Annotated in this window: 48 protein-coding genes (1 of these 48 running past the window's edge); 27 read left to right on the forward strand and 21 right to left on the reverse strand. The window is 59.3% G+C overall.

From position 1 onward, the window contains the following. Positions 1-307 precede the first annotated feature (307 nt). Positions 308-5,233 (forward strand): alpha-2-macroglobulin, encoded by a 4,926-nt coding sequence (locus tag QWI18_RS11790; RefSeq protein WP_369318889.1) that lies wholly within the window; start codon positions 308-310, stop codon positions 5,231-5,233. 130 nt (positions 5,234-5,363) lie between these two features. Here QWI18_RS11790 and QWI18_RS11795 read toward each other — a convergent pair whose 3' ends face one another. Further along, positions 5,364-5,657 carry a hypothetical protein gene (locus QWI18_RS11795; protein WP_122535324.1) on the reverse strand — a complete coding sequence of 98 codons (294 nt, stop codon included), beginning with the start codon at positions 5,655-5,657 and terminating at the stop codon, positions 5,364-5,366. Between the two features lie 161 nt (positions 5,658-5,818). Here QWI18_RS11795 and pbpC point away from each other — a divergent pair, with 161 nt between their 5' ends. Next, positions 5,819-8,155 (forward strand): peptidoglycan glycosyltransferase PbpC, encoded by a 2,337-nt coding sequence (gene pbpC / locus QWI18_RS11800; RefSeq protein WP_369318890.1) that lies wholly within the window; start codon positions 5,819-5,821, stop codon positions 8,153-8,155. A 167-nt stretch (positions 8,156-8,322) separates the two neighbouring features. Here the strand turns inward: pbpC and QWI18_RS11805 are convergent, their stop codons facing one another. The 6 genes from QWI18_RS11805 to QWI18_RS11830 form a co-directional block, all read right to left on the reverse strand. Further along, complete coding sequence (locus QWI18_RS11805) at positions 8,323-8,892, reverse strand: DUF4136 domain-containing protein (protein WP_065987716.1); 570 nt, start codon at positions 8,890-8,892, stop codon at positions 8,323-8,325. A 43-nt stretch (positions 8,893-8,935) separates the two neighbouring features. Further along, on the reverse strand, positions 8,936-9,565 hold the full coding sequence (locus QWI18_RS11810; protein ID WP_192133208.1) for a DUF4136 domain-containing protein: 630 nt from the start codon (positions 9,563-9,565) through the stop codon (positions 8,936-8,938). A gap of 48 nt (positions 9,566-9,613) precedes the next feature. Next, positions 9,614-10,363: a methyltransferase domain-containing protein gene (locus tag QWI18_RS11815; protein WP_296309195.1), complete on the reverse strand. Its 750-nt coding sequence runs from the start codon at positions 10,361-10,363 to the stop codon at positions 9,614-9,616. Then, entirely contained in the window at positions 10,360-10,665 is a 306-nt protein-coding gene (locus tag QWI18_RS11820) for a MazG-like family protein (RefSeq protein WP_065987713.1), read from the reverse strand. The genes QWI18_RS11815 and QWI18_RS11820 overlap by 4 nt, the downstream gene beginning before the upstream one ends. 180 nt (positions 10,666-10,845) lie before the next feature. Continuing rightward, a complete protein-coding gene (locus tag QWI18_RS11825) occupies positions 10,846-11,703 on the reverse strand; it encodes a MaoC/PaaZ C-terminal domain-containing protein (RefSeq protein WP_369318891.1) in 858 nt (285 codons plus the stop codon). A gap of 85 nt (positions 11,704-11,788) precedes the next feature. Beyond that, entirely contained in the window at positions 11,789-13,156 is a 1,368-nt protein-coding gene (locus QWI18_RS11830) for a 3-oxoacyl-ACP reductase (RefSeq protein WP_192133201.1), read from the reverse strand. Between the two features lie 117 nt (positions 13,157-13,273). Here QWI18_RS11830 and QWI18_RS11835 point away from each other — a divergent pair, with 117 nt between their 5' ends. Beyond that, positions 13,274-14,551, forward strand: coding sequence for an acetyl-CoA C-acetyltransferase (locus QWI18_RS11835; protein ID WP_296314079.1), 1,278 nt, complete (start codon positions 13,274-13,276; stop codon positions 14,549-14,551). A gap of 199 nt (positions 14,552-14,750) precedes the next feature. Continuing rightward, entirely contained in the window at positions 14,751-15,557 is an 807-nt protein-coding gene (locus QWI18_RS11840; protein ID WP_065987709.1) for a helix-turn-helix transcriptional regulator, read from the forward strand. Positions 15,558-15,717: 160 nt separating this feature from the next. On the opposite strand, the gene QWI18_RS11845 is transcribed toward QWI18_RS11840, so the two are convergent. The 5 genes from QWI18_RS11845 to QWI18_RS11865 form a co-directional block, all read right to left on the reverse strand. Beyond that, entirely contained in the window at positions 15,718-16,416 is a 699-nt protein-coding gene (locus QWI18_RS11845) for a transposase (RefSeq protein WP_192133196.1), read from the reverse strand. A gap of 294 nt (positions 16,417-16,710) precedes the next feature. Beyond that, positions 16,711-18,861 (reverse strand): hypothetical protein, encoded by a 2,151-nt coding sequence (locus tag QWI18_RS11850; RefSeq protein WP_369318892.1) that lies wholly within the window; start codon positions 18,859-18,861, stop codon positions 16,711-16,713. A 153-nt stretch (positions 18,862-19,014) separates the two neighbouring features. Continuing rightward, positions 19,015-19,884 (reverse strand): hypothetical protein, encoded by an 870-nt coding sequence (locus tag QWI18_RS11855; protein ID WP_369318893.1) that lies wholly within the window; start codon positions 19,882-19,884, stop codon positions 19,015-19,017. After that, entirely contained in the window at positions 19,881-22,136 is a 2,256-nt protein-coding gene (locus QWI18_RS11860) for a hypothetical protein (protein WP_369318894.1), read from the reverse strand. The genes QWI18_RS11855 and QWI18_RS11860 overlap by 4 nt, the downstream gene beginning before the upstream one ends. Before the next feature lie 83 nt (positions 22,137-22,219). Continuing rightward, positions 22,220-25,039, reverse strand: coding sequence for a hypothetical protein (locus tag QWI18_RS11865; protein WP_369318895.1), 2,820 nt, complete (start codon positions 25,037-25,039; stop codon positions 22,220-22,222). Between the two features lie 332 nt (positions 25,040-25,371). Here QWI18_RS11865 and QWI18_RS11870 point away from each other — a divergent pair, with 332 nt between their 5' ends. The 3 genes from QWI18_RS11870 (at position 25,372) to QWI18_RS11880 (ending at position 31,859) form a co-directional block, all read left to right on the forward strand. Beyond that, entirely contained in the window at positions 25,372-28,197 is a 2,826-nt protein-coding gene (locus tag QWI18_RS11870) for an autotransporter outer membrane beta-barrel domain-containing protein (protein WP_369318896.1), read from the forward strand. A gap of 198 nt (positions 28,198-28,395) precedes the next feature. Further along, positions 28,396-30,660: an autotransporter outer membrane beta-barrel domain-containing protein gene (locus tag QWI18_RS11875; RefSeq protein ID WP_369318897.1), complete on the forward strand. Its 2,265-nt coding sequence runs from the start codon at positions 28,396-28,398 to the stop codon at positions 30,658-30,660. A gap of 305 nt (positions 30,661-30,965) precedes the next feature. Then, on the forward strand, positions 30,966-31,859 hold the full coding sequence (locus QWI18_RS11880; protein ID WP_192133180.1) for a PA4780 family RIO1-like protein kinase: 894 nt from the start codon (positions 30,966-30,968) through the stop codon (positions 31,857-31,859). Between the two features lie 79 nt (positions 31,860-31,938). Here QWI18_RS11880 and QWI18_RS11885 read toward each other — a convergent pair whose 3' ends face one another. The 3 genes from QWI18_RS11885 to QWI18_RS11895 form a co-directional block, all read right to left on the reverse strand. Beyond that, the gene (locus QWI18_RS11885; protein ID WP_065987690.1) at positions 31,939-32,391 is read right to left on the reverse strand and encodes a DUF2599 domain-containing protein; all 453 of its coding nucleotides are present in this window, start codon (positions 32,389-32,391) and stop codon (positions 31,939-31,941) included. A 17-nt stretch (positions 32,392-32,408) separates the two neighbouring features. Next, positions 32,409-33,341: an Ig-like domain-containing protein gene (locus QWI18_RS11890; protein WP_369318898.1), complete on the reverse strand. Its 933-nt coding sequence runs from the start codon at positions 33,339-33,341 to the stop codon at positions 32,409-32,411. Positions 33,342-33,621: 280 nt separating this feature from the next. Further along, positions 33,622-34,002 carry a hypothetical protein gene (locus QWI18_RS11895; protein WP_369318899.1) on the reverse strand — a complete coding sequence of 127 codons (381 nt, stop codon included), beginning with the start codon at positions 34,000-34,002 and terminating at the stop codon, positions 33,622-33,624. A gap of 155 nt (positions 34,003-34,157) precedes the next feature. Here QWI18_RS11895 and QWI18_RS11900 point away from each other — a divergent pair, with 155 nt between their 5' ends. After that, positions 34,158-34,355, forward strand: a complete 198-nt coding sequence (locus QWI18_RS11900; protein WP_192133176.1) for a heavy-metal-associated domain-containing protein — start codon at positions 34,158-34,160, stop codon at positions 34,353-34,355. Between the two features lie 116 nt (positions 34,356-34,471). Here QWI18_RS11900 and QWI18_RS11905 read toward each other — a convergent pair whose 3' ends face one another. Together QWI18_RS11905 and QWI18_RS11910 are read right to left on the reverse strand one after the other, a co-directional pair. Continuing rightward, the gene (locus tag QWI18_RS11905) at positions 34,472-36,331 is read right to left on the reverse strand and encodes a DUF4105 domain-containing protein (protein ID WP_369318900.1); all 1,860 of its coding nucleotides are present in this window, start codon (positions 36,329-36,331) and stop codon (positions 34,472-34,474) included. A 72-nt stretch (positions 36,332-36,403) separates the two neighbouring features. Continuing rightward, entirely contained in the window at positions 36,404-36,892 is a 489-nt protein-coding gene (locus QWI18_RS11910) for a DUF3015 domain-containing protein (protein WP_065987685.1), read from the reverse strand. A gap of 279 nt (positions 36,893-37,171) precedes the next feature. On the opposite strand from QWI18_RS11910, the gene QWI18_RS11915 reads away from it, so the two are divergent. From QWI18_RS11915 to QWI18_RS11935, 5 genes are all read left to right on the forward strand, one after another. Beyond that, the gene (locus tag QWI18_RS11915; RefSeq protein WP_192133172.1) at positions 37,172-39,604 is read left to right on the forward strand and encodes a Lon protease family protein; all 2,433 of its coding nucleotides are present in this window, start codon (positions 37,172-37,174) and stop codon (positions 39,602-39,604) included. Positions 39,605-39,789: 185 nt separating this feature from the next. Beyond that, the gene (locus tag QWI18_RS11920) at positions 39,790-40,122 is read left to right on the forward strand and encodes a hypothetical protein (RefSeq protein WP_369318982.1); all 333 of its coding nucleotides are present in this window, start codon (positions 39,790-39,792) and stop codon (positions 40,120-40,122) included. Between the two features lie 171 nt (positions 40,123-40,293). After that, complete coding sequence (locus tag QWI18_RS11925) at positions 40,294-40,782, forward strand: TIGR00645 family protein (protein ID WP_065987683.1); 489 nt, start codon at positions 40,294-40,296, stop codon at positions 40,780-40,782. Positions 40,783-40,921: 139 nt separating this feature from the next. Next, positions 40,922-41,227 carry a DUF6482 family protein gene (locus tag QWI18_RS11930; RefSeq protein WP_369318901.1) on the forward strand — a complete coding sequence of 102 codons (306 nt, stop codon included), beginning with the start codon at positions 40,922-40,924 and terminating at the stop codon, positions 41,225-41,227. Between the two features lie 85 nt (positions 41,228-41,312). Continuing rightward, positions 41,313-41,930 (forward strand): FKBP-type peptidyl-prolyl cis-trans isomerase, encoded by a 618-nt coding sequence (locus tag QWI18_RS11935; RefSeq protein WP_122535350.1) that lies wholly within the window; start codon positions 41,313-41,315, stop codon positions 41,928-41,930. Positions 41,931-42,012: 82 nt separating this feature from the next. Here the strand turns inward: QWI18_RS11935 and QWI18_RS11940 are convergent, their stop codons facing one another. Together QWI18_RS11940 and QWI18_RS11945 are read right to left on the reverse strand one after the other, a co-directional pair. Next, positions 42,013-42,255: a hypothetical protein gene (locus tag QWI18_RS11940; RefSeq protein WP_065987680.1), complete on the reverse strand. Its 243-nt coding sequence runs from the start codon at positions 42,253-42,255 to the stop codon at positions 42,013-42,015. Between the two features lie 169 nt (positions 42,256-42,424). Continuing rightward, entirely contained in the window at positions 42,425-43,393 is a 969-nt protein-coding gene (locus QWI18_RS11945) for a polyprenyl synthetase family protein (RefSeq protein WP_369318902.1), read from the reverse strand. A 239-nt stretch (positions 43,394-43,632) separates the two neighbouring features. Between QWI18_RS11945 and rplU the strand changes: the two genes are divergently transcribed. From rplU to QWI18_RS11970, 5 genes are all read left to right on the forward strand, one after another. Beyond that, the gene (gene rplU, locus QWI18_RS11950; RefSeq protein ID WP_003176051.1) at positions 43,633-43,947 is read left to right on the forward strand and encodes a 50S ribosomal protein L21; all 315 of its coding nucleotides are present in this window, start codon (positions 43,633-43,635) and stop codon (positions 43,945-43,947) included. Between the two features lie 33 nt (positions 43,948-43,980). Next, positions 43,981-44,253 carry a 50S ribosomal protein L27 gene (gene rpmA / locus QWI18_RS11955; protein ID WP_037015434.1) on the forward strand — a complete coding sequence of 91 codons (273 nt, stop codon included), beginning with the start codon at positions 43,981-43,983 and terminating at the stop codon, positions 44,251-44,253. Between the two features lie 241 nt (positions 44,254-44,494). Next, positions 44,495-45,718, forward strand: a complete 1,224-nt coding sequence (cgtA, locus tag QWI18_RS11960; RefSeq protein ID WP_369318903.1) for an Obg family GTPase CgtA — start codon at positions 44,495-44,497, stop codon at positions 45,716-45,718. An 85-nt stretch (positions 45,719-45,803) separates the two neighbouring features. Next, positions 45,804-46,922, forward strand: coding sequence for a glutamate 5-kinase (gene proB, locus QWI18_RS11965; RefSeq protein ID WP_065987677.1), 1,119 nt, complete (start codon positions 45,804-45,806; stop codon positions 46,920-46,922). A gap of 28 nt (positions 46,923-46,950) precedes the next feature. After that, positions 46,951-47,421: a CreA family protein gene (locus QWI18_RS11970; RefSeq protein ID WP_108118986.1), complete on the forward strand. Its 471-nt coding sequence runs from the start codon at positions 46,951-46,953 to the stop codon at positions 47,419-47,421. A 68-nt stretch (positions 47,422-47,489) separates the two neighbouring features. Here QWI18_RS11970 and rpsT read toward each other — a convergent pair whose 3' ends face one another. Then, entirely contained in the window at positions 47,490-47,768 is a 279-nt protein-coding gene (gene rpsT, locus QWI18_RS11975) for a 30S ribosomal protein S20 (RefSeq protein WP_037015424.1), read from the reverse strand. 250 nt (positions 47,769-48,018) lie between these two features. On the opposite strand from rpsT, the gene murJ reads away from it, so the two are divergent. The 6 genes from murJ (at position 48,019) to ispH (ending at position 55,457) form a co-directional block, all read left to right on the forward strand. Continuing rightward, the gene (murJ, locus tag QWI18_RS11980; protein WP_369318904.1) at positions 48,019-49,563 is read left to right on the forward strand and encodes a murein biosynthesis integral membrane protein MurJ; all 1,545 of its coding nucleotides are present in this window, start codon (positions 48,019-48,021) and stop codon (positions 49,561-49,563) included. A 118-nt stretch (positions 49,564-49,681) separates the two neighbouring features. Then, positions 49,682-50,629: a bifunctional riboflavin kinase/FAD synthetase gene (ribF, locus tag QWI18_RS11985; RefSeq protein WP_369318905.1), complete on the forward strand. Its 948-nt coding sequence runs from the start codon at positions 49,682-49,684 to the stop codon at positions 50,627-50,629. Position 50,630: 1 nt separating this feature from the next. Continuing rightward, positions 50,631-53,462: an isoleucine--tRNA ligase gene (gene ileS, locus QWI18_RS11990; RefSeq protein ID WP_369318906.1), complete on the forward strand. Its 2,832-nt coding sequence runs from the start codon at positions 50,631-50,633 to the stop codon at positions 53,460-53,462. After that, positions 53,455-53,967: a signal peptidase II gene (lspA, locus tag QWI18_RS11995; protein ID WP_065987672.1), complete on the forward strand. Its 513-nt coding sequence runs from the start codon at positions 53,455-53,457 to the stop codon at positions 53,965-53,967. The genes ileS and lspA overlap by 8 nt, the downstream gene beginning before the upstream one ends. Before the next feature lie 7 nt (positions 53,968-53,974). Continuing rightward, a complete protein-coding gene (gene fkpB, locus QWI18_RS12000) occupies positions 53,975-54,427 on the forward strand; it encodes an FKBP-type peptidyl-prolyl cis-trans isomerase (RefSeq protein WP_065987706.1) in 453 nt (150 codons plus the stop codon). Positions 54,428-54,509: 82 nt separating this feature from the next. Then, positions 54,510-55,457 (forward strand): 4-hydroxy-3-methylbut-2-enyl diphosphate reductase, encoded by a 948-nt coding sequence (ispH, locus tag QWI18_RS12005; RefSeq protein ID WP_065987671.1) that lies wholly within the window; start codon positions 54,510-54,512, stop codon positions 55,455-55,457. A 21-nt stretch (positions 55,458-55,478) separates the two neighbouring features. On the opposite strand, the gene QWI18_RS12010 is transcribed toward ispH, so the two are convergent. Then, the gene (locus QWI18_RS12010) at positions 55,479-55,982 is read right to left on the reverse strand and encodes a GspH/FimT family pseudopilin (RefSeq protein ID WP_192133158.1); all 504 of its coding nucleotides are present in this window, start codon (positions 55,980-55,982) and stop codon (positions 55,479-55,481) included. 195 nt (positions 55,983-56,177) lie between these two features. Here QWI18_RS12010 and pilV point away from each other — a divergent pair, with 195 nt between their 5' ends. The 3 genes in view from pilV to QWI18_RS12025 are tightly spaced (at most 4 nt apart) and all read left to right on the forward strand, a layout consistent with a single transcriptional unit that may run on beyond the window. After that, the gene (gene pilV / locus QWI18_RS12015; protein ID WP_369318907.1) at positions 56,178-56,606 is read left to right on the forward strand and encodes a type IV pilus modification protein PilV; all 429 of its coding nucleotides are present in this window, start codon (positions 56,178-56,180) and stop codon (positions 56,604-56,606) included. Next, positions 56,603-57,304: a PilW family protein gene (locus QWI18_RS12020; protein WP_369318908.1), complete on the forward strand. Its 702-nt coding sequence runs from the start codon at positions 56,603-56,605 to the stop codon at positions 57,302-57,304. The genes pilV and QWI18_RS12020 overlap by 4 nt, the downstream gene beginning before the upstream one ends. A 4-nt stretch (positions 57,305-57,308) precedes the next feature. After that, positions 57,309-57,671, forward strand: the 5' portion of a protein-coding gene (locus QWI18_RS12025; protein ID WP_369318909.1) for a PilX N-terminal domain-containing pilus assembly protein. It continues 129 nt past the right edge of the window; the window shows 363 of its 492 coding nt (coding positions 1-363); it begins with the start codon at positions 57,309-57,311; the stop codon falls past the right edge of the window.

Raw genomic sequence — 57,671 nt, forward strand, 5'->3', positions numbered from 1 at the left:
GCGTGATTGAGAACTCGAGCCGAAACCCGATAGTGTGGGAGTGAGCTTGCTCACGAAAGCGTCAGTACATTCAGCGCATCTCCATCGGGAGTGAACATGTCTTCGCGAGCAAGCTCGCTCCCACCCGTCCCCGAGCGTGCCGAGAACTCGAGCCGACTCCCACAAGGGTTGGCTGCAGCCATCGTTGCGTTTCCCCCTTGAGAACAAAATCACAAACCCACGGTCTATCTGCGCGCCGCGCTTTACGATTGCCAAAGCGGTGCTATAACTTCTGCTTCCTCATCGCTGCCGTCCAAATGAGTGCCTCATGCTAAACAAAGGATTGTTCCTGGCCTGCGCGCTGGTACTGCTCAGTGCCTGCGATTCCTCTTCGTCCGATAAACCCGCCCCTGTCCCCGCTTCGCCGGCTGCAGCAGCTGCGCAACCCGGCCCCGCCGATGCCAAGCCCAAGCCTGCGGTGGACATTCCCGCGCTGAGCAAGCGTTACGCAGGGCGCGAGTTGACGGTGGTGGACGTCTCCGAAGTTCAACTCGATGGTGCCAGCACGCTGTCGTTGAGCTTCTCGGTGCCCTTGAACCCCGATCAGAAATTCGCTGAAAAAGTGCACCTGGTCGACAGCAAGGACGGCAAGGTCGATGGCGCCTGGGAGCTGTCGGACAACCTCATGGAGCTGCGCCTTCGTCACCTCGAGCCCCAGCGCAAACTGGTGCTGACCATCGATCCGGGCCTGGTGGCGGTGAACAACAACACCCTGGCGGCCGAGTATTCCGCGCGTCTGGAGACGGCTGATCTGCAAGCGACCGTGGGCTTCGCCAGTCGCGGCAGTCTGCTGCCAACGCGGCTCGCTGAGGGGCTGCCGGTCATTGCCCTCAACGTCGATAAAGTTGACGTCGAATTCTTCCGCATCAAGCCTGAGTCGCTGCCTGCGTTTCTTGGCTCGTGGGAAGGCTCGTCCAGTCTTCGGAGTTATCAATCCAAAGAACTGCTGCCCCTGGCCGATCTGGTCTACAGCGGCCGTTTCGACCTGAACCCTGCGCGCAACACCCGCGAGACCGTGCTGCTGCCGATCTCGGGCCTCAAACCGCTGCAACAGCCGGGCGTTTATCTTGCCGTGATGCGTGCCTCCGGGACCTACAACTACACGCAGCCAGCCACGCTGTTCACCCTCAGCGACATTGGTCTGTCGGCGCACCGTTACGCCAACCGCCTGGACGTGTTCACCCAGGCGCTGGAAGGCGGCAAAGCCCTGAGCGGCGTTGACGTCGAGCTGTATGACGAGAAGGGCCGTGTGATCGGCCAGCGCAAAACCGACAACGCTGGCCACGCGGAACTGCCTTTGCCGGCCAAAGCCCAAGTGCTGCTGGCCCATCAGGGCGAGCAGACCAGCATGCTGCGCCTGAACAGCGCCGCGCTGGATCTGGCGGAATTCGACATCACCGGCCCCAAGGCCCACCCGCTGCAATTCTTTATCTTCGGCCCGCGCGACCTCTATCGTCCGGGAGAAGTGGTGCTACTCAATGGCTTGCTGCGTGACAGCGACGGCAAGAGTGTGAAACCGCAGCCGATCACCGTGGAAGTGCGCCGTCCGGATGAGCAGGTCAGTCGCAAGTTCGTGTGGGACGCTGACGCCACCGGGCTCTATCAATATCAATTGCAGCTGTCGGACGAAGCACCCACAGGTCGCTGGCAACTGGTGTTTGATCTGGGTGACGGCAAGCCGCAGCTGTATGAATTCCAGGTCGAAGATTTCCTGCCAGAGCGCATGGCGCTGGAACTCATGGGCAGCGACACCCCGCTGGCGCCCGATGCGCCGTTCGACGTAGCCATCACCGGTCGATACCTGTACGGCGCGCCAGCGTCGGGCAATCGCCTGAACGGCCAGCTCTATGTGCGTCCTCTGCGTGAAGCGGTTCCCGCTCTGCCGGGTTATCAGTTTGGCTCGGTGACCGAGGAGGATCTCAAGCAGGACCTTGAAATCGAAGACAGCACACTGGATGCCAACGGCAAGCTCGACCTGAGTATCGACAGCCAGTGGGCCAAGGCCCGCTCACCGCTGGAGCTGGTGCTACAGGCCAGTTTGCAGGAGTCGGGTGGGCGCCCGATCACGCGGCGACTGACCCAGCCGGTCTGGCCCGCCGAGGTAATGCCGGGGCTGCGCAGTTTGTTCGATGGCGAAGCCACTGATGGCGACGGCCCGGTTGAGTTCGAAGTGCTGATGGCCGACGCCCAGGGCCACAAACTGGCCGCCGACAACCTCAAGGTGCGGCTGGTCCGCGAGCGCCGCGATTACTACTGGAATTACTCCGAGAGCGATGGCTGGAGCTATCACTTCAACGAGAAGTTTCTCAACCTGTCCGAAGAAACCCTCAGCGTGAAGAAGGATTCGACGGCGAAAATCAGCTTCCCGGTTGAGTGGGGCCCGTACCGCGTCGAAGTCGAGGATCCGGCCACCGGCCTGATCAGCAGCGTGCGTTTCTGGGCCGGTTACCGCTGGCAGGACAACGCCGAAGGCGGCGCCGTGCGTCCCGATCAGGTCAAGCTGGCGCTGGACAAACCGGCCTACGCCGACGGCGACACTGCGAAAGTGACGGTCACGCCGCCGTCTGCGGGCAAGGGCTATCTGTTGGTGGAATCGAGCGAAGGGCCGCTGTGGTGGCAAGAGATCGATGTTCCCGCCGAGGGCAAAACCTACGACATCCCGATGGACAAGAAGTGGGCGCGACATGACCTCTACGTCAGCGCGCTGGTGATTCGTCCGGGTGAGCGCAAAGCCAACGTCACGCCGAAACGCGCCGTGGGCGTCCTGCACCTGCCGCTGGATCGCTCGCAGCGCAAGCTGGCGCTGACCGTCACGGCACCCGAGAAGATGCGGCCCAAGCAGCCGCTCAAGCTGAAGGTCAATGCGAAGAACGCTGACGGCACGATCCCGGAGAGCGTGCATGTGCTGGTCGCGGCCGTGGACGTGGGCATTCTCAACATCACCGAATACGCCACGCCGGATCCGTTCGCGGCGATGTTCGGGCGCAAGGAGTACGGCGCCGATCAACTGGACATCTACGGCCAGCTGATCGAGGCCGGGCGTAATCGTCTCGCCAGCCTGGCCTTCGGCGGTGACGCGGCGCTGGCCAAAGGCGGCAAGCGGCCGGAAACCAGTGTGACCATCGTCGCCCTGCAAAGCGCGCCGGTAACCCTGAACGAGCAGGGCGACGCGGAAGTCAGCGTCGACATCCCGGATTTCAACGGTGAGCTGCGGATCATGGCCCAGGCCTGGACCGATGAGCGCTACGGCATGGCCGAGGCCAAAACCGTGGTAGCGGCGCCGCTGATTGCCGAGCTGTCGGCACCCCGATTCTTGGCGGGTGGCGACCAGACCAAGGTGGCGCTGGACCTGTCGAACCTGTCCGGCAAAGCGCAGAAGCTCAATGTGAAAGTGGTTGCTGAAGGGCAGTTGAGCCTCGCAGACGGCGACGGCGCGAAAGCCGTCAGCCTGGATCAGGGGCAACGCACCACGGTGCAAATTCCGGTCAAGGCGCTGGGCGGCTTCGGTCAGGGCGTGATTCGTGTCACGGTCAATGGCCTGGACCTGCCGGGCGAGAGCCTGCCGGCGTTCAGCCGCGAATGGACCATTGGCGTGCGCCCTGCGTACCCGGCGATGCTCAAGCAATACCGCGCGGTGCTGAAGGATCAGGCGTGGAGCCTGCCGGAGGGCGCCCTTGAGGCCTTCGAGCCAGCGGGGCGCGAGGCGTTGCTGTCGGTGTCGAGCCGTCCGCCGCTGAACCTCGGTGAGCAGATTCGCGCGCTCAAAGCCTACCCTTACGGTTGCCTGGAGCAGACCACCAGCGGCTTATACCCGTCGCTCTACGCCGACGCCGCAACGCTTAAGCGTCTGGGCCTGCAAGGCGAACCCGATGCCAAGCGCAAGGCCAAGATCGAGTTGGGCATTGAGCGACTGATCGGCATGCAGCGCTACAACGGCAGCTTCGGCCTGTGGGCCGCGGACGGCGAGGAGGAATACTGGCTGACCGCGTACGTGACCGACTTCCTGCTGCGCGCTCGCGATCAAGGCTTTGCCGTGCCACCGGATGCATTGAAGAAAGCCAACGAGCGGCTGCTGCGTTACTTGCAGGAGCGCAATCAGATCGAGGTGAATTACAGCGAGGACGCCGAACACACCCGCTTCGCCGTGCAGGCCTACGCCGGTCTGGTGCTGTCGCGCAGTCAGCAGGCGCCGCTGGGTGCTTTGCGCAGCCTCTTCGAGCGCCGCAGTGACGCGCGATCCGGCCTGCCGCTGGTGCAGTTGTCCATCGCGCTGGAGAAAATGGGCGACAAACCTCGTGCCGATCAGGCCTTGCTTGCAGGACTGGCGGCCGGTCGCAAGGCCAACGACTGGCTCGCCGATTACGGCAGCCCGTTGCGTGATCAGGCATTGATTCTGTCACTGCTGGAGGAGAACAAACTGGCGACAGACAAGGTCGAGGAACGGCTGTTTGCGCTGTCCGATCAGGTCGCGGCGAACCGCTATCTGTCGACCCAGGAGCGCAATTCGCTGTTCCTGGCCGGTCGCGCGATCCTTGATAAGCCCGAAGGCAAATGGGCTGCGACCTTGACCAGCGGCAGCAACAATCGCGCGCTGAGCAACGTTCAGCCGGGCGTCAAACTCGACAGTTCAGTGCTGGCCGCGCCGTTGACGGTGCAGAACACCGGTGGCGACACGCTGTATCAGCAAATGACCCTCTCCGGGTATCCGTCTCAGCCGCCTGCGGCCGGTGGCGAGATCCTGTCGATCAGCCGTGACTATCTGGGCATGGACGGCGCGGCGCTGAACCTCAATGGCTTGAAGAGCGGCGAACTGGTCTTGGTGCATCTGGAGATCAAGGCCAGGGAGCGCGTGCCGGATGCGTTGGTGGTGGATTTACTGCCGGCCGGTCTTGAGATCGAAAACCAGAATCTGGCGCAGAGTTCGGCCAGTCTTGAAGACGCCAGCGAGTCTGTGAAGCAGTGGCGCGAATCGATGGAAAACGCTGGCGTGAAGCATCAGGAATTCCGTGGCGATCGTTATGTGGCTGCGGTGGATCTGAAGGAATTCAACACGGTGCACCTGCTGTATCTGGCGCGGGCTGTGACGCCGGGCGTGTACCGCGTGCCGCCGCCGCAAGTGGAGTCGATGTATCGGCCGAACTGGCAGGCACTGGGCGAAGCGCCGGCGCAGTTGGTGGTGAAGGGCAAGAAGTAGAAGGACGGTCATTGCTCCCACGCGCTGCGTGGTAGCAGCCTTAACTGACGCTTTGCGTCAGGTGACGCTAGGGGACTGATTTATTTACAACGCTCCACCGTAAATTAATCTGTCCCCGGTTCCTGACGTATCAATGAATAATCCAGCTCAACAGCCACAACCCTAGAAACAACCAGATGATCCCCATGATGATCGAGGCGCGCATGAAGGCGCGGATCGCTGAATACAGCAGCATCAACCCGACAACCAGGGCCACGATGCTGACGATTGAAGTGTCCATGCCCAGCGTGCGCGACAGGCCGTCAACGAAATTGCCGCCCGCGTGAGTGAACATGTTGAACAACCAGCTTAAGCCGTCGACGACGAAGCGGATCACGGCGCCAATCACTTGGCCGAGCCATTCGAAAACGCTTTCTACCTGCATATCTGCTTCCTGATGAGGGGCGTGGACCAAAAACGGCACTGCTCGCTTTGGCTGTCGATTGTCTGGGCGAGTTCCCTGTCGGGTAAAGGCTTTCTGTGAAGATCACCCGATTATTGCTACGACAGACTCGCTCGGGATCGTGCGAGCGAGCGTGCTCGCGAATGGGGCGACGCTTTGCCCGCGCTTTCGCCTGGCTCATCGGCAGCCTGCTCATGGTGTGCCTGCTGCTCTGGCTGGCCGATCGGATCTGGCCGCTGCCCTTGCCCAAGGACGATCTGGCGCGCGTGGTGCTCGCCGAAGACGGCACGCCGTTGTGGCGATTCGCCGATGCCAATGGCGTCTGGCGCTATCCGGTGACGGTCGATCAGGTATCGCCCTATTACCTCGAAGCGCTGCTGACCTACGAAGATCGCTGGTTCTATCAGCACCCTGGCGTAAACCCCATGGCACTGGCGCGCGCCGCTTGGCAGAACCTCGCTGGCGGCCACGTAGTGTCCGGTGGCAGCACGCTGTCGATGCAGGTCGCCCGCTTGCTCGACCCGCATTCGCGCACGCTGGCGGGAAAACTCCGACAACTGTGGCGCACCGCGCAGCTGGAATGGCACCTGTCCAAACAGGACATTCTGGTGCTGTACCTGAACCGCGCTCCGTTTGGCGGCACCTTGCAGGGCGTCGCCGCCGCCAGTTGGGCGTACCTGGGCAAGTCCCCGCAGCAGCTGACCCGTGCCGACGCGGCGCTGCTGGCGGTCTTGCCCCAGGCGCCGAGTCGCTTGCGTCCGGATCGCCACGCGCAACGCGCCCAGGCCGCGCGGGACAAGGTGTTACGGCGTCTGGCCGAGTTCGGCGCCTGGCCCCAGGGTGCGGTTGATGAAGCGCTGGAAGAACCGCTGCTGCTCGCGCCTCGTCAGGAACCCAGCCTGGCGCCTTTGCTCGCCCGGCGCCTGAACCGCCCGAACAGCCCGCCGCTGATCCGCACCACCCTGGACGCCGGTCTGCAGCGACGTCTCGAAGACCTGCTGCTGGGCTGGCGCGCGCGTCTGCCCGAGCGCACGTCCGCCGCGATTCTGGTCGTAGAAGCGCAGAACATGGCCGTGCGCGCGTACGTCGGCTCGGTGGACATCGGTGATGCCAAACGCTTTGGTCATGTGGACATGGTCAGCGCGCTGCGTTCACCCGGGTCAACGCTGAAACCCTTTCTCTACGGCAAGGCCATCGACGCCGGGCTGATCCATTCCGAGTCATTGCTGCAGGACGTGCCAAGGCGCTATGGCGACTATCGTCCCGGCAATTTTTCGTCGGGCTTCAACGGTGCGGTGGCGGCAAGCTCGGCGCTGTCGATGTCGCTCAATCTGCCAGCGGTGCAGTTGCTGGAAGCCTACGGCCCCAAGCGCTTCGCGGCGGAATTGCGCAATGGCGGCGTGCCGTTGACTCTGCCGCCTCTGGCCGAACCCAATCTGGCGTTGATCCTGGGCGGTGCAGGCAGTCGGCTGGAAGATCTGGTCGGTGGCTACAGCGCGTTTGCGCGGGGCGGACGCAGTGCGGACATTCGTTTGCAGCCCGATGACCGTCTGCGTGACCGACCGATGATGTCGCCCGGCGCGGCGTGGATCATTCGGCGGATTCTCAGCGGCCAATCCCGGCCTGACCTCGATCCCCACGCCGAGCTTGTGCAGCGCCCGCAACTGGCCTGGAAAACCGGCACCAGTTACGGCTTTCGAGATGCGTGGTCGATTGGCGTAGGGCCGAGGTTTCTGATCGGCGTGTGGATCGGCCGGCCGGACGGGACCCCGGTGCCGGGGCAGTTTGGGCTGGCGTCGGCAGCGCCGTTGATGCTGCAGGTTCACGACCTGCTGGTGAACCGCGACGCCCAGCGCAACATCCTGCCGCCGGTGTTGCCGGTGCCGCTCAACGTCGGTGTCGCAGCGATCTGCTGGCCGCTGGGTCAGCCGATGAGCAAAAGCGACCCGAACTGCCGTCGCCAGCGTTTCGCCTGGACCCTCGACGGCACGACGCCGCCGACCTTGCAGGCGACCGATCAGCCGTTGGGGTTGGGGCTCACGGAGAAAGTCTGGCTGAACGACAAGGGCTTGCGCGTCGCGGCAAGTTGTCCACAGGCTCAGGTCAAAGAGATTGCGCTCTGGCCGGCGCCGCTCGAACCCTGGCTGCCCAAGAGCGAGCGGCGCGAGGCACGTTTGCCGGACATCGACCCGTCATGCCCGCCCCAAGGGTTGAGCCTGGCGCCGCCGTTGTCGGTAGTGGGGGTGCGGGAGGGCGATCAGTTGCGCTTGCCGGCCGGCAGTCAGCAGCTATTGCGCCTCAAGCTGTCGGCGCTGGGCGGAAGTGGCCGGCGCTGGTGGTTCATCGACGGCACGCCGGTGGGCGACACCGCCAGTCAGGACAGCTACACCCACACCTTCACACGCATGGGGCGATATCAACTGAGCGTGCTGGATGAAAGCGGACAGACTGCCAGAGTGGAATTCAGTGTGGTGGATTGAGGCCTGGAGTTCGCCCCACTCTTGTGGGCGCGAGCGGGGTGGCGGTCCACCTTGCTCGCGAATGGGTGCTACAACCGCTGAATCTTCGGCGGTTGCAATGCCGTCTTCGTGAGCAAGCTCACTCCCACATGGACCATGCCTCACCGGCTGAGAACTGGGATCCACCCTCAATGGGGCGGGTATTGCTGCAGGATTTTCTGCACCGTCTGGCGCAAAGCCTGCTCGCGCGCAGCAGGGTTGGCGTTGCCGTCACTGACCATCTGTTCGGTGCTGCCACGCCACACCAGCTTGCCGTCCTTGCCGTCGAGCATGTCGATCTGCAGCGTCGAGACTTTGTAATCGATGTTGCGCGTCTCGGTGCCGATCGGGCCGCCCCAGTAGCCGCCCCATGGATTACCCCAATACCCGCCACCGCCGCCGTAGTTGGTGGTGACCGTCTGCTGACGGTTCTCAACGATCAGCCACGTCTGCAATTGAACGTCCGCTTTCACGCCGGGCGCCGCCATGCGCAGGCCGCGCTGCTCAAGCTGCTCGCCGACTGCCTGGCGAATGCGCTGCTCGGTGAGGTCACTTTTGATCCGCGGATCGTCGGGCTGATATTGCAAACCGGGCTCCTTCCACGCCCAGGACCGGTAGGCGCCGAAATCGCGCTGGGCGTCGAAATCGCGGTTGACCCGATCAGTCTGGCAGGCGCCGAGCAGCAGGGCGACACAAAGGACAGCAATGCGGCGGTACATAGGATTTCTCCAGCGTGTAAACAAAACGCCATGGGGCGCGAAATCAGGACGGCGGGTAGGCCGTCAGGGCTTGTTGTACGGCCTGGCGCAGGGCTTTGGCGCGCGTCGACTGATCGCCGCCGCTGGCGGTTTCGGCGCTCGCGCTCCAGACCGGCTGACCGCTGCGGGCATCGAACAGACTGATGCGCACCACAACTACCTGCTCTTGATAGGTGCGCACGATCGGCACGCTGGCATAACCGCCGTAACCGTTGCGGTACCCATTGCCACCGTAATAGCCCACACCTGAACCGCCGTAGTACGGATCGTAATAGTCGTCACGCACCTGCCGAATCCGGGTCTCTGCATGGGCATCGGCGGCCACGCGCAGGTCTGCCGCCTGCGGGTTCTGCGAAGGCCGCAGACCGCGTTGATCCAGCCCGTTGCTGACGGCTTCGGCCAGTTGAGCAGAGTCAGCCCAGAGGGTGCCCGGTGGCAGCTGGCCGTTGAGCCAGGCCCAGTTGCGATAGCGCCCGTAATCACGCGGCGCCGCAGGGTATGCGCTCATGTCGATCGCATTGGCGGCCTGAGGCGGCGCCGGTGGAATGGCCGCAGACACGGCGCGATAAGGGTTGGGGCTCTGGCAGGCGGCGAGGCCCATGCAGAGGGAAAGCAAAGCGAGACGGCGTTTCATGAGGGTCTCCGCAGCGAGTGTTAAGCAGCGTGTATCAACCAGCGTGGGTCAGACAGCCCGGCACATCCAGTGCAGATAGCGTCCGAGTCCGGCGAAGGCCGGGTGGCGACGGTGTGCGAGCTCCATTTCCAAGAGGTCCGCGAGATCAGCTTTGGCCTGAAACTCGACCGGCATGTAATCGTGAAAAACCCGAACGCCACTCTGGGTTTCGACTCGCCACAGGGAGCCAAGTTGCGCCGCCAGTTCGCGGGGATCAACAGGCTCCTGGGGCGTCAGGCTCTGTTTTTCACCGGCCAGGGTGTTCTTGCGCATCTTGCGGAAGTGGCCCTTGAGCAGGTTGCGGTAAATCAGTGCGTCGCGGTTGTAAAAAGCCAGTGACAGCCAGCCGTCGGGCTCGGTCAACTGATGCAGCACCGGCAGAATCGTGAACGGCTCGTCCAGCCACTCCAGCACTGCATGGCAGATCACCAGGTCGTAACGCTCGGTCAGAATATCGGGCAGGGCTTGCCAAGGTGCTTGAATGAACGTGGCGCGCTGACCGGCATCGGCGAAGCGCTGACGGGCGCCCTCCAGCATGGGGGCGGCGGGCTCAGCCACAGTGACGTCATGGCCGCGTTCGGCGAGCCACAACGACATGTGGCCAAGCCCCGCGCCAATGTCCAGCACGCGCAACGGACGATCCGGCAGGCTCTCGGTGAGGTCAGCTTGCAGCACCGCTAGACGGATCGCACCCTTGGCGCCGCCGTAGATTTTTTCAGCGAAGCGCGTCGCCAGTTGATCGAAATGACGGTCGCTCATTGGCTGAACCGCCGTTCGCCGTCCGCCAGTTTCGCGCGCACGACTTCATCCATGTCCAGGCCCAACTCGCTGCACAACAACAGCAGGTAAAGCACGATGTCCCCGACTTCCTGCCCGGCGTGGGCCAGTTCATCAGCCGGCAGTTGGCGGGACTGATCTTCGGTTTTCCACTGGAAGATTTCCACCAGTTCAGCCATTTCCACGCTGGCGGCCATGGCCAGGTTTTTCGGGCTGTGAAATTGCCGCCAGTCGTTGTTATCGCGGATGCGATGCAGGCGTTCGGTGAGTTCGTCGAGGTTCATGGGGGTCTCCTGAAGGTGCGTAGCTTCAGGGGGATAGGCGATTGACGCAAGGGGGTGAGATGCGCCGGGACGCAGGTTCAATACCCGCTACGGCGGTACGCCGATTCCCTTTGTAGGACCGGCTTTAGCCGGGAAAGCGGCAGATGCCACACCGCAAAAGTGATGGCCCAAGCACAGCCATCACTCCGAAGCCGGCCGCCAGCTCCCCAGCACATGCACGATCCCTTCCGCCCCCTCAACCTTGAACTGCCCATGGGACCCTGCCGCGCTGGCAGACAGCGTCACTCCGCTGGGCAGCCGCACTGGTTTTTGAAATGCCACCGATATCTCCACATTCGAGGCCGGCAGGTGATCTTCAAGGGCCGCCAACGAGCGGCCTTTTATCCACAGCCCATGGGCAATCGCCTTGGGAAAACCGAACAGTTTGGCGCTGCTGTCACTCAGGTGAATCGGGTTGTAATCACCACTGACCTTCGCGTATTGGCGACCGATGTCCGACGGCGCCGACCACGTCGCCAGTTCCGTCATCGGCAGTGGCGCGGGCTCGTCATCGCCTTCGATCTCTCCATCCACGTGAACGCCTCGGCACAGCATCGTGCTCTCTTCCTCCCACAGCAGGCCCAGCGCATCCTCGATCTGGGTGATCAGACTGAACGTCGCGCCTTTGGCGTGGGGCTTGAGATGGCCGGCGCGTACGCTGACCTGCACCTTGATCACGCTGCCGAGCGGGCGACGAATGCTGATCCGGTTATGCAAGTGGACCAGCCCGAGGAGCGGGAAGGGGAAGTCTTTGTCGGTAAGCAGCTTCATCTGCAGCGGGAAGGCCAGCACGTGGGGGTAAGTGGGCGGCAACAGGCTGCCGGGCACGAACCCGCAGACCTGAGCAAACGCTTTCACTTTATCCGGGTCTACCGACATCCAGCACCGCAGGCCCTGATCCGGCAATTGGGTGCCGCTGACCTTGCGCCGCAGCGCCGCTTGCATGAACAAACCGGGCAAGGCCGGGGGCGTGTCCAGATACCGCCAGTGCGCACTCATCGAGCTTCTCCTGTGGTGATGCTGCAGATCAGGCACGCCTCGGACCGACGGGGCGAGCTCAAACGGTGATCGTGTCGGTGCTCACTCAGGCGCCAAGCACGCTTTGGCCGCACACGCGCAGCACCTGGCCGCTCATTGCGCCGGAGCCCGGCTGACCCAGCCAGGCCACTGCTTCCGCCACGTCTTGCGGCTGACCGCCCTGACCCAAAGAGCTCATGCGTCGACCGGCCTCTCGCAGGGCAAAAGGCATGTGCGCCGTCATGCTGGTTTCGATAAAACCCGGCGCCACGGCGTTGATGCTGATGCCCCGCGCTTTAAGCGTCGGCGCCATTGCCCGTGCGTAGCCGATCAGGCCGGCCTTGCTGGTGGTGTAGTTGGTCTGGCCGCGGTTGCCTGCCAGTCCGCTGATCGACGCCAGCAGAATCACACTGCCGTTGTCGCGCAGTGCGCCGCTGTCGATCAGCGCCTGGGTCAGCACCTGGGGAGCATTGAGGTTGACGTCGAGCACCGAGTCCCAGCAGTCCGCGGGCATATTGGCCAGCGTCTTGTCCCGGGTGATGCCGGCGTTGTGCACGACGATATCCAGGCCGCCGGGGAGGTGTTCAATCAACTGAGCGGCAGCGTCCGGTGCGCAGATGTCCAGCACCAGCGCCTGCCCGCCAAGACGCGCCGCCAGCGCATCGAGATCGGATTTGGCTTGGGGCACATCCAGCAACACGACTTCGGCCCCGTCGCGGGCGAGGGTTTCCGCGATGGCCGCGCCGATGCCTCGGGCTGCGCCAGTTACCAGCGCTTTACGTCCGGCCAGTGGGCGGGTCCAGTCCTGAACCTGCTGATGGCAGGCACTCAGGCGAATGACCTGACCGGAGATGAACGCGCTCTTCGGCGACAGGAAAAACCGCAGCGCGCCTTCCAGTTGATCTTCGGCGCCGTCCTCTACTTGCAGCAGCTGAACCGTGCCGCCATTGCGCATTTCCTTGGCCAGCGAGCGGCTGAAACCTTCGATGGCCTGCTGCGTGCTGGCCGCCAGCGGATCGGTTTGGGCATCGGGCGAGCGCGCGAGAATGACGACGTGGGCGCTGTTATCCAGATGACGCAAGATCGGCTGAAAGAATTCGCGCAACTGATTCAGCTGAAAGGTGTGCAGTAGCGTGCTGGCGTCGAAGACCACAGCCTTGATCTTCTCGCTCTGCTCGGCGGTCCAGGGTTGGGCGCCGGTATTTTCGCCAGTCACTGCACCGCCAGCACTGAACAACACGTCGGTCAGGCGTGGCGCAAAGGCGCTGACCCGCTCGGCCAATGGCCCCGTGCTCAGCAACATCGCGCCCTCAACCGGACGCAACCGACCCGCCTGCCAGCGCTCCAGACGTGCGGGCGCAGGCAAACCGACGGCCCCGACCAGCTTGCGGCCGAGGTCGGAGTTGACGAAGTCAATGTAGCGATCGGATGCCATGGAACACTCTCCTTGAGTCTGGGTTCAAATCAGTGGACCGCGTGGTCGGGTAATAGGTCCTACGCTGTCAGGCAGCGCTTCTCAAACAATAGACGCATTCAGGGCAGGGAGATTTAGATGATTCAGACACGACGCGTGGCCATTGTCGGCGGTAATCGCATTCCGTTCGCTCGCTCCAACGGCGCGTATGCCACCGCCAGCAATCAGGACATGCTGACTGCCGCGCTGGAGGGTCTGATCGAGCGTTTCAATCTGCATGGCCTGCGCCTGGGCGAAGTCGCCGCCGGCGCGGTCCTCAAGCACTCCCGTGATTTCAACCTCACCCGTGAATGTGTGCTCGGCTCAAGACTGTCGCCGCAAACCCCTGCCTATGACATTCAACAAGCCTGCGGCACCGGGCTCGAAGCGGCGCTGCTGGTGGCGAACAAGATCGCCCTCGGTCAGATTGAGTGCGGCATTGCCGGCGGCGTCGACACCACGTCCGACGCGCCCATCGGCGTCAACGAGGACCTGCGGCAGATCCTGTTGCAGGTCAATCGCAGCAAGACGACGGCTGACAAGCTCAGAGCGCTGACACAATTGCGCCTGCATAACCTCAAGCCGGAACTGCCGCGCAATGGCGAACCCCGCACCGGTTTGTCGATGGGCCAGCACTGCGAGCTGATGGCGCAGACCTGGGGCATCCCCCGCGAGGCGCAGGACCAACTGACGCTGGAGAGCCATCAGAAAATGGCCGCTGCGTATGCGGAAGGCTGGCAGGACGACCTGCTCACGCCGTTTCTCGGCCTGACCCGCGACAACAACCTGCGAGCCGACGCCAGCCTGGAAAAACTCGCCTCGCTCAAGCCTGCTTATGAGCGCAGCGCCAAAGGCACGCTGACAGCGGGCAACTCGACGCCGCTGACTGACGGCGCCTCACTGGTGCTGCTCGCCAGCGAAGCGTGGGCGCGTGAGCGGGGCTTGCCGATTCTGGCCTACTGGCAGGATGGCGAGGCCGCCGCCGTGGATTTCGTGCGCGGTCACGAAGGCCTGCTGATGGCCCCGGTCTACGCCGTCCCTCGTCTGCTGTCACGCAACGGTTTGACGCTGCAGGACTTCGATTATTACGAGATTCACGAGGCCTTCGCAGCGCAGGTGCTGTGTACGTTGAAGGCCTGGGAAGACCCCGAATACTGCAAAACCCGTTTGGGCCTGGATGCGCCGTTGGGATCGATTGATCGCAGCAAGCTGAATGTGAAAGGCAGCTCGCTGGCGGCCGGGCATCCGTTTGCCGCAACGGGTGGGCGGATTGTGGCGAACCTCGCGAAACTGCTGAGCAAGAAAGGGGGAGGGCGCGGGTTGATCTCCATCTGCGCGGCCGGTGGTCAGGGCGTTACGGCTATCATCGAGAGCTGATTTTTTAAAGTGTGTTCAAGGGACTTTCTTAAAGTGCTTTAAAGGGGACTGATTTATTTACAGCGCTTCACCGTAAATTAATCTGTCCCCGTTTGAAGGGAACCAAAATCAAATAAATCAGACCCCTTTTAGTCCACTTTTAGTCCAGTGCGGCAGCCCGATTCTGCATCAGCTGTCATCCCCCAAAAAGGCTCCAGCGATGGCAACTGACGAACACTCCTCACGCAGCCTCGATACTCAGCGTCAAATCCCGGCGATCAAGGCGCTACCGCGCGCGCTCTACGCCCGAGCCGAAAGTTTGAGCCAAGGCTCATGGACCCCCACTCACAGCCACGACTGGGTGCAGTTTTCCTACGCCATCAGTGGCGTACTTGGCGTTCACACCCCGCATGGCAGCTTCTTTGCTCCGCCGCAGTGGGGCGTTTGGATTCCGGCTGGTCTCGACCATGAAGTGGTCACGTCAACCCGCGCCGAGATGCGCAGTCTTTATGTGCGCAGGGAGGATTGCGAGTGGGCGCCGGACCGCTGTCGCGTGCTGGAAGTCACGCCGCTGGCCAGGGAGCTGATCAAAGCGTTCTGCCAACTGCCGGCGGAATATCCACAGGTCGACAGCCGCGAGATGCGCCTGGTGCAGGTACTGATCGATCAGTTGGCAAGTCTGCCCGAAGTGGGGTTTTCCCTGCCGCTGCCAAGGCATGCGCGCCTGCTCGGTCTGTGCAACGAACTCATCGAACAACCTGAGCAGCTCATCACCCTGACCGAGTGGGCAGCGCGACTGAGCATGTCCGAGAAAACCCTCATGCGCCTGTTCCAGCGGGAGACCGGCCTGAGCTTTCGAGGCTGGCGACAACGCGCCCGATTGCTGTCCTCACTTAAAGCGCTGGAGGAGGGCACAAGCGTGACCAGCGCAGCGCTGGCCTCGGGTTACGACTCGACATCCGCATTTATCGCCGCATTCAAAAGCCTGTTCGGGCTCACCCCCGGCGAGCTCTTTCGCAGCCAATAACAGTAGGTAGGCGTGGAAAGGGGACTGATTTATTTACTGGAAAGGGGACTACTGGAAAGGGGACTGATTTATTTACAACGTTTCACCGTAAATTAATCTGTCCCCGAGTGCCGCGCGTGCCATGTCCCCGCGTGCCAAATCCGATCTGATCCATCCCTGATCAAGTACCCAATACACCCTGAGGCCGACCCCGGCCCCGGTATTCAACCCGTCGCCCCAACACCTGTTCAACCTCATCAGCAAACTGCCGTCCCCCGGTCAATTGCCCCCTCTGCAGTGCATTCCGAATCAGTCTCAACTCGCCGTCAGCCGCTGGCGCCTCAAAAAACGCCCGATACGCCTGTTGCCGACCAAGCTGTGTCAGCCCCAACGCCTCGTAACAGGAATGAACATCCAGCCAGTCGTGCTGCACATTCGTGGTGAACCGCAACCCAAAGCTTGACCATCGATACTCCTCCACGCGCTCAACCATTCCGGCCCGCACAGGATTGAGTTCGATATACCGACTGCACGCCAGCAAATATCCATCGGACTGCACAACGCTAGACTTGTAACGACTCTCCCATAGCGTTCCAGACCGCCCCTCCAGCTTATTGCGATACCGCGTCATGCGCGCAGCAAGCGCCTTCATCAACTTCCCCAATCCTTCGGTGCATGACGGGGCTAGCAATAAGTGCACATGGTTGGTCATCAGGCAGAACGCAAACACCTTCACGTCAAATACATCTTTGAGTTCCTGAAGATCATCCAGATAACGCGCGAAATCGTCCTCATGGGCAAACACCGTTTGCCGGTTATGGCCGCGCTGAACAATATGATGAGGGTGACCGGGCAACACGATACGAGTAATGCGGGGCATGACTGATCCTCCGTCCTTGGGAAGGATCAGCGTAGCCGCGATGGTTCAGGACGACCTGCGTCAAAGGGGGCAAATTGATTGCAACGTTTGTAGCGCAAGTGAACCAAAAGCGCTGACTTGAGGCAAGGGGACGGATTTATTTAGAGATGTAAGGGGACTGATTTATTTACACGCTTCACCGTAAATTAATCTGTCCCCGGTTTAAATAAATCAGACCCTTTATCACGTAAATAAATCAGACCCCTTTATCAAATAGTACCTTTATCTCTAAACCCCTTTATCTGTACTGCTGGCTTAAAGAGATCGAATAAGAATGTTATCTACTTGATAATCGTTGCCGTCCCCCGTTGAAACATGACTAACAATTTGAAACGTAAGCTGCGAGGATTTCGACTGAACTGTCCCAGCAATCCTTACCCACTGTTCGTCGTACATGAGTGTGACTTGTGAGGAAACTGGTCCTTGGTTAGTTGCTAGCGACAGGACAGGAGGGGTCCGCCAAGACCCGTGACGTTGTCCTTGCAATGAAAACTCGTACTGTTTTCCAGTAATCAAATTAGATAGAGTTTTTTGTAACGTAACTCCGGCTGAAGCATTAGTAAAAGTTACATTCGCTGCCCATGTATTGCCCCCGTAAGAATCTATACGCCAATCACGCGGATCTGCCGCGGCCGGCCCAGCACTCCAGCCGTTCCAGCTCCTATCCTCAAAGTCAGTGTAGTCATGCAAAGGTGCTCTTCTGGTAAAGCGACGAGGCGATGAGACAGGCCGTGATCCATATAGTCCCTTGGCAGTGATTGAGTAGTCCTTCATCTCCAATCCCAACATCAGCAGGGACCAATCACCCGTTGCACCAGTATGAACAGTACCCAGAGAGATTACGCCGTTTAATAACTCGACGTTCGTATCAGGCGACGCATTCCCGAATACAGTTACTGAGCCGCTGTACGTACTTCCACCGTCAGGAATGTCGTCTGCGTCCTCATCAACGATTCTTGTAATAACTGGTTGAATATCAGGTGCAGCAACCACTGTATAGCTCTGCACCGGAAACGCATGCTGCGTCAGCCCTCCATCAAAAGACACTTTTAGCACCAGCCTCAATGTTGAGGCGTCCGCTAACCCTTCTAGATAGCTAAGGGGAATCTTGGTGCTTTGAGTTCCCGTGCTGGTAATTTCATACTTTTGCCAGGCAGGTAGATCCAGATTGTTGGACCCCTCAAGGTGCATCGACATTTTTTGCCCTACCGCGATAAACGGCCATGGCTGCACCGTGAGATCGGCATCGCCTTGCAGCGCCCCGACATCCAGTGAGCTACCCGACGCCTGGCTGATAACGGGCGTTGGCAGTGAGGTTGGCGGAATCGCCTCAATGGTCAGTTTCAAAACATCCGACCAATGCTCCTGCCCCCCACGATGAACCTGATAGCGGACGTCGATGGTTTTACCGATTGCTTTACCAATCAGGGCAGCCGGAACAGGGGACTCAACCGTCTCCGGCGGAGAGCCACCGGGTTCACCAGGCTTCGACGGAATGGTATCGGAGATATCTTCCCAGACCGGCACGATAGTATCGCTGGCTCGCATGCCAGGGTAACTCGCACGAAACGTGGCGCCGCCCACGACGGTGATCGGATTCAATGTCCCTGCCAGCGCTTCCACGATGACCGGCGCCGGAATTACCGCCGGTGCGCTCCTAATGGTGTACGACTGTTCCGAAAACGGAAAACGGGTTGCACCGCCATCAAAAGACGCCTCCAGCTTCAGCGTAAAGGTCGAGCCGTCGGTCAGCGTTTTGAGGAGGTCCTTGGAGATGCCCCTGCTCTGGGCGCCCAATGTCGTGACGTTCAGCGGATTCCAGTTCTGCAGCGTGATCTGCGGTGTCGAGACCACGCTCAGCCAGAGTTTTTGCCCCACTGCCTGACCAGGCCAGGCCGCGAGTGTCATGTGGGCGTTGGCGGTCAACGCCGTCACATCAAGCTCAGTCCCCTGCGCCTCGGTAATGACCGGCTTTGGATAGGCCGGACGCACATACTTGCGCACGGTGAGTGGAAGGGGCTCGGACGCGACGCCGTCTGGCTCATTTGGATTGAGCACCGAGTAAATGACGAGGATGGGTTGAGGGAGGGTTTCACCCGCTGCAATGACAAGGGCAGAGGGGACCTTGACCCTGATTTGCGTTCCCACGGAAGCGACCGGTACGATCGAGTAATCATCGTTCCAGTAAAAACTGACCAGATAGGTGGCGGGAATATTATCAATGACAATATAGGTGTTATCGACAGCGTTGTTCTTGTTGGGATCAAGCACGTTGAATGCGTCTGCAGGCTCGACTTTAGGACGAGGGTAGAGTGCTGCGTTAATGGATAAAGTGCCGTTAAGCGCCTGTTTGATTGCCGCCGTTAATTTGTCTTTTTGGTCGGTGGTGAGGGAAGTGGTCTTCATTTTCTTTTGCTCCTCGCTAATCTGGTTCACGGAGTCGATGCGTGAATAGGCTGTGAGCCAGACAGCCGGGTATTGATGTACTTGTTACTCAAACCCGGCGGTATCTAATGATCGTTACTTAAACCAGTCTTAGGGTTTTTCAGCCTGGAACTCTCAAGAAACTGTGCCTGTCAGGAGTACGGTGGTGTCTTGCGTAGTTCCTCCGTCAACAATTTCCAGCCCTTTTGAGTCCGTCACCTTGGTGATTTCAATCGTATGAACAACCGGGACGCTTCTAATGGTGTACGCCTGTTCCGAAAACGGAAAACGCGTTGCACCGCCATCAAAAGACGCCTCCAGCTTCAGCGTAAAGGTCGAGCCGTCGTTCAGCGTTTTGAGGAGGTCCTTGGAGATGCCCCTGCTCTGGGCGCCCAACGTCGTAACGTTCAGCGGATTCCAGTTCTGCAGCGTGATCTGCGGCGTCGAGACCACGCTCAGCCAGAGTTTTTGCCCTACTGCCTGACCAGTCCAGGCCGCGAGTGTCATGTGGGCGTTAGCCGTCAACGCCGTCACATCAAGCTCAGTCCCCTGCGCCTCGGTAATGACCGGCTTTGGATAGGCCGGACGCACATACTTGCGCACGGTGAGTTGAAGGGGCTCAGACGCGACGCCGTCTGGCTCATTTGGATTGAGCACCGAGTAAATGACGAGGATGGGTTGAGGGAGGGTTTCACCCGCTGCAATGACAAGGGCAGAGGGGACCTTGACCCTGATTTGCGTTCCCACGGAAGCGACCGGTACGATCGAGTAATCATCGTTCCAGTAAAAACTGACCAGATAGGTGGCGGGAATATTATCAATGACAATATAGGTGTTATCGACAGCGTTGTTCTTGTTGGGATCAAGCACGTTGAATGCGTCTGCAGGCTCGACTTTAGGACGAGGGTAGAGTGCTGCGTTAATGGATAAAGTGCCGTCAAGCGCCTGTTTGATTGCCGCCGTCAATTTGTCTTTTTGGTCGGTGGTGAGGGAAGTGGTCTTCATTTTCTTTTGCTCCTTGCAAGATTGCGCGTTGTCATCTTGATGTTGTCCCACAGCGTCCAGTCGGTCTCTCCGGTAACGCGGATGAAGTGAATGGGCAGGGCGGTGGTGGAAATGAAGTGATGATTTGTCGTTGCTGGCAGGGTTTTAGTCTCGACGATATTTTTACTGGCATCCAGCAAGTCGATACGGGTTTTGCCGTTGCAGCCATAAATGTCGAATTCAATTTTCGAGCAGTCGCGTCGCAAATCCATCAGGACGACTTGGGTTCCTGGTTGGTTGGCCGGATGTTGATAGCAAATGTGAAGTACAGGCAGTTGCAACGCCGCCGCCCCGTCGGGGGGTACTTCATCGCGTATCGGGAATCCTGCCTGGCCGTTGCCCGACTCAAAAAACAGTGTGATGTAATCGGTGCTGAGCGTTCCTCCGGCCCGGATCATCGCGCCCGTGCGTGACGTGAAATCATCCGTGATCTCGTTCGGGAGCGGATCAAGGATCGCAAGCGTTCGGGTGACTGATTTGCCGCTGCCCCCAGCCGTTCGCTTTACTTCATAAAACACATTAACGGTGCTGCCGCGGCTTGGATCAATCTGCGCTGCCAACACCGGCCAATCGAGGGACTGATTATCGCTGGCGATCGTAAACGTCTGCGACGCACTGCCCTCCTGAACGGGGCCGGTCCAGTAAATCGTCACTTCGTCCAGGCGCTTGAGGGCAGCAGCGACGCCATCCACATGTACCGAAGTGCCATTGGGATTGGCCGCCGGATCGAAAATGTCGCCAGGGGCGTTCAGCACCGTCGGGATGGTAAGCAATATGCTTCCGCTGACGGTGTAAGCCGTGACCTCTGACTTCAACGTTGCCCCACCCGGTTTGTTAACGCGATAGCTTAAGCTCAACGAGCCACTGGCCAGGGGCGTGAGTAGGTTTTTGTTAACCTCCATGTCTTTCCCAATCGAGGCTTCCCCATTCCCTACGGTATAGGTGTCCGAGAACACCAGCGCGTTACCGGCCTCCGTCAGCCCCTCCCAGGAGAGAAAAATCACGTCATTCTCTGCTTTACCGGCATAGGCAGGTATCCGAACCAGTACCGGATCCGAGATCACGCCAATGTCTATGTCACCGACAACGCCAGGGATCAGTGGTGCTGTCAGTTGCGCGGGCACACCGACCACAGTGATGGTGGTACGTTTCGAACCTTTGCCTTGTACCAGATAGCTGACAACAGCCCCGCCACCGGCAATGGCCACAACATCAGCGTTGGCCACGGTGAACTCCAGATTGAGTCCGCCTCCGGGGTATGTTGCTGGCCCAAGGACCTTTTCGAATGGCATACCGTCTGCAGCTCTGCCCTTCCAGTTCAGCGTTACCGAGTCCCCGGCAGCGGGAATTCCGTTGTCATGGGGGATTTCGACCTGGACATTGCCGCTGCCCAACTGATCGAGATCGATGATGCTCACCCGCGTCCCGGCTACCTTGACGGCCGGTGCTGGAGGAGCGTTGGGATCAACGATGACGTTGGTAAAAGCTGGCCTGGACACGAGCGAGTAATTGTTGACGATGTCCCTGATCTCATAACTCACCGTCACGGGGCTGCCGTCGCCCGCACCAATGAGCGTTTCTCTGGGGATAACAACGGTCTGAGGCTGATCTACCTGCGCGCCGACCAATGGAGCCTGTGTAAGCCGAACGCCGTTCCAGATGACCGTGAGTTCGTCGCCTTCGGCCATGTACAGCCATGGCGCAACAGTGACACTGACGGGGATATTCTCGTCAGTTATGTCGCCTGCAGGTGTAATACTCGCCACGGTCAGTCGGTCATTGAGGTAGGGTGTTGAAGCGTCGGTATCAGGTCCGCCGGGCACTGACAACTTTACGCGCACCGTTCGTTTGTCTGACTGTGCAGTTGAGTCGCTGAGTTGGTCAAAAATGGTGTAATAAACTTCACCACTGGGCTCGACAATGGAGACCGGATAGAGGTTGAACGCCATGAAGCTGTTCTGAAAGTGCGATTCCTCCAAGGAGAAGGTCTGTACAGTTTCGTCGTTCCAATAGAGCGTGACGAAGTCTCCCGGTTGGTAAGCCTGGATATTTAACCGAGCCTGCAAGAACACGGGCTTACTGGGGTCGTTCAAGTCATCCCAGCCTAGGCCAGGCCTCGCCGACCCGTAATCCATGACGGGGATGATCAATGGATTGAGCGCTAACGTTCCACTTGAGCGGGTTGAGACAGTGCCGTCTGGTAAAACTGCCATAAGGTAATTCCTTTCAGAGCGAACGGTGTTAGAAGCCAGACCTCTACAACAGGGCCCTACTGCGCCCTGTTGTAGAAGGGTGACTACGCGCGAGGAATAACTACGGTTCCCGAACGCGAATCTGCCGGTATTGTAGGGTTGATCGGACAAACAAAAAGGTTTCCTACTGGACCCAGTGCGATCCGGATATACTTCTGATCCGCCTCAACAGGTGTGCCAACTTTATTGGTAATGGAGTAATTCACCGTGCAGCCAGCACGGCAGATTTTTTGCAGATAGGGATTATAAGGAACAGCAAGTTCGTAATGACCCAGTAGTATTTCCTGGTCGGTGATCCTGTGGTCGATGACAACAAGTTCGGTCCCGGAGATTTCCTCAGCCGTGGGGTCAAATAGACCTTTCCGACCCACGAACCTCAAGTTGATGAGGTCATCCTTGGCAATGTTGCTCACATCCTTCAGCATAATCTGGATGGGCGTTCCGTCCAGCCCGTTCTTCGTGTTGATCACATTCTGAGCGGTATCCTCTTCGGGGAATACCGCCTTGGCTAACGAACCGTCCCCTGGCAGTAAGCCTGGCGATTGCACATCGACCGGTGTCGGTTCGGATACTGCAGTCGCTACCTGACTACTGGGGGGCAAATCACGGCTTACGATGTAGAACACATCTTTCAGTCCGGTCGAGGCTCCCACTGTCGTTGCGGGTATAGTGATTTCCGCATCTTGTTTTTCATTTGCCTGGGTAATGGGAAATGGCGTTCCAATGAGTATGCCGTTCCAACTGACTTGCACCCGATCCCCTGGTTTCCAGATAACCATCCCGTCTTTGCCGATATGGGGAACAGTGGCTACAGCATCCTTGTTGAAGTCGCCAGGCGGAATCACGTTATCACCGCCAGCGCCGCTGTCACCGACGACGACCAGCGGCACGAGGTTTTCATGCCAAGGCGTTTCCGGGTCTGGATCGGGGCCTGGGCCTGGGCTGTCGAGATTTACGTTAACGGAAGTTGGGGGAGAAGTGTTTGCAAGCACGCTCCCGCGCCATATTTCGTATGTAACTAATTTGCCGTTTCCGCTGCCTTCGGCTAGAACATCCGCATAAGGCAACTTGATCACTTTCAAAGGTGTGGATGGGGCAGGGTTTAAGTCGGCCGCCACCAACGTCACGGGCGGCATTTTCGTATTGCCCCATACGACGTAGATTCTGTCGCCTTCCGCAGCGTTCGTATAATTCGGTATTTCGACTTCCACCAGTTCAGCCGCATCTTGCTGAGTCACGACGCCGTGTGCTTCGTTGTCCGGAACCACCGGAGGCTTAAGATCAGTTGGCGCTTCAGTCAGGAGTACTTCAATAGGGACGGGGTTCGAACGTGGACTGATATTGCCGGCCTTGTCCGTGAGTCGATAAGCAAAGTAAAGGACCTTGTTGCCCAGCGGCTCGATGTCTGTGACCAAAAACTCGACATCCAAGGCTTTGCCTGCGCTTGTATCGGTCAGCGTAAAAGTGCCGGGAAGATATTTAGCGTCGTCCTCTGCTGCGGTATCGCTTAGCCACAGTTGCGCAACATCCAGGCCGGCGCTCAGATACCAGGCGGGCAGGGTGGCGGGAATGCCATCACCGACGACATCCGCCAGGGTAATGCCTGACAGTTGCTCCTGGGTGAATTCCAGCAAAGGCATATCGAGGGGGGAAGCTCCGCCCGGGGCTTCGCGATCGAAGATTACTGTTACAAGATTTCCTGACAGAGCTTGTCCGCTGGAAAGCGGGTCAAAAACGCTGTAATCGAGTGCCCATGGCGTGGTGCCCGTTGCAGGAAAATCCGCTTTAGGAATCGCCAAATCGAACACGAAGCTGCCATCATCTGACTCGGGCTGGGTAATAGGGCGTTGAGGTCCTAGTTCCGTCGCTGTTCCGTCTTCGGCCACCCGGTACAACTGAATGACGGCGCCCGCCGGAAACTCGGGAACTTTGTTCGGGATGCGAACTGGAAGATCCGCACCCAGTATCGCAAGAGGAAGAGTGCCGTCCGGAAAGACCGTGTCTGGCACTTGGAGTGGGGGGAGTAGGGTGGCAACAAGCTTGCCCACGCCGTTATCGACCGATGCGCGACCGCTTTTCTCAAAACGTTTTTTTGATTTGTAACGCCAGCGTGTCAATGACACAGGAATTTCGCGGCTGCGTGCCACCTCGGACTGGTTCCCCAACCCGTCCCGCAGTTGATACGCGAAATATTGAGGAACATCACCGTTGATGAGCAGTAGAGACTTGGGGAAGCGCGCAAAGGTAGTTTCGCTGATACTTGTGACTTCCACCGCGTTCTCGGTGACCAGCACTCCTTCCGTTTCAGAAGTGCCCAGCCATGGCGTAAGAACATCCCCGATACGCTTGCCATACCAGAGTGGCGCCCGGACTTCGAGGTAGTCGTCCGTCAAGTCGCTCTGTGCGATGCCGTCGAGTTGCTCAGGTGTGAAGCTCAAGTAGGGAAGCGGCGTTCCACCTGGAGGTTCTCGATCCAGAATCACCTCCACAGGCAAATTGGATAAGTCCTTTACGCTGCCAGAGCCTACGTAGTAATCCACGTTGAACGTTACACTTTCACCCTCGGACGGAAAAGAAGCCTTATCAATAGTCATTGAGTAGTAGAAAGCGGGGTTGCCCTGGGCGGCTTGCTTATCGGCAGCGGTGACGGTACGGCGTGTTCCGAGCGGGGTGCCTCTCACATAGAGTTCCAGAAAATCGCCGACGAAGATGTCGTCGCTGTCGGGAATTCCCACCTCAAGGTCTGCGTCCAGAAACTCAAGCGGAATCGTATGAGTAACCGGGTCTCTATTAAAAACAGTCAGTTGCAAAAGCGCGCGTCCTGCTCGAGCTCTTGTTGATGACGGAAAGATATTGTTTCCCATGTCCAACTCCCTGTGAAGATATGGCGTAAATGCCGATAACAAGATGGTGGGTTTTCAAAGGTCTGTCTGCTGTCATAAATGACAGTGCCGTGGGCGGGCGATAAATAAATGTCAATAAAAGTACTTGGCATATCAATGGGTTGTCGGCGCGGTTGGGCGGTTAGAGCAAACTGAAATAACCACTATTTCGAATGGTTATTAAAACGGGCGTTAACACGCGTGCTAAATAATGAGTGCTGCATACACTTGGTTTACCCTTTGATAAGCGCCATGAGCACGCTCGGCAATCGCTAATCAATCAGGGGCGACTCAAGGAAACAGGGAGGTTAGTTATGACACGTCGTAAAGGATTCGGAACTGAAGGTTGGGAATTTCCCGTTCTCATGGTGTTTGGAATGGCCGTCAGTCATTGCGCAGGCGCGGCAATTTTAGCTCCGGGCACAACGGGTATCGTCAATGCCGGGTCGCCCGTGACATTCTGGCGACTTGATAACGCGACTCTGCTCGTCAATCCGGGTGGGGCAACTCAGGGGATCAGCGCTCAGGCAGGATCAACAGTGAATCTCGACGGTGGCTCGGTTTCGGCTATTGATCCTGCCACCCAACCTAACTCTTCCGGCGTCAGCCTGATCGTCAGCAACGGCCTGATCAACGATTCAACCATTTCATCGGTCAATGCTGTTGGCCTGTCTGTCAACCGTCAGATTTCCGGTGCAGGAGGCGGGTCGACTGCCAGTGTCACTAACAGCTCGATCAGCGGCATTGGACGAGGCGTCAATGTCGTGGGCAACAGCACGGCAACGCTGATCAATACCCAAGTGACGAGCAGCGGCAGCGGGCCCGGGGGCGTCATCGCCGATGGAGTGGGGCTGACGGTTATTGGCGGATCGTTATCCCTGCAAGGGGGGGCGGCTACCGGCAGTAACCGGGGCGCGGTTTTGACGGCCGACAACGGCGGCCGAATCACCCCGTCGCTCAGCCTGGATGGCGCCACTCTCACAGGCACCTCCGGCAGCGCAATTCTGATCGGGACAGTCGTCGGCACGGTGACCAACGCCACGGTCACCGTGCAGAACGGTTCCACGCTCAATAGCGGCAATGGCGTGATTCTCGAGGTTGGGCAGGCGGCTACGGCTTCCCGGGCATCGAACGTGAACTTTGTGGCCGATGACAGCCGACTCGTCGGTGATGTCAATGTCATCCAGGGCTCGCTCGCCGACGTCACATTACGTAACAACGCTGCTTTCACCGGCGACATGACCCATATCAACAGTCTGAACATAAATGCCGCCACCATGACCGGCAACGTCATTGCCTTGCCCGGTTCGCCGACTGCGGTCGTCATGGCAAACAACTCGACATTCACAGGATCCATGTCCGACATTGCAAGTCTTGATCTGAGTGCGAGCACCGTGACCGGTAACGTAACCGAGAGCAGTGGATCAGTTGCGAGGGTGTCCATGACCAATGGTGCAAACCTTGTCGGCACAGTGAGCAACCTGGGCAGCCTGAGTCTCGATGGGAGCACTATGACCGGCGACGTGGTGCAGGACGCTGTCACCCCGGTTTCCATCGCGCTCAATAACGGTTCACAACTGACCGGGACAGTGGTTCAGGGGCAACGGATGGCCGTCGACGGGGCCTCCACGTTCAACATGGTCAGTGACTCCTCAGTGGGCGAACTGACAATGGCTGGCGGGACGGTAAACATGCGAGCGGGCGGTCAGGGTTTCCGCACACTCAACGCCAGCAGCCTCGCGGGGAATGGCGCGTTTACGATGGGCACGGATCTGGCCGGACATCTCAGTGACCTGGTCAACGTGGTGGGGAATGCCGATGGGGCGTTTGTGCTGCGTGTGCAGAATACGGGCGTCGAACCCATCCAGGAGGATTTCGCGCAGAAGGTTGTGCACTCGGGAGGCGGCAGCGCGGCCTTTTCTGTCCTGGGCGGCCAAGTGGACGTGGGGACATTCGTGTACCGGCTCGAAAAAAGAGGCAACGAGTGGTTTCTTGCCCAGGCAACCACCGGTGGAGGCGAACCGCCGGTGGGCCCAGGCGAAGGGGACGGAGGTGAACCGCCGGTGGGTCCAGGCGAAGGGGACGGAGGTGAACCGCCGGTGGGCCCAGGCGAAGGGGGCGGAGGTGAACCGCCGGTGGGTCCAGGCGAAGGGGACGGAGGTGAACCGCCGGTGGGCCCAGGCGAAGGGGACGGAGGTGTACCGCCAGTCGGTCCTGGCGAGCCGATCATCTCGCCGTCGGCGCGCGCGGTCATCGGAGTGTTCAGTGCCGCCCCTACTGTCTGGTACGGCGAGACCGCTACGTTGCGCAGCCGCATGGGGGAACTGCGCAACGGGCGCGATCAGGGCGGCGTCTGGGCGCGAACCTATGGAAACCGATATAGGGTCTCGGCAACGGACCAGGTCAATTACACACAGACCCAGTCTGGCATTTCATTCGGCGTAGACACCCCGGTCTCTGAAGTAGACGGGCAGTGGCTGGTGGGTGTAATGGGCGGTTACAGCGAATCCGCTCTCGACTTGCAGCGAGGCAGCGATGGTCGGGTCCAGAGTTATTATCTGGGTTTGTACAGCACCTGGCTGTCGACAAGTGGTTACTACGTTGACGCGCTGATCAAGGCCAACCGCTTCCAGAACAAGGCGGATGTGCGCATGAGTGACGGTGAAAAATCGAGGGGTAATTATCAAAACTACGGCATCGGCGGTTCTGTCGAAGTGGGTAAACACATCAAGTTTGCCGAAGACTGGTTTGTCGAACCCTTCGCACAGGTCTCGGCTCTGTGGGTACAGGGAGAGGATTACGCACTTGATAACGGATTGGAGGCCCGCAGCAACAAGGCCGATTCCTTAGTTGCCAAAGCGGGCACCCACTTGGGCAAAAATATTCCGTTGACCGGGGGAGGATTCGTTCAGCCTTATTTGAAAGTCGCCGCGGCCCATGAGTTTGCGCGCAACAACGAAGTCAAAGTCAATCGGACGACGTTTAGCGATGATCTGTCCGGCAGCCGCGGTGAGTTAGGCGCGGGCGTGGCGCTTCAACTCAATAATGTGTTGCAGCTCCATGCCGATGTGGACTACAGCAGTGGCGAAAACATCGAGCAACCCTGGGGTATGAATGTCGGGTTGCGCTATTCCTGGTAATGCGCCTTTTCGCGTGGTTGCGTCTCCGGCGCAGGAAACTTCTCGATTCTTCCACAATTTGTGTACCAAGATAAGTTTGTTTAGGAAATGTCCTACATGACCGTAGGACCTTTCTTGCCGTAATTTAAGAAGTTCTCCTATCAAATGGCCTCTCTTTAAAGCCGCACATCGTTGTGCATGAGGGAGAGGAACTGTTTAATGAAATCCGAAAGAGTATTCATGCGAGCTGCACCCTGGCCCATCGCCGTTTTCCTGGGGACTGCGCTCACGTGCGAAGGGGGATGGGCCAGCTATCTTCGCCCAGGCAGTGAGGCCACAGTCAGTTACGCCGATACACCGGAAGACTGGCGGCTGAATAATGCGCGACTCGTCGTCACACCGGGAGGTGAAACAGGAAACATTGATGCCCGCTGGAATTCCACCGTTGATATCGACGGTGGCACAGCGACAAGCCGGGGCAGCGCCGGCGTGTTACTCGAGACAAGCCATGCCGTCATCAACAACGCAACCATTACCGCGCAGAACATCACGTCCTCAACGTCGGAAGCCAGCTTCGGACTGCATCTGTATCGCTATGACACGGACACGGGCGGCTCAAGCGCGGTTGTCACTAACAGCATCATTTCCGGTGCCGGTCGCGGGATTAACGCATTCGACGGCGCTGAAGTTTCATTGGTGAACACAACCGTCAAAGGCAATGCTGGCGTCGACACAGTGGGGCCTATTTCCGGTGGTGTCGGTATGGTGCTGGGCGGCAGTCGCGCCACGATGTCGGGCAGCACCGTCGTAGGGGAAAACAACGGCGTGGTCATGGTATCGGGTCGAACAGGGGCGCAGTCTTCTGCCGCAAGCCTGGTTGTGGCCGATGGTTCTGCGGTCGTGGGTGAGAAGGGCAGCGCCATTCTGGTCAGTGCCGGCAACGCTCCGGCTGTCGAAACCAGGATCGATGTCGCCAACGGCTCCACCCTCAAAGGTGGCAACGGGGTGATCCTCGAGGTAGAAAACGCTGCTATCGCCACATTCAACGTCAGCGCCAGTCAACTGGAAGGTGATGTTCTGGTGCAAGAGGGATCTACCGCCAAGCTGTCGCTGGATAGCAATGCCAGTCTCACAGGCAAGGTGACTAACGCTACGAGCCTCGCTATCGATCACTCTTCTGCGTGGATCATGCAGGGCCATTCCTCAGTCAACTCGCTCTTCCTGAACGGTGGGACCGTTGATCTGCGAGGGACGACACCCGAATTCAGCCGCTTGACACTGGGCCAACTGGAAGGCAATGGCACATTTGCCATGGGCACCGATCTGGCGGCTGGCGAGAGTGATTTCCTGGAGGTGACAGGAACGGCCGTCGGTAGTTACCAGCTTTTGGTACAGAACACCGGTGTCGATCCGGTTCAGGCCAACGATACCCAGACCCTCGTGCATGTGGCAGAAGGCGATGCACAGTTTTCTCTGCTCGGCGGCAAGGTCGACTTTGGCACCTACGCCTATCAGCTTGAGCAGAACGTGGCCGAAGGCGGCACGGACTGGTCGCTGGTGAAGACCGACGAGCTCTCTGAGTCCTCACAAGCCGTGATCGGCCTGTTCAGCGCCGCGCCAACCATTTGGTATGGCGAATCAGCGACGCTGCGCACTCGCATGGGAGAATTGCGCAACGGTACCGATCAGGGCGGCGGCTGGATTCGCAGCTACGGCAATAAATTCAACATGTCTGCGGGTGGCGGCGTGGCCTATAAGCAAGTCCAGCAGGGGGTAGCGTTCGGTGCTGACGCGCCTTTGCCAAGCAACGAGGGCCAATGGCTTGTGGGCCTGATGGGCGGTTACAGCAAGTCCGACCTGGACCTTCAGCAAGGCACATCCGGTACGGTTGACAGCTATTACCTCGGCGCCTATAGCACCTGGCTTGCCGATGATGGGTTCTATGTCGATGCGCTGATCAAGGCCAACCGTTTCCAGAACCATTCCGAAGTGCGCATGAGCGATGGCGAGAAAGCAAAGGGTAATTACAACACTGCAGGCGTCGGTGCCTCGGTAGAGGTCGGCAAGCACATCAAGCTCGCAGATGACTGGTTCGTCGAGCCGTTCGCTCAAGTTTCCGGACTGTTGGTCGGTGGAGAAAGTTACGATCTCGACAACGGCATGCGCGCCAGCAGCAACCGGGCCGATTCGTTGCTGGGCAAAGCCGGTACGCAAGTGGGCCGCACATTCACGCTGGACGATGGGGCATTTGTTCAGCCCTATATGAAGGTGGCCGCTGCTCACGAGTTTGTGTCGCGCAATCGCGTGAGCATCAACGAAAACCGCTTCACAAACGACCTCTCTGGCTCTCGCGTCGAGTTGGGGGCCGGCGTTGCCGCGCAAATGACCGACGTGCTGCAGTTACATGCGGATGTCGACTTTATGAAGGGCCGCAACATCGAACAACCTTGGGGCGTAAGCGTAGGCGTTCGCTATAGCTGGTAACGAAGACGCAACCATTTGCTGTCATGGAAGGGGTCTTCAAAGGCCCCTTATTTCTGAGTGTTCGCTTGGCATCCGTGACGTTAGGGGGGCCTTCCTTTGATATGACCCATTGGCAGAGGGCTTTATGGCTGATCGACAGGGTATCGCTGCGCCCGGCATGAAATCTGCTTTGCAGGTGTAAGCGCCGTAGAGGCAGGTATTGAATCCATGGTCGAGTCGCATAAGCCCCTACTCGCCGACAGAGGATTGCCGTATAACGAGCAACAATCGCGTGTTTGGCAACGAAGGACCCCCAATAAAAGCTGATGAAGACTCCTAAACGCATTGAACCCCTGATCGAAGACGGTCTGGTCGACGAGGTGCTGCGCCCGCTCATGAGCGGCAAAGAGGCAGCTGTTTATGTGGTGCGCTGTGGCAAAGAGCTGCGGTGTGCCAAGGTTTACAAGGAGGCCAATAAACGTAGTTTCCGTCAGGCGGCGGAATACCAGGAGGGCCGCAAGGTCCGCAACAGCCGCCAGGCCCGCGCCATGGCCAAGGGTTCGAAGTTCGGCCGCAAGGAAACCGAAGACGCGTGGCAGAACGCTGAAGTCGCGGCGCTGTTCCGTCTGGCAGGGGCCGGGGTGCGAGTGCCCAAGCCGTACGACTTTCTCGAGGGCGTGCTGCTCATGGAGCTTATTGCCGATGAGTACGGTGATGCCGCGCCGCGTTTGAATGATGTGACGCTTGAGCCCGATCAGGCGCGCGAGTATCACGCGTTCCTGATTCAGCAAATCGTGCTAATGCTGTGTACCGGCCTGGTGCACGGTGACCTGTCCGAGTTCAATGTGCTGCTCACGCCTACCGGGCCGGTCATTATTGACTTGCCGCAAGCGGTAGATGCTGCGGGCAACAATCATGCATTCACCATGCTGGAGCGCGACGTCGGCAACATGGCGTCCTACTTCGGCCGGTTTGCGCCCGAGCTGAAAGAAACGCGCTACGCACGGGAGATGTGGTCCCACTTCGAAGCCGGCACGTTGTCCCCTGCGACCGTGCTGACCGGGGAATTTGCAGATCCGGATGATATTGCCGACGTCGGCAGTGTCTTGCGCGAGATCGAAGCGGCGCGACTGGATGACGCAAGGCGCCAGGCCGCGCGAACGGCGGACGATGCGCCGCCGAACAAGTCAGAAGAACCGCCTCCGCCCTGGATGCAGTAGCAACCCGCCAATGAAGCGCTGGATCAGTGTCCAGCGCTTCATCTAACGATGCTCAGCCACCGCCAGGTCTGGCAGGGATTCAGTGGTAGACAGGGTCCGGATCGGGTTCGAGAGGGTTGCATCCGGCTGCTACCGTTTTGGTATACCCCACGTATGGCCTCCACGGCTCCAGATTCCACTCAGGTTTTTCCCGCGCGATGTAGAGGTGACAGGTCAACTGATTGATCATGCCCCGGTTATTCGACCAATGTTCGCTCTGTCCGAACTTCTTGACGACTTCATAAAACATGTACGCCGTTTCAGTTGCGTCGATGTAGCGGCCGCATGCACTGGGTGTCAGTGACAGCATCCATTCGTTGAATTGATAATCGCTGCTGAAGCGATACACCCATTTTCCGCTCTGAATGTACTCACTGCAGTTCTGGGCAACAGAAGGTTTAAGGGGCTGTTTCATGGCCACCTCTGCAGCTGAGAGCTGTGTGGCGGCAGCGCCGGCCAATAACGCGGCGATTAAAAGCATCCTTGTTTTCATGGGGCGTTCCTCGCCAACTAACGTTTGAACAGCAGCTTGATGAGCACATAGGCGCTCGCTATGAAGCGTTGAATAGCATCGCGCGTAGCCGGATCGAATTGCTCGAACGTTCCAGGATCGACTTCCTTGTACTTCAAGTCGTTGACCCGCAGTATTTGCGAGTAAAAGATTTGACTATTGCCGAAGCGTTTCAAGCTCCAGTTAAACAGTACGGGCCTACCCCTGTTTGCGTTCAGCCAGGTTTGATCAATAGTGAAGTTTATATAGTTGCCGTTAAACTGTTTTATAGGACTTTCAACGGTGGTCAGCCCGATGAACCGCGCCTGCGCCGAGTAGTAATCAGTCGCAAACTGAACGCGCAGGTTGTTGTTGTCCGGGCTATTGATGGTGGGCGCGGCAATGGCACCGGAATGGCCCATGACCGTCAAGGACAAGGCCAGAGACCTATGCACTTCGTTGCTGGGCGGCCGTACCACGGTGTATTTGATGGTTGCGTTGACCCCGATGCAGTCGATGACCTCGTACATGGAAATCTTGAAGACCAGCGGAATCGCAGGATTGGTCACCGTTTGGATCTCGGAGTCTATCGTGACGCTCCTGCCCACCCAAGACACACGCACCGTATCTCCATTCAGGGCACCATAGGCAGGAATCTCCACGTAACCATCGCCTTCGTAGGCGTAATAATTGATCTGCTCTCTGCCGTTCCCTGCACTTGTCGCATTTTTGAAATGGGGTTCGACAAGGTTCATCTCATTATTCTGTTGGATGTTGACGGTCCATGGATTGGAGATAACGCCATCAACGCGAGCAGTAAAGGTATGTGTGCCTTGTGCGAGCCCCGCAGCGGGTAAGTTCCATGTGCCATCGGCCTGGAGTGTGGCGGTGCCAAGAGGAACTCCATTGTCGAGAACTTGTACTGATCCTGCTGTAGGCGGAAGACGCGCCATTTTGTAAACTCCTTTTAAGTAGGGGTTGCGTGACTCCTTGTCTTGACTTCAATGTATAGATGGAGAGAGCGCGGTATGCCATGTTCTTCAAATATTGATTCGCGATAGTGTCCTGTCAGGCATATAGCGAATAACCTGCGGGCGTCGGCAATACCGAGTTGCCTGTTGGCCGTTGTGAAAGGGAATCAGGGGAGGGTGCGCATCGCGCAGGCATCGCTAGCTGAAGTTGATTACTTTCAGCTCATCCTTGCCAGGGCGGCAAGGTCGTTCTGAGCCGTTATCAGTAATTCAAATCCGCTTTTTTCAGATACATCCCGTTGGGCCCGGACGCGATGCGGTATTTCAGAACGTCACCTGCATTGATGTGCAGGCGCGTGTTGTTCTGCGCCTCAATGCCCGGCGAGCAGCCCGGCGTCTGGCCTGGCAGTACACGCAAGCGCACAGACAGGTCGCCCGCGGGCAGGTTGAAGGAGCGAGACTCTTCCTGGTACAGGCGCCCGACGAGTTGGTCCTGCATGAAGATCCCGATTTCGCAGGACGTGGAGATCTCCAGGCGCTCGCGGGAAATGATCAGCACGCCATAGTCCTGATCGGCATGAGCCCAGGATGCGCAAGCCAACAGTCCGGCGAAACCTGCAATACGAAAGGCTGACCAGTGCATGTCTGATTCTCCTGATATGAAGGTTGTAGGCGCACTCTGGCGCAGAGTGCGGATGAATGCCAGCCCGGCCGATTCACCGGAAACTTGACCTTGCCCCGACGGAAAGGTCTTAGATGGCGTCATCACACGTTTTCGATGGGAAGAGGAGTCAGCAAATGCAGGTATTCAAGGTTCAAGGCATGACCTGCGCACATTGCGTGCGAGCCGTCACTGGCGCCATTCAGGGGCAAGACCCCACGGCGCAGGTGCAGGTTGATCTCGCCACAGGCGAGGTGAAAGTCCAGAGTCAGCTTGAGGCTGAGCAGATTGTGAGATTGATCGAAGAAGAAGGTTACACCACGACGCGCACATAGCAGTGCTGGGCTCTTCCCGGCTAAAGCCAGTCCTACACAACCGTCGCGCGCATTGTAGGACCGGCTTCAGCCGGGAAGACGTCGGGCATCACACTGAAAAACCAGGAGCGCATCACTCAATAGTGATACCACTTCAGCTCAAGCATCACTTCATTCACCGGCGAGGTCAGCTGGCTGAAATCCCGCTGGGCGCTGAGCCGCAGGCCGAGATTGCGCGACAGTTCCCATTGTTGATTGAGGCTGATGTTGCGCCGTACTTCGCCGTTGGTGAAGTAATCGCCTTTGCTCTCCAGACTGAAATTCCCCAGCGGGTTACGCCACAGCACGCCGGTATTGAAACCCGCCGCCGGCGAAACCAGCGCCGAGAAATCGTTGTTGTGCTCAACCCTCACGGTGCCGAGCGCGAAGCCCAGTACGTCGTCCCCCAGCTTCCACGTCCCCCCCGCGCCACCGTTGACGTGGCTCACCAGATTCTCGTCGCCGTGCTTGCCCAGCACCCGCTCAAGGCCGCCCGCCACTTGCCACGACCAGGGCTGCAATAGCTCGTTGCGCGGTGTCAGCGAACGGATGGTCGCCAGATCGAGCCGCTGGACCTGCCAATGACTGTCTTCGTATTGGCGCAACTTGAGCTGCAGGATTTCGATCTGCGCGCCGAGCGGAAAGCCATACGCGTTGTCATTCAAATCGTGATACGCCATGCGCAGGCCGTATTCGGCGAACGCCTTGTCGTCCCGGGTGCCCGCACCCAGTTGCCAGGTACGCGACTCATGACCATCTTCCGGCAGACCCGGGCGTTCAATCTCCAACGGCGGCGGCGGATTGGTGCTGATCGCACGCAGCAGGTCATAGCTGCGTTGCGCGCTCGTCGGATCACGTTCCTGGCCGTTGGCGCGATACCGCTCCAGCCTGTAGGCCGCGTCCTGAATCAACGCGCGACGTTCCTTCGGCAACGCGATGTACTCGGCGCTCTGCATTTGCTTCTGGTCCGCACTGACTTTCAAAACCCACTGCTGCTCATCGTGATTGAGCGGCTCGGCGCGGCTCAGCAGCTCGCGTTCCCTGGACGGGCGATACTCGATCTTCTCGACCAGACCCGCTTCCTTGACCGCGCGCACGGTGTCCGTGGGAATGGCCGTCAGACGAAACTGCGGCGTCAGGTCCAGGCTAGGGCGAGCCACCTGAAGCAGCTCTAGCAACCGGTATGAGCAGTTCTCGTCAAAAAAGAAATACCCGAAGCGAATCTGTTTGAGTTCCCACACGTGCTCGACCATGCGCCGGGTTTCTTTGGGCGTCAGGTTGAGGCGGTATTCCCACAAATCGCGGTTCTCCAGGCTACGGTACTCGGAGAGTTTTTCCTGATACGGCACCAGCGCGAACAGCCCCGGGTAGCCTCCTGCCAAGCCTTTCCACGCATACAGAATGCTGTTGTCGGAACCCTCGATGTAAGCGCCGAAATTAATCGCGTAGCTGAGCAAAGCGGTCTTGTTGGCCTGCACGTCCGCCTGATCGATGCGCAGCAGCGTGTGGCCGAACATGGACGACGGGCTGTTGAGGTAGGCCGCCGGGAAGATCAGCACGGTGCTGTCCGGGGCTACATCGGAAAACCATTTGTTGAATTCTTTGCAGTCAACCGCGGGCAAATCGGTCAGCTTCAATTCGTCGCGCAGAAAGCGCGTGCGGGAGGGGTAAACGCACTGCGGATGGGCGTTTTCCTGGCCTTGGGTGACAGGACGGTAGATCGCCTCAAGCGTCGCGGCCAGCTCGGCTTTGGGGTCATGGGCGCCGTTCTGGGCGAGGAAGAATTTCGGGTCGTCGACATAGCTGCGCCAGCCACCCAGCTTGCCGGCTTCATAGTGGCCGATGGATATCCAGAATCTGGAATTGGCCAGTTGCTGCAAACGATCATTGTCGACGTGAGGCGCGGCGGACAGCGGGGCGCAGACACAGAGCATCAGCCAGGCAAGGCGTTTGAGCATAGAGTGGCAACTAGTCAGAAGTGGGCAGGGCGGAGAACCTGCCTTCCGGGGAGGAAGGCAGGCGGCACGACTTTAAGCTTGGGTCGCGTATTTAGCCAGAGTCGGATCGTTCTTCAGGATGTCGATGGTGTTGGTATGAACGTCTTCAGCAGTGGCGTCGGCCTTGGTGAAGATCTGCTGATAGTGCTCGTGGGTGACTGCGGCGAAATGCGCACGGTCTTCCGGTGCAACGCCCAACACGACCGCGTACGTGGTCAGTGCTTCGCCTTGGCCCATGGCCATGTCCTTGGAAAGCTCATCCATCATGCCGTTCATGGCAATCCAGGATTTGCCGCCGTAAGTCAGCGCGCTGTTGGTGGAGCAACCGTTGGTGCCCGAGGTCATGCCGAAGGTGGCGTTGCCCGAAGTACCGTTGGTGGTGGAAGCGAGGAAGTGAGCGGGAGTACCGCGTTGACCTTCAAACAGCATGTTGCCCCAACCGCAGTCCGGACCGCCAGGCGCTTGAGCCATGGCGTTGATGGACACAGCGGCGAAGAGAGTACCAAGAAGAATCCGTTTCATAGCTTTAGTCTCTGTTGTTTCAACCAAGGGTCGGATTCCTGGCCGTAAGGGCGCCAGGGCGAACCGGTTATTTAATTGTTACCGGTCGCGCAAGTTGGAGTTTAGGCACGATATGAACGTTCCGTCAGCAATTGCAGATTGTTGCGTGTAATCCACCTCCGCCGGGTGTGTAGGCAGGTTCCTCATACGGAAAAGCGATCAGGTGGTTCATGCCTTGCCAGTGCGGTGCGGCGAGCGCCAGAATGCGCCCATCTGCCCCGCCTGATGTAAGGATGTCCGATGCCCGATTCTGTTGCTGCCAGCTTGCGACTTGCGCCCGAAGCGCTGACCCGTCCCTTTTCCGCTGAACAGTTCAGCTTCACGACAACCAACGATCTGGAACCCTTTCGCGGCGTGCTCGGCCAGGAACGAGCGGTCGAAGCCCTGCAATTTGGCGTCGCCATGCCGCGCCCCGGCTACAACGTGTTCGTCATGGGCGAGCCTGGCACCGGGCGCTTCTCTTTCGTCAAACGCTACCTCAAGGCCGAAGCCAAGCGCATGCAGACGCCGTCGGACTGGGTGTACGTCAACAATTTCGACGACGCCCGCGAGCCGCGCGCACTGGAATTGCCGCCCGGCAGCGCCAGCGCGTTCATTGCCGACATCAATGGACTGATCGACAACCTGCTGTCGACGTTTCCTGCGGTGTTCGAGCATCCGTCCTACCAGCAAAAGAAGAGCTCGATCGACCGCGCCTTCAACCAGCGCTATGACCGTGCACTCGACGTCATCGAGCGTCTTGCGCTGGAAAAGGACATCGCGCTGTACCGCGACAACACCAATATCGCCTTCACCCCGATGCTCGAAGGCAAGGCGCTGGACGAGGCCGAGTTTTCGCAATTGCCGGAAGTCGAGCGCGAGCGTTTTCACACCGATATTTCGGCGCTGGAGGAGCGCTTGAATGAAGAGCTCGCCAGCCTGCCGCAGTGGAAGCGCGAGTCCAACAACCAGATGCGTGAGCTCAATGAAGAGACCATCATCCTCGCGCTTCAGCCCCTGCTGGCACCGTTGTCCGAGCAGTACGCCGAAAACGCCGCGGTGTGCGCCTACCTCCAGGCGGTGCAGGTCAACCTGCTGAAAACCGTGGTCGAGCAACTGGTCGACGACAGCAAAACCGATGCCCAGGCACGCAAGCTGCTCGAAGAGCAATACTGCCCAAGCCTGATGGTCGGCCATGCCGCCAGCGGTGGTGCGCCGGTGGTGTTCGAACCACACCCGACTTACGACAACCTCTTCGGCCGTATCGAATACAGCACCGATCAGGGCGCGCTTTACACCACCTATCGTCAGCTACGGCCCGGAGCGTTTCACCGGGCCAACGGCGGCTTTCTGGTGCTCGAAGCCGAGAAAATGCTCAGCGAGCCATTCGTGTGGGACGCCCTCAAGCGCTCCCTGCAATCGCGCAAGCTGAAGATGGAAGCACCGTTGGGTGAGCTGGGGCGTCTGGCTACCGTGACCCTGACCCCGCAGACCATTCCGCTGCAGGTCAAAGTCATCATCATTGGCGCACGATCGCTCTATTACACACTGCAGGACCTCGATCCGGACTTCCAGGAGATGTTCCGGGTGCTGGTGGATTTCGACGAAGACATCCCGATGGTCGACGAGAGCCTGGAGCAATTCGCCCAGCTGCTCAAAACCCGGACCTCGGAGGAGGGCATGGCCCCCCTGACGGCGGACGCGGTCGCGCGCCTTGCCACGTACAGTGCGCGTCTCGCCGAGCATCAGGGGCGCTTGTCGGCGCGCATCGGCGATCTGTTTCAACTGGTCAGCGAGGCGGACTTCATCCGCAGCGTGGCCGGTGACGAGCGCACCGACGCCGGACACATCGAGCGGGCGTTGAAGGCCAAGGCCACCCGCACCGGTCGTGTGTCCGCACGCATTCTTGACGACATGCTGGCGGGCATCATCCTGATCGACACCCATGGCGCGGCGGTCGGCAAATGCAACGGCCTGACGGTGCTGGAAGTGGGGGATTCCGCGTTCGGTGTGCCGGCGCGCATTTCAGCGACGGTCTACCCGGGCGGCAGCGGCATCGTCGACATCGAGCGTGAGGTCAACCTGGGTCAGCCGATTCACTCCAAGGGCGTAATGATCTTGACCGGTTATCTGGGCAGCCGTTATGCCCAGGAATTCCCGCTGGCCATTTCTGCGAGCATCGCGCTGGAGCAGTCATACGGCTACGTCGATGGCGACAGCGCGTCCCTCGGCGAGGTCTGCACGCTGATTTCCGCACTGTCGAAAACCCCGCTCAAGCAGTGCTTCGCCATCACCGGCTCGATCAACCAGTTCGGTGAGGTCCAGGCGGTCGGCGGCGTCAACGAGAAGATCGAGGGCTTCTTCCGACTCTGCGAAGCCCGAGGTCTTACGGGCGATCAAGGCGCCATCATTCCCCATGCCAACGTTGCCACGCTGATGCTCGACGAGCGCGTGCTGCAAGCGGTGCGCGCCGGCCAGTTCCACGTGTACGCCGTGCGTCAGGTGGATGAAGCGCTGAGCCTGTTGGTGGGCATGCCGGTCGGAGAAGCGGACGAAGACGGTCAGTTCCCCGATGATTCGGTCAATGGCAGGGTAGTGGACCGCCTGCGCGACATCGCTGAAATGCTCAGCGACGACGACCTCAAAGAGCTCGAAAAGGAGGCGCCACAATTACAGCCCGAGCTGAAAAGCTAGGCCTTTGACGTCAATGAAACGGGGCGCTTGATGGCAGAATGACCATTCGGCGCCCTTTTCGTTTTCGCGCTTTTCCAACAGGGTATTTGTTCGATATTGTCGGGTTGCAGCAGTTGTCAAAGGGACTGACGCATTTCTCTCGTTCTGCGAAAGAAATGAATACTGCAATCAATGAGGAGCTCGCCATGCCGCGCAGCCTCTGTCTGACTCGCCAATGCCTGGGTCTGGTGACCCGAATCGAATGTGTCGTTCGCCCGTTGTCAGGCGATACAGGAATGTGGACCTTGTTGTTCGCTGCCGGAATGTCTGGCGAACAGCCCTCGGCACTCAAGGTTCAGGGGCCTTTTCATGGACCGATTGCTGCCGAATCGGTGCTTGATGCCATTGCTGAAAGCCTTGTGTTGCATGGCTATGAAACGGCGGAGGAGATCCCGATCTGGAGCCTTCACCTTCAAGGGGAGCTGCGAAGGATCAACAGCGACGCTGCTCAGGCTCAGCGGACGTCTCCGGTCAACTGATCCCAGCCTCTCGACGCGTCCGCATGTGCTTTCTTCGGTCTCCAAAATGCGGATTCGTCGATCTCCTCCGGCGCCCGATCGGGCGTTATTGTTTCAACTCTTTTCGCGGTGGGTTGTGCTAATTGGCCTTCGCCCTATACTCGCGAGCTTTTCAATGATCTGTGAGCTTCAATGGAACGTTTTATCGAAAATGCCATGTACGCATCGCGCTGGTTGCTGGCGCCGATCTACTTCGGTTTGTCTCTGGGGCTTCTGGCGCTGGCGCTGAAGTTTTTCCAGGAAATCTTTCACATCATCCCTAACGTGTTCGCGCTGGCCGAATCGGACCTGATTCTGGTGCTGCTGTCGTTGATCGACATGGCGCTGGTCGGTGGTCTGCTGGTCATGGTGATGATCTCCGGCTACGAAAACTTCGTGTCTCAACTCGATATCGACGAAGGCAAGGAAAAGCTCAACTGGCTGGGCAAGATGGATTCTTCGTCGCTGAAGATGAAAGTCGCCGCGTCCATCGTCGCGATTTCGTCCATTCACCTGTTGCGGGTGTTCATGGACGCCAAGAACATCGAGCCTCAATACCTGATGTGGTACGTGATCATCCACATGACATTCGTGGTCTCTGCCTTCGCGATGGGCTATCTGGACAAGCTGACCAAGCACTGATCGCCTGCGCTTCCGGCTGTAGGGTGATCGAAGCGTTACGAGCCAATATGACCAGCGGCACTGCTGGTCCCTTGCGCTCAGGCCAGTGTCAGCGAGACTTGGGGTTCGCTTATTCAGCCAGTCACCACGAGGCTTAGCCATGAACTTGCAGGAACTCACCTCACACGCCGGCGCCGGCCGCATCGACGAACTCAACCTTATCTCCATCGAAGGCGGCATCTACCTGCTGGAAGCGCGGATGCAGGGCGTCGCACATCGTCTGGTCGACGCACAGAACAAAGCGTTGCACCTGCGTTCGGTCGAGCACGCACGGCAACTCCTGCAATCTGTGCCGCCCATCCCGTTCAGTCTGGTGCACGCCGTGGTCCATGATGAGATGTGCGGTGTGGAAGACGCCCTGGACCAGAACGTCAAGATCCCCCTGTCCATCCGCTCGACCTGGTAGGTTTTTACTGGATATTGCCCTTTGTGCTAGTCTGCCCGGCCTTTAAATGTGAGCACCCACGGGTGCTCTTCAGCGGAGCAGTGTCATGTCCGAAGTCAATCTGTCCACCGACGAAACCCGCGTCAGCTACGGTATTGGTCGTCAGCTGGGCGACCAACTGCGTGACAACCCGCCGCCGGGCGTCGACCTCGACGCCATTCTGGCCGGTCTGACCGACGCCTTTGCCGGCAAACCGAGCCGCGTTGGCCAGGAAGAAATGGGTGCGAGCTTCAAAGTCATCCGCGAAATCATGCAAGCCGAAGCAGCGGCCAAAGCTGAAGCAGCAGCTGGCGCCGGCAAGGAATACCTGACCGAGAACGCCAAGCGTGATGGCGTGACCACTCTGGCCTCCGGTCTGCAATATGAAGTGATCACTGCGGGCGAAGGCGCTCAGCCGACCCGCGAAAGCAACGTGCGCACTCACTACCACGGGATGCTGATCGACGGCACTGTGTTTGACAGCTCCTACGATCGTGGCGAGCCGGCTGAATTCCCGGTTGGCGGCGTGATCCCAGGCTGGACCGAAGCCCTGCAACTGATGAAGGCCGGGAGCAAATGGCGTCTGTATGTTCCTAGCGAACTGGCCTACGGCGCTCAAGGCGTTGGCAGCATTCCGCCGCACAGCGTTCTGGTCTTCGACGTTGAACTGCTCGACGTTCTGTAAGCCTCTGTAGCGACCGCTTCACGCTCGACAGATGCCGAGTCAGCCCCGCGCTGGCTCGGCATTGTCATTTTAGGTGTCGTCATCAATGCAGTTCACTGGTCGGACGCAATGCCCGCGCATAGCAGAACAGAAACAGGCTCCGCACCATCTCCTTCTGAACGCCGGGTTCGCTTGAACTCAGGCTGCTGACATCCAGATCCCCCTGATCGCGCAATTCGTCCAGCGCCTCTTCTTCCAGCACCGCACACACTTGACCCGTCTCGCGATCGAGGATGCGCAGGTAGGGTTGTGGCCGGTCAAGCCAGGCATCAATCAGATACGTCATGTGATTCTCCTTGAGTGTTTCAATGAGAATAATTCTTATCTGAGGAATAGCAAGGATCTATTTGAGATTAATTCGCATTGCTGACGGGGCAGGCCTTGAGGGCGGGCCTGAATCCCGCACAACAAAAAGCCCGTCACATGGACGGGCTTTCAGCGGAGCGGGGCAGCGGTCAGTGTGTGCGAGCGACCGCAAATTCGCTCAGCTCGACGAGTGCGTCGCGATAGACGCTCGGCGGCAGCACATCCAGACAGGCAATGGCGCGAGCGATGTAGTCGCGTGCCAGCTGGGCGGTGTACTCGAGGGCGCCTGATGTTTCCACGGCGTTGCGGATGCTTTCGAGATCTTCCAGGCCGCCCTTCTGAATGGCCTGACGAACCAGCGCAGCCTGTTCAGCGGTGCCTTCGCGCATGGTGTAGATCAGCGGCAGGGTGGGCTTGCCTTCGGCGAGGTCATCACCGACGTTCTTGCCGAGGGTCTCCGCATCGCCGCGATAGTCCAGCAGGTCGTCGACGAGTTGGAAAGCGACACCCAGATGATCGCCGAAGGTACGCAGCGCTTCGCTTTGCTCCGGGCCGGCGTTGGCCAGGGCTGCGGCGCTGTGGGTCGACGCTTCGAAGAGCATTGCGGTTTTGCCGCGGATGACTTCCATGTAGGTTTCTTCGGTGGTGCTGGCGTCGCGTACTTTGGACAGCTGCAGCACTTCGCCTTCCGCGATGACCCGCGTGGCCTTCGAGAGGATCTGCATCACCTGCATCGAGCCCAGTTCAACCATCATCTCGAACGAGCGCGAATACAGGAAATCCCCCACCAGCACGCTGGGTGCGTTCCCCCACATGGCGTTGGCGGTCGAGCGGCCGCGGCGCATGCCGGACATGTCTACCACGTCGTCGTGGAGCAGGGTGGCGGTGTGCAGGAATTCGATGGTCGCCGCCAAAAGGCGCAGGTCATCACCGCCAGAGCCCAGCGCTTTGCCGCACAACAGAACGAGCAACGGACGCAGGCGTTTACCGCCAGCGGAAGTGATGTAGTCGCCGATTTTGGAGACCAGCGGCACGCGCGATGTCAGCTGCTTCTTGATAATGTGGTCGACGGCTGTAAAGTCGTCCGCCACAGCGGTGTAGAAGGCTTGGGGTTGCATCAGCGAGACGTGCTCCAGAAGGGTTGCGCGGCATGCTAGGTTGCAGGCCCCACCCTGTCAAGGCGTGACATAACGCAGCTTGCAAGGCGTTGATCGCTTGCGTACAATCGCGCACCCTAACTTCCTGGGCAGCACCTGCCTTACGCAATTGCATGTCGGCCTTCCAGCCTTGTGCAGCCATGCCAGCCAATACCTCTTCCTATAAAGAGCTGGGTGAGCAGGATTATCGGAGATACACCATGTCTTATGCAGTAATCGTTACTGGCGGCAAGCAATACAAGGTCGCCCCAGGTGAATACCTGAAGATTGAAAAACTGGAAATCGCTACCGGCGAATCCGTTACTTTTGATCGCGTTCTGTTGGTTGCCAATGGCGACGACGTGAACATCGGCGCTCCAGTTGTTGCAGGCGCTACCGTTGTGGCTGAAGTGATCTCCCAAGGTCGTCACGATAAAGTCCGCATCATCAAGTTCCGTCGTCGTAAGCACCACATGAAGCGTATGGGCCACCGCCAGTGGTACACCGAGATCAAAATCACCGGTATTCAGGCTTAATTTCAGCCTAATCCTCACTAGGAGAATTGACTCATGGCACACAAAAAAGCTGGTGGTAGTACCCGTAACGGTCGCGACTCAGAAGCCAAACGCCTTGGCGTGAAGATGTATGGCGGCCAGGTTATCGTTCCGGGCAACATCATCGTGCGTCAGCGCGGCACCCAATTCCACGCTGGCTACGGCGTTGGTATGGGCAAAGATCACACCCTGTTCGCTAAAGTCGAAGGCGTGATCAAGTTCCAGGTTAAAGGCGCCTTCGGTCGTCGCTATGTAAGCATCGTGCCAAAGACTGAAGTCGCGGCATAATCTTGCGTTCAGGGGGTATGAGGGCCTGACCTTCATACCTCCTGAGCTGAAAAGCCCTGTCGATGACAGGGCTTTTTCGTTTGTAGAAGGGTCTGTTTCCGGTGAGTCTCTTGCAAAGCTGTTTGTGTGGGCCGTTGTGGTGTGAAGTCGCTGGTTTTTGATCGGTATCGCAACGCTCATCTTTGCAAGAGCCTTATGAATTTATGTTGTTTGCTCGTCTTTGTGACGGGAGGCGTGCGCTATGAAATTTGTTGATGAAGTATCCATTCGAGTAAAGGCCGGTGATGGCGGTAACGGTTGCATGAGCTTCCGTCGCGAGAAATTCATCGAGAACGGTGGTCCTAACGGTGGTGACGGCGGTGACGGCGGCTCGATCTACATGATTGCCGACGAAAACCTCAACACCTTGGTCGACTACCGCTACACCCGTCACTTCGACGCCGAACGCGGCTCGAACGGCGGCAGCACCGACTGCACCGGTCGCAAGGGTGAAGAGCTGGTGTTGCGTGTGCCGGTCGGCACGACTGTGATCGACGCCGGCACCCAGGAAGTCATCGGCGACCTGACCAAGGCCGGCCAGCGTCTGCTGGTGGCCCATGGCGGCTGGCACGGTCTGGGCAACACGCGTTTCAAATCCAGTACCAACCGCGCGCCGCGTCAGATCACGCCCGGCAAGCCGGGTGAGCAGCGTGACCTCAAGCTTGAGCTGAAAGTGCTGGCTGACGTCGGTCTGCTCGGTTTGCCGAATGCCGGCAAGAGCACGTTCATTCGCTCGGTATCGGCTGCCAAGCCAAAGGTCGCTGATTACCCGTTCACCACGCTTGTCCCGAACCTGGGTGTCGTCAGCGTCGATCGCTGGAAGAGCTTTGTCGTCGCCGATATTCCCGGCCTGATCGAAGGTGCTTCCCATGGTGCAGGCTTGGGGATTCGCTTCCTCAAACACCTGGCCCGGACACGTCTGCTCCTGCACCTCGTTGACATGGCACCGCTGGATGAAAGCAGTGCGCCGGATGCCGCTGAAGTCATCGTCAACGAGCTGGTCAAGTTCAGCCCTGCGCTGGCCGACCGCGATCGCTGGCTGGTCCTGAACAAGTGCGACCAGATCCTCGAAGAAGAGCATGAGGCCCGCAAGCAGGAGATCATTGATCGTCTGGAGTGGACCGGCCCTGTCTACGTGATCTCGGCCATCGCCAAAGAAGGCACCGATCGCCTGACCCACGACATCATGCGCTATCTCGAAGACCGTGCTGATCGTCTGGCCAATGACCCGGCCTACGCTGCCGAGCTGGCTGAGCTGGATCAACGCATCGAAGACGAAGCTCGCGCCCAGTTGCAGGCGCTGGATGATCAGCGTGCCTTGCGCCGTAGCGGCGTGAAGAGCGTACATGACATCGGCGATGACGATTGGGATGAGGAAGACGTGGAAGACGAAGATGGTCCGGAAATCATTTACGTCCGCGACTGATCGACTGAAGTAAACTACGACGCCGCTCTTGAAGCGGCGTTTTAGTATCTAGAATTCGGACTCTCTGGCTTAAGGTTGAAAGATCATGCGGAGCAAGGTGACAGGTGCCCAGCGTTGGGTGGTGAAGATCGGAAGTGCGCTGCTGACGGCGGACGGCAAGGGTCTGGATCGCAACGCGATGGGTGTTTGGGTCGAGCAGATGGTGGCCCTGCATGAGGCGGGTGTCGAACTGGTCCTTGTTTCATCCGGCGCAGTAGCGGCCGGGATGAGCCGTCTGGGCTGGACTGCGCGACCGAGCGCCATGCATGAGCTTCAGGCCGCTGCAGCAATCGGTCAGATGGGTCTTGTGCAGGCGTGGGAATCCAGCTTCGCCGAGCATCAACGGCATACTGCGCAGATTTTGCTCACTCACGACGATCTGTCCGATCGCAAGCGCTACCTGAACGCCCGAAGCACGTTGCGTACTTTGGTTGAGCTGGGAGTCATCCCTGTCATCAACGAAAACGACACCGTCGTCACCGACGAGATCCGTTTCGGCGACAACGACACGTTGGCGGCTCTGGTGGCCAACCTGGTTGAAGCTGATCTGTTGGTCATCCTGACCGACCGTGACGGCATGTTCGACGCCGATCCTCGCAATAATCCCGAGGCGCAGCTCATTTATGAAGCGCGCGCCGATGACCCCGCCCTTGATGCGGTGGCTGGCGGCACCGGCGGTGCGCTGGGTCGTGGCGGCATGCAGACCAAGTTGCGTGCGGCGCGACTCGCCGCCCGTTCCGGTGCGCACACCGTGATTGTGGGTGGCCGCATAGAGCGCGTCCTGGCGCGGCTGAAGGCGGGTGAGCGATTGGGCACGTTGCTGTCCCCGGAGCGAGAAATGCTCGCGGCTCGCAAGCAATGGCTGGCCGGGCATCTGCAAACCCGTGGCACGCTGGTGCTGGACGAGGGTGCGGTAAAGGCGCTGACCCAAAGCCATAAGAGTTTGCTGCCGGTCGGCGTCAAGCTGGTGCAGGGCAGCTTTCGCCGCGGCGAAATGGTGGTCTGCGTGGCGGCTGACGGTCGCGAGATCGCCCGCGGGCTGACCAATTACAGCGCGCTCGAAGCGCAGAAGATCATCGGTCTGCCCTCTGACGCCATCGTCAAGGAGCTGGGTTACATGGCCGAGCCTGAACTCGTGCACCGTGACAACCTGATTCTGGTCTGAAGTGCATCATCAAAAGAAGGAAGCATACATGCGAGTCATGAAAGGGCTGGTAGGCGCGTTGCTGATGTTGCCGTTGCTGGCATCGGCTGAAGAGATCGGCCAGGTATCAACTGTGTTCAAGATGGTCGGTCCTAACGATCGAATTGTGGTCGAAGCATTCGACGACCCCAAGGTCGACGGTGTGACGTGCTATCTGTCTCGCGCGAAAACCGGTGGGGTGAAGGGTGGTCTGGGCCTGGCTGAAGATCGTGCCGAAGCGTCCATCGCGTGCCGGCAGGTCGGTCCCATTCACTTCAAGGAGCAATTGAAGGATGGCGACGAAGTGTTTAAGGAGCGGACTTCGCTGGTGTTCAAGACGATGCAGGTCGTGCGATTCCTCGACAAGAAACGCAATACGCTGGTCTACCTCGTTTACAGCGATAAGGTCATCGAGGGCAGTCCGCAGAATGCCGTGACCGCGATCCCGATCCTGCCATGGACACCTGCGCCGGCACCTTGAAGCTGCAGAGGCAAATCGAAGGCAATAAAAAACCGACCCTGGGGTCGGTTTTTTAACAAGCGAATCGCTTAGGCTGCAGCAGCAAGGTTCAGAGCCTTGATGTGGCCATTCAGGCGACCTTTATGGCGAGCAGCTTTGTTCTTGTGGATGATGCCTTTATCGGCCATACGGTCGATAACTGGCACAGCCAGAACATAAGCAGCTTGCGCTTTTTCAGCGTCTTTAGCGTCGATGGCTTTAACTACATTCTTGATGTAGGTACGAACCATGGAACGCATGCTGGCGTTGTGGCTGCGACGCTTCTCAGCCTGTTTTGCACGTTTTTTGGCGGAAGGTGTGTTGGCCACCGTCGAGCTCCTCGAAAGACTTGGGAAATAGCTAACAAAATAGGCCGCGAATCATGCCGATGAGTTTGACACTTGTCAAGGGCAGTTGATGCGTTCCGCTGAGTGGTCGCAGTGTGGTGCCGAGGTGATTTCTTTCCGGCGTGCGACCTGTAAACTCGCGGGCTTTGGCTCTGAGCTGTTTTGCGGCGCGGAGTATCGCATATATGGAACGCGCTTTGGCGCTTCCTTTGGTCAGGCGTATAACCTTTCGATGAATCTACTCAAATCGCTTGCCGCCGTGAGCTCTATTACGATGCTTTCGCGGGTGCTGGGCTTTGTCCGCGACACCATCATCGCGCGCGCTTTCGGTGCCGGCATGGCCACTGACGCCTTCTTTATCGCCTTCAAGCTGCCCAATCTGCTGCGCCGGATCTTTGCCGAGGGCGCTTTTTCCCAGGCCTTCGTTCCCATCCTGGCGGAATACAAGAGCCAACAGGGCGAAGAGGCAACCCGCACATTTGTCGCGTATGTCACCGGCCTGCTGACCTTGGCCCTGGCGATCGTCACGGTGCTGGGCGTCGTATTTGCCCCGTGGGTCATCTGGGCCACCGCGCCGGGTTTTGCCGATACGCCGGAGAAGTTCCAGCTGACCTCGGACCTGCTGCGGGTGACCTTTCCTTATATATTGCTCATTTCGCTGTCATCACTGGCCGGCGCTATCCTCAACACGTGGAATCGCTTCTCCGTACCTGCGTTCGTGCCGACGCTGCTCAATCTGGCGATGATCTTCTTCGCCCTGTTCCTTACGCCCTATTTCCACCCACCCGTGATGGCGCTGGGCTGGGCTGTGCTGGCGGGCGGTTTGCTGCAGCTTCTTTATCAGCTGCCGCACCTGAAAAAGATCGGCATGCTGGTGCTGCCGCGACTCAACCTGCGGGACACCGGTGTCTGGCGGGTGATGAAGCAGATGCTGCCGGCCATGCTCGGGGTGTCCGTCAGTCAGATTTCGCTGATCATCAACACCATATTCGCCTCGTTTCTTGTCGCCGGTTCCGTGTCTTGGATGTATTACGCCGACCGCCTGATGGAACTGCCTTCCGGGGTGCTCGGCGTGGCGTTGGGGACGATTCTGCTGCCGATTCTCTCGAAAACCTACGCCAGCCGGGATCGCCATGAATATTCGCGGATTCTCGACTGGGGCCTGCGCTTGTGTTTCCTGTTGGTGCTGCCGTGCACCCTGGCGCTCGGGCTGCTTGCCGAGCCGCTAACAGTTTCGCTGTTCCAGTACGGCAAGTTCGACGCCGTGGATGCTGCGATGACCCAGCGTGCGCTGGTCGCGTACTCGGTGGGACTGCTGGGCATCATCGTGATCAAGGTGCTCGCGCCGGGCTTTTATGCTCAACAAAATATCCGCACGCCGGTGAAAATCGCGATCTTCACCCTCATAGTGACTCAGCTGTTCAATGTGCTTTTCGTCTATGTCATCCATCTGGCACACGCCGGTTTAGCGCTCGCGATCAGTGTCGGGGCTTGCCTCAATGCGTTGCTGTTGTTCTGGCAGTTGCGCAAGCAGGACCTGTTTCAGCCGCAGCCGGGTTGGCCGATGTTCCTGGGCAAGCTGACTATCGCGGTGGTGGCGATGTCCGCCGTGCTGCTGGGCCTGATGCATGTGATGCCCGCTTGGTCAGACGGCGAGATGCTGCAGCGATTCCTGCGCCTCGGCGCGCTGGTACTGGCAGGTGTCGTGACGTATTTCGGCACTTTGCTGTTGCTGGGTTTCCGGGTCAGGCATTTCGCTCGCAAGGCGATCCTGTAGGATCAGTCGTCGTTTTCTGCCGGTTAACGTCGATTGTTGTGGTTTGCCCGGATGTGTCGCCTGTCGTAGACGGCGGTGTGTGGTTATAATCGGCCACTTTATGAGCAAGAAGCGCGTTATGCAGCTGGTTCGAGGCCTTCACAATCTGCGCCCGCAGCACCGGGGCTGCGTCGCCACCATTGGCAATTTCGACGGTGTACACCGGGGTCATCAGGCTATCCTGGCGAGACTGCGTGAACGCGCCGTCGAGCTGGGCCTGCCCAGCTGTGTAGTGATTTTCGAACCGCAACCGCGTGAGTTCTTCGCTCCCGACACTGCGCCGGCCCGTCTGGCCCGGCTGCGCGACAAGCTCGATCTGCTGGCTGGCGAGGGCGTTGATCTGGTGTTGTGTCTGGCCTTCAATCAGCGCTTCAGCAAGCTCAGTGCATCCGAGTTTGTCGACACCGTGCTGATCGATGGCCTGGGTGTGAAACACCTGGAGGTGGGTGACGACTTCCGTTTTGGCTGTGACCGCGTGGGCGATTTCGATTTCCTGCAAACAGTCGGCGCCGAAAAGGGCTTCACCGTCGAAGCGGCGCAGACCGTTGAAATCGATGGCGTCCGCGTCAGCAGCACCAAGGTGCGCACCGCGTTGGCCGCCGCAGACTTCACCCTGGCCGAGCATTTACTGGGCCGCCCGTTCGAAATCTCTGGCCGCGTACTGCATGGCCAGAAACTGGCGCGTCAGTTGGGTACGCCCACGGCCAACGTGCAACTCAAACGTCGTCGCGTGCCATTGACCGGTGTCTACCTGGTCAGCGCGCAGATCGATGGCAAGGTATGGCCGGGCGTCGCCAACATTGGCGTGCGTCCCAGCGTGGCGGGCGATGGACGTCCCCATCTGGAGATTCACCTTCTGGATTTTACCGGCGATATCTATGGCCGGCGTTTGACGGTGGTATTCCACCACAAGCTGCGTGATGAGCAGCGCTTTGCCTCCCTTGAGGCGCTCAAGACGGCGATCGATGCGGATGTCGCTGCCGCTCGTGCCCACTGGCACGACCAACCGCTAAACTTTAGAGCCTGAAATGACCGACTACAAAGCCACGCTTAATCTTCCGGACACCGCCTTCCCGATGAAGGCCGGCCTGCCCCAGCGCGAGCCGCAAACTCTGCAGCGCTGGGACAGCATTGGCCTGTACCAGAAGCTGCGCGAAATTGGCAAGGATCGGCCCAAGTTCGTGCTGCACGACGGGCCTCCGTACGCCAACGGCAATATCCACATCGGTCATGCGGTCAACAAGATTCTCAAGGACATGATCGTTCGCTCGAAGACCCTTTCCGGCTTCGACGCGCCTTATGTCCCGGGCTGGGATTGCCACGGTCTGCCGATCGAGCACAAGGTCGAAGTCACCCACGGCAAGAATCTGCCTGCGGACAAGACCCGGGAACTGTGCCGTGCCTACGCGGCCGAGCAGATCGAAGGGCAGAAAGCCGAGTTCATCCGCCTGGGTGTGCTGGGCGACTGGGACAACCCGTACCGCACCATGGACTTCGCCAACGAAGCCGGTGAAATCCGCGCGTTGGCTGAGATGGTCAAGAACGGCTTCGTCTTCAAGGGCCTGAAGCCGGTCAACTGGTGTTTCGATTGCGGCTCTGCATTGGCTGAAGCGGAAGTTGAATATCAGGACAAGAAATCGTCCACCATCGACGTCGCCTTCCCGGTGGCCGATGCCGACAAGCTGGCTGCCGCCTTCGGTCTGCCAAGTCTGGGCAAACCTGCTGCCATCGTGATCTGGACCACCACCCCGTGGACCATCCCGGCAAACCAGGCGCTCAACGTTCACCCGGAATTCACCTACGCACTGGTCGATACCGGCGAGCGCCTGCTGGTGCTGGCTGAAGAGCTGGTTGAGCCCTGCCTGAAGCGATGGAACCTTGAAGGTTCGGTGCTGGCGACGGCCGAAGGTTCGGCGCTCGAGCTGATCAATTTCCGTCATCCGTTCTACGATCGTCTTTCGCCCATCTATCTGGCCGACTATGTCGAGCTGGGCGCGGGCACCGGTGTCGTTCACTGCTCGCCGGCCTATGGCGTCGACGACTTCGTGATCTGCAAAAGCTACGGCCTGACCAACGACGACATCATCAGTCCGGTGCAGAGCAACGGCGTGTACAGCCCGTCGCTGGAGTTCTTCGGTGGCCAGTTCATCTTCAAGGCCAACCAGCCAATCATCGACAAGCTGACCGAAGTCGGCGCGTTGCTGCACACCGAAACCATCACCCACAGCTACATGCACTGCTGGCGCCACAAGACGCCGCTGATCTACCGCGCCACCGCGCAGTGGTTCGTCGGCATGGACAAGCAGCCGACGTCGGGTGACACCCTGCGCAACCGCGCCGTGAAGGCCATCGAAGAAACCAAATTCGTCCCGGCATGGGGGCAGGCGCGCCTGCACTCGATGATCGCCAACCGTCCTGACTGGTGCATCTCCCGTCAGCGCAACTGGGGCGTGCCGATCCCGTTTTTCCTGAACAAGGAAAGCGGCGAGCTGCACCCGCGCACCGTTGAGCTGATGGAAGAAGTCGCTCAGCGCGTCGAGCAGGAAGGCATCGAAGCCTGGTTCAAGATGGACGCTGCCGAGCTGCTGGGTGACGAAGCGCCGCACTACGACAAGATCTCCGACACTCTGGACGTCTGGTTCGATTCCGGCACCACGCACTGGCACGTCCTTCGCGGCTCCCACCCGATGGGCCACGAAAGCGGTCCACGCGCCGACCTTTACCTCGAAGGCTCGGACCAGCATCGCGGCTGGTTCCACTCGTCGCTGCTGACCGGTTGCGCCATCGACAATCACGCGCCGTACCGTGAATTGCTCACCCACGGTTTCACCGTGGACGAGAACGGCCGCAAGATGTCCAAGTCGCTGGGCAACGTCATCGCGCCGCAGACCGTCAACGACACACTGGGCGCGGACATCATGCGCCTGTGGGTTTCGGCGACCGATTACTCCGGCGAAATGGCCGTTTCCAACACCATTCTGCAGCGCAGCGCAGATGCGTATCGACGCATCCGCAACACCGCGCGCTTCCTGCTCTCGAACCTGACCGGCTTCAACCCGGCCACCGACTTGCTGCCAGCCGAAGAGATGCTGGCGCTGGACCGCTGGGCGGTGGATCGCGCCCTGCTGTTGCAGCGTGAACTGGAAGAGCACTACGGCGAATATCGGTTCTGGAACGTCTACTCGAAGGTGCACAACTTCTGCGTTCAGGAATTGGGTGGCTTCTATCTGGACATCATCAAGGACCGCCAGTACACCACCGGTGCCAACAGCACGGCGCGCCGCTCTTGCCAGACTGCGCTGTTCCACATCTCCGAAGCGCTGGTTCGCTGGATCGCACCGATCCTGGCGTTCACCGCCGATGAACTGTGGCAGTACTTGCCGGGCGAGCGTAACGAGTCGGTCATGCTCAACACCTGGTATACCGAGCTGAGCGAACTGCCTGAAGGCTTCGAGCTTGATCGCGCCTATTGGGAGCGGATCATGGCGGTGAAGGTGGCGGTCAACAAGGAAATGGAAAACCTGCGCGCGGCCAAAGCCATTGGCGGCAACTTGCAAGCCGAAGTCACGCTGTACGCCGAAGACGCGCTGGTGGCGGATCTGTCCAAGCTGAGCAACGAGCTGCGTTTCGTGCTGATCACCTCAACGGCCAGCGTCGCGCCTTTCGTCAGCGCGCCTGCCGATGCGGTGGTCACCGAAGTGGCTGGTTTGAAACTCAAGGTCGTCAAATCCGGCCACGCCAAGTGCGCGCGCTGCTGGCATCACCGCGAGGACGTCGGGGTCAATCCCGAGCATCCGGAAATCTGCGGTCGTTGCGTCGACAACATCAGCGGCGCAGGCGAGGTTCGTCACTATGCCTAATGCATCGGCTGGCCGTATGGGCCGACTGGGTTGGTTGTGGTTGAGCGTGCTGGTGGTGGTCATTGACCAGGCCAGCAAGTTCTACTTCGAAAACCGCCTGGAGTTGTACGAGCAGATCGTCATCCTTCCTGACTACTTCAGCTGGATGCTGGCCTACAACACCGGGGCTGCGTTCAGCTTCCTGGCCGACAGTTCCGGCTGGCAGCGCTGGTTGTTTGCGCTGATCGCGGTCGTGGTGAGTGGGGTGCTGGTGGTCTGGCTCAAGCGGCTCGGACGCGACGAAACCTGGCTGGCGATTGCCCTTGCCCTGATATTGGGCGGGGCGCTCGGCAATCTGTATGACCGAATCTTCATCGGCCATGTCATAGACTTCATATTCGTGCATTGGAAAGAACACGGCTTCCCGGCCTTCAATGTCGCGGACAGCGCCATTACCGTTGGCGCGATCATGCTGGCTCTGGACATGTTCAAGAGCAAGAAAACCGGAGAGACCGTCAATGACTGATCAGTTGATGACCGAACAGGCTACTCAGGAAACACGCATCGGTCAGAACACGGAAGTCACCCTGCATTTCGCGCTGCACCTGGAAAACGGCGACACCGTCGACAGCACGTTTGACAAGGCGCCGGCGACTTTTAAGGTCGGCGATGGCAGCCTGCTTCCGGGCTTTGAGGCGCTGATCTTTGGCTTCAAAGCCGGTGACAAACGCACGCTTCAAGTGCCGCCGGAAAACGCTTTCGGTCAGCCGAACCCGCAAAATCTGCAGGTCATGCCCCGTTCGCAGTTCCAGAATATGGAGCTGTCGGAAGGGCTGCTGGTGATCTTCAACGATGCGGCGAACACCGAGCTGCCGGGCGTGGTGAAATCGATGGACGATGATCAGGTCACCGTCGATTTCAATCACCCGCTGGCGGGCAAGACGTTGACCTTCGAAGTGGAAATTTTCGAGGTGAAGGCACTCTGAGCATCGCCAGAGCGCCTGGCCCCGGCACTGTTCGGGGCCTTTTCGTTTATATGTTTCATTGCGCGTAGACACGAGGCACATCATGCAAATCAAACTCGCCAACCCACGTGGCTTCTGCGCCGGGGTGGACCGTGCGATCGAAATCGTCAATCGCGCGCTGGAAGTGTTTGGCCCGCCGATCTACGTGCGCCATGAAGTGGTTCATAACAAATTCGTCGTCGAAGACCTGCGCAGCCGTGGCGCGATCTTCGTCGAAGAGCTCGATCAGGTGCCGGACGACGTCATCGTGATTTTCAGTGCCCACGGCGTGTCGCAGGCGGTGCGCACCGAGGCGGCAGGTCGCGGCCTGAAGGTGTTCGACGCCACCTGTCCGCTGGTGACCAAAGTGCATATCGAGGTCGCGCGCTACAGCCGTGATGGCCGCGAGTGCATCCTCATTGGGCACGCCGGCCACCCTGAGGTCGAGGGCACGATGGGGCAGTACGACGCCAGCAATGGCGGCGCGATTTATCTGGTCGAAGACGAAGCAGACGTCGCCAACCTCCAGGTGAGCAATCCTGAGAACCTTGCCTTCGTGACCCAGACGACGCTGTCGATGGACGACACCAGCCGGGTCATCGACGCCCTGCGCACACGATTCCCGGCCATTGGTGGCCCGCGCAAGGACGACATCTGTTACGCCACGCAAAACCGTCAGGATGCGGTCAAGGTCCTGGCCGATGAGTGCGACGTGGTGCTGGTGGTCGGCAGCCCGAACAGCTCCAACTCCAATCGCCTGCGTGAACTGGCTGAACGCATGTCGACCCCTGCCTATCTGATTGATGGTGCCGAAGACATGCAGCGCAGCTGGTTCGACGGCGTGGGCCGCATCGGCATTACCGCCGGTGCTTCGGCGCCCGAGGTGCTGGTGCGTGGCGTGATCCAGCAGCTGCACGCCTGGGGTGCGACCGGCGAAGACGAGCTGGCCGGGCGCGAGGAAAACATCACCTTCTCGATGCCCAAGGAATTGCGCGTCAAGTCGCTGCTGTAATCCGGTCATTCCGTAACCGCATCATGCGCAGGGCTCGCTGCTGAATCCCTCGGATCGCAGCGTGACCCTGCCGGTCACCGCAATCACCAACTGGTAGTGGCTGGCAGGTGTGTCTCTGAGGCACACCGCCAGTGTCCCGTTGGCGTTGTTCAGCAGCCGCCCCGTATTATCGAAACCAATGCGCACGGCCACTTTGCTGTTGCCCACCACCCTGACGTTACGGTGGCTGGCGAACTCGGCCAGCGACAGCTCCCCCTCGTCTCTGAGCTGGTTGCGGTTGCTGTCGACGAACACGTTCCAGCCTCGGCTCCAGTCCTTTTCAAGGGCCTGTATCACCACCGGCTGACTGCGCAGAATCGCCTCTGTGCGAGCCATTCGCAGCCCGCTGGCCAGTTGCTGAGCCGTGTCCTGACGTCGTTGTGAGTCGATCAACTGGCCGAAGGCGGGGATAGCGAGCGTCGCGACGATACCCACAATCACCAACCCTGCCAGCAGTTCAATCAGCGTCAATCCTTGCTGTTTCACGAGCGTCTTCCGTTGAGTTCGGCGCTCAAGCAAACACCTGCTCCGTTGCGCTGACAACCGGTTCGATTGTCAGCCGGTATGTCTGCAAGCCGCCGTTACACATCCTTCGGGCAAACCGCTGCGCATCGACTTCACTGGTGCCTGCACAGCGGACGGCAGAGGTGGGCGATGGCAGGAAAGGCGATGCAATCAGGGATGACATTGATCCAAGTGCTGGTTGCGCTGCTGATCTTCAGCGTTGGCATATTGGGTGTGGCGATGCTGCAGCTCAACGCGCTGAAGTACACCGACAGCTCGATGCGCAGCATGCACGTCAGTTTCATCGCTCATGATCTTCTTGAGCGAATCCGCGCCAATCCGGGCACCAGTTATGCGCTGGCTTCGCTGAGTCAGGCGCCATCGTCCGGCAGTGTCGGCGTTCCACGCCAGCAAGACCTGTACGACTTCGCGACGCAGTTGAAACGCGCGGTCGGTGACGATGCCGAGGCATCCATTGCGGTGTCGGGATCGAGCGTGACCGTTACATTGAAGTGGGACGATTCCCGCGCCAGCCAGGAGGCCGCACAGAAGCAGACGCTGACGTTGACCGCAGATGTATCTGCCGAGCGGGGCGCACGACCATGAGGCCTTTGGAGAAAGGCTTTGGCCTCGTCGAAGTTATGCTGGCGCTGGTGTTGGGATTGGTGATGTCGCTGGTCTTGGCGCAGATATTCATCAGCTCAAAAAGCAGCTATGCCAGTCAGACATCGTCCGCCAGCCTGCAGGAAGACGCGCGATTCGTGCTCAGCAAAATGGTCCAGGAAGTGCGGCTAGTGGGCATGTTCGGCTGTTTGGGGAAAGTCGACGACGCCAGCGTCGGCAATGGCTTTTCCAAAGCGTTTGAAGCGCCGATCCACTGGGACGCGAGCTCGCAGACACTGAGCCTCGCCACCGCCGGAACCGGGGAGGGCAGAGGCTGGTCGACCTGGGTCATTCACACCGACTGCGTGTCATCCGCCACCGCGTACTCCAACGGCCGGGCGCCCCGGCTCGCCGGACATGAGACCGCGATGCCCATTCACAAGCAGGTGTATCGCTTCAACAAGGCCCGCAATGAGCTGTCGCTGAATGGCCAGCCCCTGGTCAGCAACGTGCGCGCATTCAGCGTGCTGTTCGGCGTTGCCGGTTCGATCAATGACCGCTCCGTTGCGCGGTACGCGGCCACCGCCGAACCCTCGTTGATCCGCAGTGTACGGCTGACCCTGACACTGTTCGACCCCGCAGATCGGGCGCAGGAACAGACCATCGACGTCGTTGCCGCCCTCCGTAATCGGCTGGGGTGATCACATGAATATGAATCCACAACGTGGCGCGGTGTTGATCGTCAGCCTGGTGTTCCTGCTGTTGCTGACCCTCTTGGCGACATCGTCGATGCAGAACGCCACCCTCCAGGAAAAAGTGGCGGGCACGCTCAAACGGCGTGATGCGTCGTTTCAGTCCGCCGAGACAGCGCTGCGCATTGCTGAATCAAACATCCTGTCATCCGGGTTTTCACTGCCGGCCTGTTCGTCGCCAGCGAGATGTTTGCCTCCGCCTGATGCGCTGACACTTTCCAAAAGCGGAACGGGCGGGGCGTCGGGTGTGGATTGGGTCGCGACGCGCGGTGGTTTCTACGGCATTCAGCATGTCGGCCAAACCGATCAGCCGCCC

This window comes from Pseudomonas sp. W2Oct36 (assembly GCF_041060465.1).
Lineage (GTDB): Bacteria > Pseudomonadota > Gammaproteobacteria > Pseudomonadales > Pseudomonadaceae > Aquipseudomonas > Aquipseudomonas graminis_B.

Bases quoted from the DNA above. Each gene is read 5' to 3' on its own strand.
- QWI18_RS11790 (WP_369318889.1), top strand. From the start codon at position 308: ATGCTAAACAAAGGATTGTTCCTGGCCTGCGCGCTGGTACTGCTCAGT.
- QWI18_RS11795 (WP_122535324.1), bottom strand. From the start codon at position 5,657: ATGCAGGTAGAAAGCGTTTTCGAATGGCTCGGCCAAGTGATTGGCGCC.
- pbpC (WP_369318890.1), top strand. From the start codon at position 5,819: ATGGGGCGACGCTTTGCCCGCGCTTTCGCCTGGCTCATCGGCAGCCTG.
- QWI18_RS11805 (WP_065987716.1), bottom strand. From the start codon at position 8,892: ATGTACCGCCGCATTGCTGTCCTTTGTGTCGCCCTGCTGCTCGGCGCC.
- QWI18_RS11810 (WP_192133208.1), bottom strand. From the start codon at position 9,565: ATGAAACGCCGTCTCGCTTTGCTTTCCCTCTGCATGGGCCTCGCCGCC.
- QWI18_RS11815 (WP_296309195.1), bottom strand. From the start codon at position 10,363: ATGAGCGACCGTCATTTCGATCAACTGGCGACGCGCTTCGCTGAAAAA.
- QWI18_RS11820 (WP_065987713.1), bottom strand. From the start codon at position 10,665: ATGAACCTCGACGAACTCACCGAACGCCTGCATCGCATCCGCGATAAC.
- QWI18_RS11825 (WP_369318891.1), bottom strand. From the start codon at position 11,703: ATGAGTGCGCACTGGCGGTATCTGGACACGCCCCCGGCCTTGCCCGGT.
- QWI18_RS11830 (WP_192133201.1), bottom strand. From the start codon at position 13,156: ATGGCATCCGATCGCTACATTGACTTCGTCAACTCCGACCTCGGCCGC.
- QWI18_RS11835 (WP_296314079.1), top strand. From the start codon at position 13,274: ATGATTCAGACACGACGCGTGGCCATTGTCGGCGGTAATCGCATTCCG.
- QWI18_RS11840 (WP_065987709.1), top strand. From the start codon at position 14,751: ATGGCAACTGACGAACACTCCTCACGCAGCCTCGATACTCAGCGTCAA.
- QWI18_RS11845 (WP_192133196.1), bottom strand. From the start codon at position 16,416: ATGCCCCGCATTACTCGTATCGTGTTGCCCGGTCACCCTCATCATATT.
- QWI18_RS11850 (WP_369318892.1), bottom strand. From the start codon at position 18,861: ATGAAGACCACTTCCCTCACCACCGACCAAAAAGACAAATTAACGGCG.
- QWI18_RS11855 (WP_369318893.1), bottom strand. From the start codon at position 19,884: ATGAAGACCACTTCCCTCACCACCGACCAAAAAGACAAATTGACGGCG.
- QWI18_RS11860 (WP_369318894.1), bottom strand. From the start codon at position 22,136: ATGGCAGTTTTACCAGACGGCACTGTCTCAACCCGCTCAAGTGGAACG.
- QWI18_RS11865 (WP_369318895.1), bottom strand. From the start codon at position 25,039: ATGGGAAACAATATCTTTCCGTCATCAACAAGAGCTCGAGCAGGACGC.
- QWI18_RS11870 (WP_369318896.1), top strand. From the start codon at position 25,372: ATGACACGTCGTAAAGGATTCGGAACTGAAGGTTGGGAATTTCCCGTT.
- QWI18_RS11875 (WP_369318897.1), top strand. From the start codon at position 28,396: ATGAAATCCGAAAGAGTATTCATGCGAGCTGCACCCTGGCCCATCGCC.
- QWI18_RS11880 (WP_192133180.1), top strand. From the start codon at position 30,966: ATGAAGACTCCTAAACGCATTGAACCCCTGATCGAAGACGGTCTGGTC.
- QWI18_RS11885 (WP_065987690.1), bottom strand. From the start codon at position 32,391: ATGAAAACAAGGATGCTTTTAATCGCCGCGTTATTGGCCGGCGCTGCC.
- QWI18_RS11890 (WP_369318898.1), bottom strand. From the start codon at position 33,341: ATGGCGCGTCTTCCGCCTACAGCAGGATCAGTACAAGTTCTCGACAAT.
- QWI18_RS11895 (WP_369318899.1), bottom strand. From the start codon at position 34,002: ATGCACTGGTCAGCCTTTCGTATTGCAGGTTTCGCCGGACTGTTGGCT.
- QWI18_RS11900 (WP_192133176.1), top strand. From the start codon at position 34,158: ATGCAGGTATTCAAGGTTCAAGGCATGACCTGCGCACATTGCGTGCGA.
- QWI18_RS11905 (WP_369318900.1), bottom strand. From the start codon at position 36,331: ATGCTCAAACGCCTTGCCTGGCTGATGCTCTGTGTCTGCGCCCCGCTG.
- QWI18_RS11910 (WP_065987685.1), bottom strand. From the start codon at position 36,892: ATGAAACGGATTCTTCTTGGTACTCTCTTCGCCGCTGTGTCCATCAAC.
- QWI18_RS11915 (WP_192133172.1), top strand. From the start codon at position 37,172: ATGCCCGATTCTGTTGCTGCCAGCTTGCGACTTGCGCCCGAAGCGCTG.
- QWI18_RS11920 (WP_369318982.1), top strand. From the start codon at position 39,790: ATGCCGCGCAGCCTCTGTCTGACTCGCCAATGCCTGGGTCTGGTGACC.
- QWI18_RS11925 (WP_065987683.1), top strand. From the start codon at position 40,294: ATGGAACGTTTTATCGAAAATGCCATGTACGCATCGCGCTGGTTGCTG.
- QWI18_RS11930 (WP_369318901.1), top strand. From the start codon at position 40,922: ATGAACTTGCAGGAACTCACCTCACACGCCGGCGCCGGCCGCATCGAC.
- QWI18_RS11935 (WP_122535350.1), top strand. From the start codon at position 41,313: ATGTCCGAAGTCAATCTGTCCACCGACGAAACCCGCGTCAGCTACGGT.
- QWI18_RS11940 (WP_065987680.1), bottom strand. From the start codon at position 42,255: ATGACGTATCTGATTGATGCCTGGCTTGACCGGCCACAACCCTACCTG.
- QWI18_RS11945 (WP_369318902.1), bottom strand. From the start codon at position 43,393: ATGCAACCCCAAGCCTTCTACACCGCTGTGGCGGACGACTTTACAGCC.
- rplU (WP_003176051.1), top strand. From the start codon at position 43,633: ATGTCTTATGCAGTAATCGTTACTGGCGGCAAGCAATACAAGGTCGCC.
- rpmA (WP_037015434.1), top strand. From the start codon at position 43,981: ATGGCACACAAAAAAGCTGGTGGTAGTACCCGTAACGGTCGCGACTCA.
- cgtA (WP_369318903.1), top strand. From the start codon at position 44,495: ATGAAATTTGTTGATGAAGTATCCATTCGAGTAAAGGCCGGTGATGGC.
- proB (WP_065987677.1), top strand. From the start codon at position 45,804: ATGCGGAGCAAGGTGACAGGTGCCCAGCGTTGGGTGGTGAAGATCGGA.
- QWI18_RS11970 (WP_108118986.1), top strand. From the start codon at position 46,951: ATGCGAGTCATGAAAGGGCTGGTAGGCGCGTTGCTGATGTTGCCGTTG.
- murJ (WP_369318904.1), top strand. From the start codon at position 48,019: ATGAATCTACTCAAATCGCTTGCCGCCGTGAGCTCTATTACGATGCTT.
- ribF (WP_369318905.1), top strand. From the start codon at position 49,682: ATGCAGCTGGTTCGAGGCCTTCACAATCTGCGCCCGCAGCACCGGGGC.
- ileS (WP_369318906.1), top strand. From the start codon at position 50,631: ATGACCGACTACAAAGCCACGCTTAATCTTCCGGACACCGCCTTCCCG.
- lspA (WP_065987672.1), top strand. From the start codon at position 53,455: ATGCCTAATGCATCGGCTGGCCGTATGGGCCGACTGGGTTGGTTGTGG.
- fkpB (WP_065987706.1), top strand. From the start codon at position 53,975: ATGACCGAACAGGCTACTCAGGAAACACGCATCGGTCAGAACACGGAA.
- ispH (WP_065987671.1), top strand. From the start codon at position 54,510: ATGCAAATCAAACTCGCCAACCCACGTGGCTTCTGCGCCGGGGTGGAC.
- pilV (WP_369318907.1), top strand. From the start codon at position 56,178: ATGACATTGATCCAAGTGCTGGTTGCGCTGCTGATCTTCAGCGTTGGC.
- QWI18_RS12020 (WP_369318908.1), top strand. From the start codon at position 56,603: ATGAGGCCTTTGGAGAAAGGCTTTGGCCTCGTCGAAGTTATGCTGGCG.